The 56,101-nt window shown below is 64.4% G+C and carries 53 protein-coding genes and 1 pseudogene (2 of these 54 cut by a window edge); 28 read left to right on the top strand and 26 right to left on the bottom strand.

Annotation, left to right across the window (positions count from 1 at the left end):
- Positions 1-30: the end of an MFS transporter gene (locus tag U8330_RS19610; RefSeq protein WP_323106933.1), read on the top strand. It extends 1,158 nt beyond the left edge of the window; the window shows 30 of its 1,188 coding nt (coding positions 1,159-1,188); its start codon lies beyond the left edge, outside the window; the stop codon is at positions 28-30.
- A gap of 122 nt (positions 31-152) precedes the next feature.
- Positions 153-1,406: a flavodoxin-dependent (E)-4-hydroxy-3-methylbut-2-enyl-diphosphate synthase gene (ispG, locus tag U8330_RS19605; protein WP_323106932.1), complete on the top strand. Its 1,254-nt coding sequence runs from the start codon at positions 153-155 to the stop codon at positions 1,404-1,406.
- Positions 1,407-1,416: 10 nt separating this feature from the next.
- On the opposite strand, the gene U8330_RS19600 is transcribed toward ispG, so the two are convergent.
- Positions 1,417-2,331 carry a farnesyl diphosphate synthase gene (locus U8330_RS19600; RefSeq protein ID WP_323106931.1) on the bottom strand — a complete coding sequence of 305 codons (915 nt, stop codon included), beginning with the start codon at positions 2,329-2,331 and terminating at the stop codon, positions 1,417-1,419.
- A 118-nt stretch (positions 2,332-2,449) separates the two neighbouring features.
- Here U8330_RS19600 and mtgA point away from each other — a divergent pair, with 118 nt between their 5' ends.
- The 3 genes from mtgA (at position 2,450) to rpmF (ending at position 4,330) form a co-directional block, all read left to right on the top strand.
- Positions 2,450-3,247: a monofunctional biosynthetic peptidoglycan transglycosylase gene (gene mtgA / locus U8330_RS19595; protein ID WP_323107378.1), complete on the top strand. Its 798-nt coding sequence runs from the start codon at positions 2,450-2,452 to the stop codon at positions 3,245-3,247.
- A gap of 71 nt (positions 3,248-3,318) precedes the next feature.
- On the top strand, positions 3,319-3,978 hold the full coding sequence (locus U8330_RS19590) for a glutathione S-transferase family protein (protein ID WP_323106930.1): 660 nt from the start codon (positions 3,319-3,321) through the stop codon (positions 3,976-3,978).
- Between the two features lie 166 nt (positions 3,979-4,144).
- On the top strand, positions 4,145-4,330 hold the full coding sequence (rpmF, locus tag U8330_RS19585) for a 50S ribosomal protein L32 (RefSeq protein WP_323106929.1): 186 nt from the start codon (positions 4,145-4,147) through the stop codon (positions 4,328-4,330).
- A 77-nt stretch (positions 4,331-4,407) separates the two neighbouring features.
- Here rpmF and phaR read toward each other — a convergent pair whose 3' ends face one another.
- Complete coding sequence (phaR, locus tag U8330_RS19580; RefSeq protein ID WP_323106928.1) at positions 4,408-4,989, bottom strand: polyhydroxyalkanoate synthesis repressor PhaR; 582 nt, start codon at positions 4,987-4,989, stop codon at positions 4,408-4,410.
- Positions 4,990-5,176: 187 nt separating this feature from the next.
- On the opposite strand from phaR, the gene U8330_RS19575 reads away from it, so the two are divergent.
- From U8330_RS19575 to U8330_RS19550, 6 genes are all read left to right on the top strand, one after another.
- The gene (locus tag U8330_RS19575) at positions 5,177-6,358 is read left to right on the top strand and encodes an acetyl-CoA C-acetyltransferase (RefSeq protein ID WP_323106927.1); all 1,182 of its coding nucleotides are present in this window, start codon (positions 5,177-5,179) and stop codon (positions 6,356-6,358) included.
- 84 nt (positions 6,359-6,442) lie between these two features.
- Complete coding sequence (locus U8330_RS19570) at positions 6,443-7,168, top strand: beta-ketoacyl-ACP reductase (RefSeq protein WP_323106926.1); 726 nt, start codon at positions 6,443-6,445, stop codon at positions 7,166-7,168.
- Positions 7,169-7,314: 146 nt separating this feature from the next.
- Positions 7,315-10,527, top strand: a complete 3,213-nt coding sequence (locus tag U8330_RS19565) for a helicase-related protein (RefSeq protein ID WP_323107377.1) — start codon at positions 7,315-7,317, stop codon at positions 10,525-10,527.
- Positions 10,528-10,531: 4 nt separating this feature from the next.
- Positions 10,532-10,972, top strand: a complete 441-nt coding sequence (locus tag U8330_RS19560) for an RNA-binding S4 domain-containing protein (protein ID WP_323106925.1) — start codon at positions 10,532-10,534, stop codon at positions 10,970-10,972.
- A 280-nt stretch (positions 10,973-11,252) separates the two neighbouring features.
- Complete coding sequence (fdxA, locus tag U8330_RS19555) at positions 11,253-11,591, top strand: ferredoxin FdxA (RefSeq protein WP_323106924.1); 339 nt, start codon at positions 11,253-11,255, stop codon at positions 11,589-11,591.
- Between the two features lie 418 nt (positions 11,592-12,009).
- Positions 12,010-12,579: a CarD family transcriptional regulator gene (locus U8330_RS19550; protein ID WP_323106923.1), complete on the top strand. Its 570-nt coding sequence runs from the start codon at positions 12,010-12,012 to the stop codon at positions 12,577-12,579.
- A 175-nt stretch (positions 12,580-12,754) separates the two neighbouring features.
- Here the strand turns inward: U8330_RS19550 and typA are convergent, their stop codons facing one another.
- Both typA and U8330_RS19540 read right to left on the bottom strand, forming a co-directional pair.
- Positions 12,755-14,581: a translational GTPase TypA gene (gene typA, locus U8330_RS19545; protein WP_323106922.1), complete on the bottom strand. Its 1,827-nt coding sequence runs from the start codon at positions 14,579-14,581 to the stop codon at positions 12,755-12,757.
- 171 nt (positions 14,582-14,752) lie between these two features.
- Positions 14,753-16,843 (bottom strand): M3 family metallopeptidase, encoded by a 2,091-nt coding sequence (locus U8330_RS19540; RefSeq protein ID WP_323106921.1) that lies wholly within the window; start codon positions 16,841-16,843, stop codon positions 14,753-14,755.
- Positions 16,844-17,073: 230 nt separating this feature from the next.
- Here U8330_RS19540 and U8330_RS19535 point away from each other — a divergent pair, with 230 nt between their 5' ends.
- Complete coding sequence (locus U8330_RS19535; protein WP_323106920.1) at positions 17,074-18,276, top strand: multidrug effflux MFS transporter; 1,203 nt, start codon at positions 17,074-17,076, stop codon at positions 18,274-18,276.
- Between the two features lie 66 nt (positions 18,277-18,342).
- Here U8330_RS19535 and U8330_RS19530 read toward each other — a convergent pair whose 3' ends face one another.
- Both U8330_RS19530 and U8330_RS19525 read right to left on the bottom strand, forming a co-directional pair.
- The gene (locus U8330_RS19530) at positions 18,343-19,566 is read right to left on the bottom strand and encodes an argininosuccinate synthase (protein WP_323106919.1); all 1,224 of its coding nucleotides are present in this window, start codon (positions 19,564-19,566) and stop codon (positions 18,343-18,345) included.
- A gap of 130 nt (positions 19,567-19,696) precedes the next feature.
- Entirely contained in the window at positions 19,697-20,359 is a 663-nt protein-coding gene (locus U8330_RS19525; RefSeq protein WP_323106918.1) for a TenA family protein, read from the bottom strand.
- Positions 20,360-20,496: 137 nt separating this feature from the next.
- Here U8330_RS19525 and U8330_RS19520 point away from each other — a divergent pair, with 137 nt between their 5' ends.
- A complete protein-coding gene (locus U8330_RS19520) occupies positions 20,497-21,141 on the top strand; it encodes a LysE family translocator (RefSeq protein ID WP_323106916.1) in 645 nt (214 codons plus the stop codon).
- A gap of 122 nt (positions 21,142-21,263) precedes the next feature.
- Here U8330_RS19520 and U8330_RS19515 read toward each other — a convergent pair whose 3' ends face one another.
- From U8330_RS19515 to U8330_RS19505, 3 genes are all read right to left on the bottom strand, one after another.
- Positions 21,264-21,485 (bottom strand): amino acid transporter, encoded by a 222-nt coding sequence (locus tag U8330_RS19515; RefSeq protein ID WP_323106915.1) that lies wholly within the window; start codon positions 21,483-21,485, stop codon positions 21,264-21,266.
- A 2-nt stretch (positions 21,486-21,487) separates the two neighbouring features.
- Positions 21,488-22,660, bottom strand: a complete 1,173-nt coding sequence (gene rlmN, locus U8330_RS19510; protein WP_323107376.1) for a 23S rRNA (adenine(2503)-C(2))-methyltransferase RlmN — start codon at positions 22,658-22,660, stop codon at positions 21,488-21,490.
- Between the two features lie 294 nt (positions 22,661-22,954).
- Positions 22,955-23,476 carry an invasion associated locus B family protein gene (locus U8330_RS19505; RefSeq protein ID WP_323107375.1) on the bottom strand — a complete coding sequence of 174 codons (522 nt, stop codon included), beginning with the start codon at positions 23,474-23,476 and terminating at the stop codon, positions 22,955-22,957.
- 382 nt (positions 23,477-23,858) lie between these two features.
- Between U8330_RS19505 and U8330_RS19500 the strand changes: the two genes are divergently transcribed.
- A complete protein-coding gene (locus tag U8330_RS19500) occupies positions 23,859-24,428 on the top strand; it encodes a sigma-70 family RNA polymerase sigma factor (RefSeq protein ID WP_323107374.1) in 570 nt (189 codons plus the stop codon).
- On the opposite strand, the gene U8330_RS19495 is transcribed toward U8330_RS19500, so the two are convergent.
- Positions 24,425-24,976 carry an RNA pyrophosphohydrolase gene (locus U8330_RS19495; RefSeq protein ID WP_323106914.1) on the bottom strand — a complete coding sequence of 184 codons (552 nt, stop codon included), beginning with the start codon at positions 24,974-24,976 and terminating at the stop codon, positions 24,425-24,427. The genes U8330_RS19500 and U8330_RS19495 overlap by 4 nt on opposite strands.
- Positions 24,977-25,004: 28 nt before the next feature.
- A complete protein-coding gene (locus U8330_RS19490) occupies positions 25,005-26,216 on the bottom strand; it encodes a divergent polysaccharide deacetylase family protein (protein WP_323106913.1) in 1,212 nt (403 codons plus the stop codon).
- A gap of 197 nt (positions 26,217-26,413) precedes the next feature.
- Here U8330_RS19490 and U8330_RS19485 point away from each other — a divergent pair, with 197 nt between their 5' ends.
- Entirely contained in the window at positions 26,414-26,860 is a 447-nt protein-coding gene (locus tag U8330_RS19485) for a metallopeptidase family protein (protein WP_323106912.1), read from the top strand.
- Here the strand turns inward: U8330_RS19485 and U8330_RS19480 are convergent, their stop codons facing one another.
- The 6 genes from U8330_RS19480 to U8330_RS19455 form a co-directional block, all read right to left on the bottom strand.
- Positions 26,861-27,067, bottom strand: a complete 207-nt coding sequence (locus tag U8330_RS19480; protein ID WP_323106911.1) for a DUF1737 domain-containing protein — start codon at positions 27,065-27,067, stop codon at positions 26,861-26,863. It abuts the gene before it with no gap.
- Positions 27,064-27,975 carry a CoA ester lyase gene (locus U8330_RS19475; RefSeq protein WP_323106910.1) on the bottom strand — a complete coding sequence of 304 codons (912 nt, stop codon included), beginning with the start codon at positions 27,973-27,975 and terminating at the stop codon, positions 27,064-27,066. The genes U8330_RS19480 and U8330_RS19475 overlap by 4 nt, the downstream gene beginning before the upstream one ends.
- A gap of 64 nt (positions 27,976-28,039) precedes the next feature.
- Positions 28,040-29,656 (bottom strand): DHA2 family efflux MFS transporter permease subunit, encoded by a 1,617-nt coding sequence (locus tag U8330_RS19470; protein WP_416236943.1) that lies wholly within the window; start codon positions 29,654-29,656, stop codon positions 28,040-28,042.
- Positions 29,653-30,879, bottom strand: a complete 1,227-nt coding sequence (locus tag U8330_RS19465) for an HlyD family secretion protein (RefSeq protein ID WP_323106909.1) — start codon at positions 30,877-30,879, stop codon at positions 29,653-29,655. Before U8330_RS19465 ends, U8330_RS19470 begins: the two co-directional genes overlap by 4 nt.
- Before the next feature lie 133 nt (positions 30,880-31,012).
- A complete protein-coding gene (locus tag U8330_RS19460) occupies positions 31,013-31,522 on the bottom strand; it encodes a pyridoxamine 5'-phosphate oxidase family protein (protein WP_323106908.1) in 510 nt (169 codons plus the stop codon).
- Positions 31,523-31,575: 53 nt separating this feature from the next.
- Positions 31,576-32,139, bottom strand: coding sequence for a type 1 glutamine amidotransferase domain-containing protein (locus tag U8330_RS19455; RefSeq protein ID WP_323106907.1), 564 nt, complete (start codon positions 32,137-32,139; stop codon positions 31,576-31,578).
- Positions 32,140-32,275: 136 nt separating this feature from the next.
- Here U8330_RS19455 and U8330_RS19450 point away from each other — a divergent pair, with 136 nt between their 5' ends.
- Positions 32,276-33,508, top strand: coding sequence for a putative DNA modification/repair radical SAM protein (locus U8330_RS19450; RefSeq protein WP_323106906.1), 1,233 nt, complete (start codon positions 32,276-32,278; stop codon positions 33,506-33,508).
- A complete protein-coding gene (locus tag U8330_RS19445) occupies positions 33,508-34,986 on the top strand; it encodes a UdgX family uracil-DNA binding protein (RefSeq protein ID WP_323106905.1) in 1,479 nt (492 codons plus the stop codon). The genes U8330_RS19450 and U8330_RS19445 overlap by 1 nt, the downstream gene beginning before the upstream one ends.
- Before the next feature lie 8 nt (positions 34,987-34,994).
- Here the strand turns inward: U8330_RS19445 and U8330_RS19440 are convergent, their stop codons facing one another.
- The 4 genes and pseudogenes from U8330_RS19440 to U8330_RS19425 all read right to left on the bottom strand — a co-directional run bounded on the left by U8330_RS19440 (position 34,995) and on the right by U8330_RS19425 (position 39,605).
- A complete protein-coding gene (locus U8330_RS19440) occupies positions 34,995-36,248 on the bottom strand; it encodes a Xaa-Pro peptidase family protein (RefSeq protein ID WP_323106903.1) in 1,254 nt (417 codons plus the stop codon).
- Positions 36,249-36,293: 45 nt separating this feature from the next.
- On the bottom strand, positions 36,294-37,289 hold the full coding sequence (locus U8330_RS19435; RefSeq protein WP_323106902.1) for an MDR family oxidoreductase: 996 nt from the start codon (positions 37,287-37,289) through the stop codon (positions 36,294-36,296).
- A gap of 250 nt (positions 37,290-37,539) precedes the next feature.
- Positions 37,540-38,913, bottom strand: a pseudogene (locus tag U8330_RS19430) (sensor histidine kinase); the annotation flags it as partial.
- Positions 38,910-39,605 carry a response regulator transcription factor gene (locus U8330_RS19425; protein ID WP_323106901.1) on the bottom strand — a complete coding sequence of 232 codons (696 nt, stop codon included), beginning with the start codon at positions 39,603-39,605 and terminating at the stop codon, positions 38,910-38,912. The gene U8330_RS19425 and the pseudogene U8330_RS19430, both read right to left, overlap by 4 nt.
- An 82-nt stretch (positions 39,606-39,687) precedes the next feature.
- On the opposite strand from U8330_RS19425, the gene U8330_RS19420 reads away from it, so the two are divergent.
- The 5 genes from U8330_RS19420 to U8330_RS19400 all read left to right on the top strand — a co-directional run bounded on the left by U8330_RS19420 (position 39,688) and on the right by U8330_RS19400 (position 44,372).
- The gene (locus tag U8330_RS19420) at positions 39,688-40,752 is read left to right on the top strand and encodes an ABC transporter substrate-binding protein (RefSeq protein ID WP_323106900.1); all 1,065 of its coding nucleotides are present in this window, start codon (positions 39,688-39,690) and stop codon (positions 40,750-40,752) included.
- A gap of 326 nt (positions 40,753-41,078) precedes the next feature.
- A complete protein-coding gene (locus tag U8330_RS19415; RefSeq protein ID WP_323106899.1) occupies positions 41,079-42,023 on the top strand; it encodes a tripartite tricarboxylate transporter substrate binding protein in 945 nt (314 codons plus the stop codon).
- Positions 42,020-42,514 (top strand): tripartite tricarboxylate transporter TctB family protein, encoded by a 495-nt coding sequence (locus tag U8330_RS19410; protein ID WP_323106898.1) that lies wholly within the window; start codon positions 42,020-42,022, stop codon positions 42,512-42,514. The genes U8330_RS19415 and U8330_RS19410 overlap by 4 nt, the downstream gene beginning before the upstream one ends.
- Positions 42,515-42,524: 10 nt before the next feature.
- Positions 42,525-44,042: a tripartite tricarboxylate transporter permease gene (locus U8330_RS19405; protein ID WP_323106897.1), complete on the top strand. Its 1,518-nt coding sequence runs from the start codon at positions 42,525-42,527 to the stop codon at positions 44,040-44,042.
- Between the two features lie 168 nt (positions 44,043-44,210).
- Positions 44,211-44,372: a hypothetical protein gene (locus U8330_RS19400; protein ID WP_323106896.1), complete on the top strand. Its 162-nt coding sequence runs from the start codon at positions 44,211-44,213 to the stop codon at positions 44,370-44,372.
- A 210-nt stretch (positions 44,373-44,582) separates the two neighbouring features.
- Here U8330_RS19400 and U8330_RS19395 read toward each other — a convergent pair whose 3' ends face one another.
- Positions 44,583-45,677, bottom strand: a complete 1,095-nt coding sequence (locus U8330_RS19395; RefSeq protein ID WP_323106895.1) for a DUF475 domain-containing protein — start codon at positions 45,675-45,677, stop codon at positions 44,583-44,585.
- 483 nt (positions 45,678-46,160) lie between these two features.
- Here U8330_RS19395 and U8330_RS19390 point away from each other — a divergent pair, with 483 nt between their 5' ends.
- From U8330_RS19390 to phnN, 6 genes are all read left to right on the top strand, one after another.
- The gene (locus U8330_RS19390) at positions 46,161-47,075 is read left to right on the top strand and encodes a DMT family transporter (RefSeq protein WP_323106894.1); all 915 of its coding nucleotides are present in this window, start codon (positions 46,161-46,163) and stop codon (positions 47,073-47,075) included.
- Positions 47,076-47,188: 113 nt separating this feature from the next.
- Positions 47,189-48,229 carry a class II fructose-bisphosphate aldolase gene (gene fba / locus U8330_RS19385; RefSeq protein ID WP_323106893.1) on the top strand — a complete coding sequence of 347 codons (1,041 nt, stop codon included), beginning with the start codon at positions 47,189-47,191 and terminating at the stop codon, positions 48,227-48,229.
- Positions 48,230-48,245: 16 nt separating this feature from the next.
- Positions 48,246-48,773: a gluconokinase gene (locus U8330_RS19380; RefSeq protein WP_323106892.1), complete on the top strand. Its 528-nt coding sequence runs from the start codon at positions 48,246-48,248 to the stop codon at positions 48,771-48,773.
- A 162-nt stretch (positions 48,774-48,935) separates the two neighbouring features.
- Positions 48,936-49,640: a DUF1045 domain-containing protein gene (locus U8330_RS19375; protein WP_323106891.1), complete on the top strand. Its 705-nt coding sequence runs from the start codon at positions 48,936-48,938 to the stop codon at positions 49,638-49,640.
- Positions 49,641-50,783, top strand: coding sequence for an alpha-D-ribose 1-methylphosphonate 5-triphosphate diphosphatase (locus tag U8330_RS19370; RefSeq protein ID WP_323106890.1), 1,143 nt, complete (start codon positions 49,641-49,643; stop codon positions 50,781-50,783).
- Positions 50,780-51,373, top strand: a complete 594-nt coding sequence (gene phnN, locus U8330_RS19365) for a phosphonate metabolism protein/1,5-bisphosphokinase (PRPP-forming) PhnN (RefSeq protein ID WP_323106889.1) — start codon at positions 50,780-50,782, stop codon at positions 51,371-51,373. The genes U8330_RS19370 and phnN overlap by 4 nt, the downstream gene beginning before the upstream one ends.
- A 5-nt stretch (positions 51,374-51,378) precedes the next feature.
- Here phnN and U8330_RS19360 read toward each other — a convergent pair whose 3' ends face one another.
- From U8330_RS19360 to U8330_RS19345, 4 genes are all read right to left on the bottom strand, one after another.
- Positions 51,379-52,362: a lipid A biosynthesis lauroyl acyltransferase gene (locus U8330_RS19360; protein ID WP_323106888.1), complete on the bottom strand. Its 984-nt coding sequence runs from the start codon at positions 52,360-52,362 to the stop codon at positions 51,379-51,381.
- Between the two features lie 4 nt (positions 52,363-52,366).
- The gene (locus U8330_RS19355; RefSeq protein WP_323106886.1) at positions 52,367-53,782 is read right to left on the bottom strand and encodes a cytochrome P450; all 1,416 of its coding nucleotides are present in this window, start codon (positions 53,780-53,782) and stop codon (positions 52,367-52,369) included.
- A 165-nt stretch (positions 53,783-53,947) separates the two neighbouring features.
- The gene (locus U8330_RS19350) at positions 53,948-55,480 is read right to left on the bottom strand and encodes an aldehyde dehydrogenase family protein (RefSeq protein WP_323106885.1); all 1,533 of its coding nucleotides are present in this window, start codon (positions 55,478-55,480) and stop codon (positions 53,948-53,950) included.
- An 84-nt stretch (positions 55,481-55,564) separates the two neighbouring features.
- A protein-coding gene (locus U8330_RS19345; protein WP_323106883.1) for an FAD-binding oxidoreductase crosses the window boundary here: on the bottom strand, positions 55,565-56,101 show its final stretch. The gene runs 885 nt beyond the window's last position; the window shows 537 of its 1,422 coding nt (coding positions 886-1,422); the start codon falls outside the window, past its right edge; its stop codon occupies positions 55,565-55,567.

Raw genomic sequence — 56,101 nt, 5'->3', positions numbered from 1 at the left:
ACCGTTCACGCGGACGCCGCCAAGGACTGATCGGCCCTCACGTCCGGTCGTCGCCTTGAAAACGCCGCCTCTTGATGGTCGGAAACATTGACAAGGCGGCGATCCTCCTCCACCTCAGGCGGGCCGATCGACCGGGACTGTACGAGGACTTCATGTCGACTTCGTTTGCTTTCGAGCCGCAGCCGCGCCGGGCCACCGTTGCGGTGGATGTCGGCGGGGTCATTGTCGGCGGCGGTGCGCCCGTCGTCGTGCAATCCATGACCAACACAGATACGGCCGATGTGGATGCGACGGTCGCCCAGGTGGCAGCGCTTCACCGCGCGGGATCGGAACTGGTGCGCATCACGGTCGACCGCGACGAAAGCGCGCGCGCCGTCCCAAAAATCCGTGAGCGGCTGGAGCGCCTTGGCCTCGATGTGCCGCTGATCGGCGATTTCCACTATATCGGCCACAAGCTGCTCGCCGATCATCCGGCCTGCGCCGAGGCGCTTGCGAAGTACCGCATCAATCCCGGCAATGTCGGCTTCAAGGACAAGAAGGACCGTCAGTTCGCAGCGATCATCGAACGCGCGATCGAATTCGACAAGCCGGTGCGCATCGGCGTCAACTGGGGCTCGCTCGACCAGGAACTCCTGACCCGGCTGATGAACGACAATCAGGAGAAGGGCTTTCCCCTGACCGCGCAGGAGGTCATGCGCGAGACGATCGTCCAGTCGGCGCTGATTTCGGCCGAACTTGCCGAAGAGATCGGCCTGCCGCGCAACCGCATCATCCTTTCGGCCAAGGTGTCCAATGTTCAGGACCTGATCTCGGTCTATGCCATGCTGTCCTCGCGCTCCAACCATGCGCTGCATCTGGGGTTGACCGAGGCCGGCATGGGCTCGAAGGGCATCGTCGCCTCCTCCGCGTCGCTCGGCATCCTGATGCAGCAGGGCATCGGCGATACCATCCGCATCTCGCTGACCCCCGAGCCCGGCGGCGATCGCACCCGCGAGGTGCAGGTGGCGCAGGAGCTTCTTCAGGTCATGGGCTTCCGCCAGTTCATCCCGGTCGTCGCCGCCTGTCCGGGCTGCGGGCGCACGACCTCGACCGTGTTCCAGGAGCTCGCCCAGAAAATCCAGGACGATATCCGCCGCAACATGCCGGTCTGGCGCGAGAAGTATCCAGGGGTCGAGGGGCTGAAGGTCGCGGTGATGGGCTGCATCGTCAACGGTCCCGGCGAAAGCAAGCATGCCGATATCGGCATTTCTCTCCCCGGCACCGGCGAGCTGCCGGCCGCACCCGTTTACATCGACGGCAAGAAGGCACTGACCATTCGCGGCACGAACATCGCCGGCGATTTCGAGCAGCTGGTCGCCGACTATATCGAGAAGCGCTTCGGCCAGGGCCAGGCCGCCGCTGAATAGGCCTCGTCGCTCAGTGGCGCCGGTTCGCCACGAAGCGGGCAGCGGCAAGCAGCACATCGGCACGTTCGCCATAGGGGGCAAGCAGCGCACTGGCTTCCGCCACCAACCTGGCGAGCTCCGCTTCCGCCCAGTCGAGACCGCGGCGCGCGACAAGCGTGGCTTTGCCGCGATCGGCATCCTTGCCGGTTGCCTTGCCGAGCGTCGCCGCATCGGCCGTCAGGTCCAGCACGTCGTCGGCAAGCTGGAAGGCGCGACCGATGATTTCGCCGAAACGGCGCAGCCGGGCCCGATCCTCCGCGCTTGCCTTTGACAGGATGGCCCCGGCCTCGCAGGCGAAGCGGATCAGCGCGCCGGTCTTCATCGCCTGAAGGCGCACGATGCCTTCCTCATCCGGCTGCTCGCTCTCCGCCATCAGATCCAGCGCCTGGCCACCCGCCATGCCGCCAAGGCCGGCCGCGCGCGACAGGGCCAGGATAAGGGCGACCTTGACCGAATCCTCGGTCACCGTCTCCGGAGCCGCGAGACTATCGAAGGCCAGCGTCAGCAGGCTATCGCCGGCCAGGATGGCATTGGCCTCGCCATAGGCGATATGGACGGTCGGCTGGCCGCGGCGCAGCGCATCGTCATCCATAGCCGGCAGATCGTCATGGACCAGCGAATAGCAGTGAATGCATTCAAGCGCCGCCCCGACCCGTAACGCCACCTCTGCCGAACCACCGAACAAAGCTGCCGATTCCAGCACAAGGAAAGGCCGCAGCCGTTTGCCGCCGTTCAGCACGCCGTGGCGCATGGCCGCAAGAAGCGGCGCCGGGCGGACGATCTCATCGCTCTGCGGATCGCCACCGAGCAGGCCTGTCAAGCAGGTGGCCACCATCTCGGCATGGTCGCGCAGGCGGGTTTGGAAAAGCGTGTCGGACTGGCTCATGCCGGCTGTTTGGCACGGCCGGCGCCGGACTGGCAATGGGCTTGACGCCCGTCGCGCCGCGGCCCCGGCCGACGGCACAGGGGATCGTCCCGAGAAAGCCGTTCAATTTCGCCCCTGCATGTTCTATGACGGGAAAGAGCAACGGGTCGAGGGCGGGACGGCTGGATTGGATATCGCACCGGAAACGCGCGAGGAGCAGGACGTGCGGTCGGGCGGCGTGAGCAGGCGGTCATCGACTTGGGTGAAGCGCCGCTGGCGCCAGCTTCTCGCCGTGCTGCTCGTTGTCCTGCTTCTGCCCTATGCGCTGATCCTGCTTTACACGCCCAACCTGGTTCACCCGGTCTCCACCCTGATGCTGCGCGATCTCGTCACCTTCAGCGGCTATGACCGGCGCTGGGTGCCTTTCGAGCAGATCTCGCCGCATCTCGTCCGCTCGGTCATGTCGTCTGAGGATGGCCAGTTCTGCATGCATGCCGGCGTCGACTGGGTGCAGATGCGCGGCGTGGTGGACGATGCGCTCGAGGGCGAGGCGACCCGCGGCGCCAGCACCATTCCCATGCAGACGGCCAAGAACCTGTTTCTCTGGAACGGCCGCTCTTTCCTTCGCAAGGGCATGGAACTGCCGCTGGCCCTCGCCGCCGACTTCGTCTGGTCCAAGAAGCGGTTGATGGAGATTTATCTCAACATCGCCGAATGGGGCCCCGGCATCTATGGAGCCGAGGCGGCGGCGCAGTACCATTTCGGCGTTCCTGCCGCTAAGCTCAACCGTCGGCAGGCGGCCCTGCTTGCCGTGTCCCTGCCGAACCCCATCACCCGCAATGCCGGAAAGCCCGGCCGGGGGCTGAAACGGCTGGCGGCGATGATCGAGCGGCGCGCCGGCGCCTCGGGCGATTACATCACCTGTCTTTATCCCTGACATCAGCGCAATTGGCTGGTCGCAGCGCCGGGGCTCTGGTCTAACACAGCCGACACCATGGGGAGGCGACAATGGACGAACTCATTCTTTATGTCGGCAACAAGAACTATTCTTCCTGGTCGTTCAGGCCCTGGATCGCGTTGAAGGCTGGCGGCATTCCGTTTCGCGATGTGGTGATCCCCTTCGACTTTGCAAACGGGAATGCGCAGTTTCGTGAGATCTCGCCCACCGGCCGGGTCCCGGTGCTTCACCACGGGGCGCGCCGGATTTGGGAATCGCTGGCGATCATCGAATATGCGGCGGAGCTTTTCCCCAATGCCGGGCTCTGGCCGGCATATGCGGGCGCGCGCGCCGTAGCGCGCAGTGTCTCGATGGAGATGCTGTCCGGCTTTCGCAGCCTGCGCGGTGCCTGCCCGATGAACATTCGTCGCCCGGTGGGTGCGCTGACGCTTACGCCGGAGACCGCCGCCGGCGTGGCGGCCGATGTTGCGCGGATCGAAACGATCTGGCGGGATGCGCTTGAGGCCTCCGGCGGACCCTTTCTTTTCGGCCGCTTCTCGGCTGCCGATGCCATGTTCGCGCCGGTGGTCAACCGCTTCGAGATCTATGCACTGACCGAGGATGCGGGGTCGCGCCGCTATATGCAGACGGTCAAGAGCCATCCGGCATTCCAGGCCTGGGAGGCAGACGCGCTGCAGGAAAGCTGGATCGTGCCTGAGGACGAAGCGTAAGCGCTGCATCGCTTTTGCCGACGGCCCTCTTGAAAAAATGACACCGGGGACTGGTCAAGTGGGGGCATGGCATGTATAAGCCGCCCCAATTCCGAGATTGACATCCGTTTGTCCCGGCCGGAAACGGACCGACCAACGGTGTTTTGCCCGACATTTGGAGTGTGACATGGCTGTACCGAAAAGAAAAACGAGCCCGTCCCGACGCGGCATGCGCCGTTCCGCCGACGCGTTGAAGGCTCCGACCTACATCGAAGACAAGAACTCCGGCGAACTGCGCCGCCCGCACCATGTCGACCTGAAGACCGGCATGTATCGTGGCCGCCAGGTTCTGACGCCGAAGACCTCTTCGTAACGTCGAAGACCTTGATCAGACGATGATTTGGGCCGGCTTCATGCCGGCCTTTTTCGTTTGTGCAGGCGCTTGCAGCTTCAGGTCAGGCTGTCGAGCTTGGTCTGCAGCGCCCGCAGCTGCTCCTTCAGCTCGTCGAGATCCTTGGCCTCGGCCTTGCGCGGCTCGCGCACCGGCGGCGTGGCGGCCATGAAGGGCGAGAACATCTGCATGGCCTGGTGGAACATGTCGGTGTTGCGCTTGACCTGCTCTTCCACCAGCTGCAGCGGCACCTGCAGATTCTTGCCAAGCGGCGTATCGCCGAAGGCCTTGCTGATCTGCTCGCGCATCTGGACCTGCTGCTCGGTGAAAGCCTGCATGGAATGTTCGAGATAGCTCGGCACCACCATCTGCATCTGGTCGCCGTAGAAGGAAATCAGCTGTCGGAGGAAAGAGATGGGCAACAAGGTGTTCCCGGTCTTCGATTCCTGTTCGAAGATGATCTGCGTCAGAACGGAATGGGTGATATCTTCGCCGCTCTTGGCATCCTGCACGGTGAATTCGTCACCCTTCTTCACCATGACAGCCAAATCGTCGAGCGTCACATAGGTGCTTGTTCCGGTATTGTAGAGGCGCCGGTTGGCATATTTCTTGATAACGATCTGGCCGTCGTTCTTCGCCATCAGGGTCTCCTCTCCCCATGCTGCCGTCTTTATTGGACTTTTTGAGGATATCCGCAAAGACTCCCGCATGACAATCTCTTTGTGCGCTGCGGCGACGATGGTTGGCATTGCCCGCAGGGTTGCGGTTTGACTTGCGCGCCTCGCTTGTGTCAGTGTCTGATCATAAACAAGCGTGAGGAGACCCCCCATGAGCAGTTCGTCCGTCGTCATCGCCAGCGCCGGCAGGACCGCCGTCGGCTCGTTCAACGGCGCTTTCGGCACCACACCGGCCCATGAACTGGGCGCCGCCGTCATCAAGGGCGTGCTGGAGCGCGCTGGTGTCGAGGCGGGAGAGGTGGACGAGGTGGTGCTGGGCCAAGTGCTCGGCGCCGGCGAGGGACAGAACCCGGCGCGCCAGGCCGCCATCAAGGCCGGTATTCCGGACAGCAAGACCGCTTTCGGTCTTAACCAGCTCTGCGGCTCGGGCCTGCGCGCGGTGGCCATTGGCATGCAGCAGATTGCAACCGGAGATGCGTCCATCGTTGTGGCAGGCGGCATGGAATCCATGTCCATGGCCCCGCATTGCGCGCATCTGCGCGGCGGCGTGAAGATGGGCGACCTGAAGATGGTCGACACCATGATCAAGGACGGGCTGACGGACGCGTTCTACGGCTATCACATGGGCACGACGGCTGAAAACATTGCCCGCAAATGGCAGCTCTCGCGCGACGAGCAGGACCAGTTCGCGCTCGCCTCGCAGAACAAGGCGGAAGCTGCCCAGAAAGCCGGCCGCTTTGCCGACGAGATCATTCCCTTCACTGTCAAATCCCGCAAGGGCGATGTGACCGTCGACCAGGACGAATATATCCGCCACGGCGCGACGCTCGATTCGATGGCGAAGCTGCGCCCTGCCTTCGACAAGGAGGGCACCGTGACGGCCGGCAATGCCTCCGGCCTCAACGATGGCGCCGCCGCCGCGCTTCTGATGAGCGAGGACGAAGCCAGCCGCCGGGGCATCGCGCCGCTCGCCCGGATCGTGTCCTGGGCCACAGCCGGCGTCGATCCGCAGATCATGGGCACGGGGCCCATTCCCGCCTCCCGCAAGGCGCTGGAAAAGGCCGGCTGGTCGGTGGCCGATCTTGAACTGATCGAGGCCAATGAAGCCTTCGCCGCCCAAGCCTGCGCGGTCAACAAGGATCTCGGCTGGGATACGAGCCTCGTCAACGTGAATGGCGGCGCCATTGCCATCGGCCATCCGATCGGCGCGTCGGGCGCTCGCGTGCTCAACACGCTGCTGTTCGAGATGAAGCGGCGCGGCGCCAAGCGCGGCCTGGCAACTCTGTGCATCGGCGGCGGCATGGGCGTTGCCATGTGCGTCGAAGGTCTCTGAGGTCGAGACCGCCGTTCCTGTCCCTGCTGCGGTCTGGTGCGACCGCGGCCTTTTTCACGCCATCGCTTTGTTGGGGAGGATTTGATGAGCAGGGTTGCTTTGGTAACAGGCGGCACGCGCGGCATTGGCGCGGCCATTTCCATGGGGCTCAAGGGGGCGGGCTACAAGGTTGCCGCCAATTATGCCGGCAATGACGAGGCAGCCGAAGCCTTCAGCACTGTCACCGGCATCCCGGTGTTCAAATGGGACGTGTCCGACTATTCGAGCTGTGCCGCAGGGGTCGCCAAGGTCGAGGAAACGCTTGGGCCGGTTGAAATCCTGGTCAACAATGCCGGCATCACGCGCGACGCCATGTTCCACAAAATGACGCCGGCGCAATGGTCCGAGGTGATCAATGTCAACCTCAACGGCCTGTTCAACATGACCCATCCGGTCTGGTCGAGCATGCGCGACCGCAATTTCGGCCGAATCATCAACATCTCCTCGATCAACGGCCAGAAGGGGCAGATGGGCCAGGCGAATTATTCCGCCTCCAAGGCTGGCGATCTCGGCTTCACCAAGGCGCTTGCCCAGGAAGGCGCGGCCAAGGGCATCACCGTCAACGCGATCTGCCCAGGCTATATCGGAACGGAAATGGTGCGCGCGATCCCCGAAAAGGTCCTGACCGAACGGATCATTCCGCAAATCCCCGTTGGCCGGCTTGGAGAGCCGGAAGAGATCGCCCGCTGCGTGGTGTTCCTGGCCTCCGATGATGCCGGCTTCATCACCGGCTCCACCCTGTCGGCCAATGGCGGGCAGTTCTTCGTCTGAGTGCGAAGGGCGGCCGGGCAGCCTCCGTGCCGCTTTCTCGCCCCACCGCTCTTGTCTTCCGGCAGGAGCATCGTCATCTGTGTCCGGATCCGCGCCGTGAGTGCGGGCCAGATGCATGCAAGGTCCAGACTGTGCTCGATCAACAGATGATCCTGAGCGGCCGCGGGGTAACCGCGGTCCTCGGTCCCACCAACACCGGCAAGACGCATTACGCGATCGAGCGCATGGTGGCCCACGGCTCCGGCGTCATCGGACTGCCGCTTCGCCTCCTGGCACGCGAGGTCTATACCCGGCTGGTGGAGCGGGTCGGCCTGCACAATGTCGCGCTTGTGACCGGCGAGGAAAAGATCAGCCCGCACATGGCGCGCTATTCGGTCTGCACGGTCGAAGCCATGCCGCGCGAGACCAAGGCGGAGTTCGTCGCCATCGACGAGGTGCAGCTGGCCGGCGACCTCGAGCGCGGCCATATCTTTACCGATCGGCTGCTGCATCTGCGCGGCCGCTCCGAGACGCTGCTGCTCGGCGCCGGCACCATGCGGCCGATCCTCGAACAATTGCTGCCCGGCATCACCGTGGTGGAGCGGCCGCGTCTGTCGCAGCTGCTCTATGCCGGCTCCAAGAAGATCACCCGCCTGCCGCAGCGCTCGGCCATCGTCGCCTTTTCGGCCGACGAGGTCTATGCGATCGCCGAACTGATCCGCCGTCAGCGTGGCGGGGCTGCCGTGGTGCTGGGCGCGCTCAGCCCGCGCACCCGCAATGCCCAGGTGGCGCTCTACCAGGCCGGCGATGTCGAATATCTGGTGGCGACCGACGCGATCGGCATGGGCCTCAACCTCGATGTCGATCATGTCGCCTTCGCCCAGGACCGCAAATATGATGGCTTCCAGTTCCGCAACCTGAACCCGAGCGAGCTGGCGCAGATCGCGGGCCGCGCCGGCCGGCACCTGCGCGATGGCACGTTCGGCGTCACCTCGCGCGTCGATCCGTTCGACGACGAACTGGTTCACCGCATCGAGGCGCATCAGTTCGATCCCGTCCGCGTGCTGCAATGGCGCTCGAAGGCGCTCGATTTCTCGACGCTTGCCAGCCTCAAGAAATCGCTCGACACGCCGCCGGCCGTCCAGGGCCTGACCAAGACGCTGCCGGCCGTCGACCAGCAGGCGCTGGATGTGCTGACGGCCTATCCGGAGATCGGTTCGCTTGCCTCCTCGCGCGAGCGGGTGGAAAAGCTGTGGGAGGCCTGCGCGCTGCCCGACTACCGCCGGATCGCGCCCGCCCAGCATGCCGAACTGATCGCGACGATCTACACCGATCTGGTGCGTCGCGGCACGGTGAACGAGGATTTCCTGTCCGAACAGGTCCGCCGCGCGGACCACACGGATGGCGAGATCGACACATTGTCGGCGCGAATCGCGCAAATAAGAACCTGGACTTACGTCTCGAACCGCCCGGGTTGGCTGGCCGATCCGACACACTGGCAGGAAAAGACGCGAGAAATCGAAGATCGGCTGTCCGACGCTCTGCATGAAAGGTTGACGAAACGCTTCGTTGACCGCAGGACATCCGTTCTCATGAAGCGGCTGAGAGAGAATGCGATGCTGGAAGCGGAAATCAGTGTGAACGGCGACGTCTTTGTCGAGGGACATCATGTGGGACAGCTGACCGGCTTCCGGTTCTCGCTCGCCCAGACGACGGATGGACTGGACGCGCGCGCCGCACAGGGCGCAGCGCAGAAAGCGCTGTCGCTGGAGTTCGAGGCGCGCGCCGCCCGGCTGCATGCCTCCGGCAATGCCGATCTCGCTCTGGCCTCCGATGGCCTCGTCCGCTGGCTGGGCGATCCCGTGGCGCGGCTTGCCGCGAGCGACCATATCATGCGTCCGCGCGTCATCATCCTGGCGGACGAGCAGTTGACGGGCCCGGCCCGCGACCACGTCGCCGCCCGCATCGAACGCTTCGTCAACCACCATATCGCAACGGTGCTGAAGCCGCTCGACGACCTCTCGCGTGCCGAGGACCTGCAGGGTCTCGCCAAGGGATTGGCGTTCCAGCTGGTGGAAAACCTGGGCGTCCTGTTCCGCCGCGATGTTGCCGACGACGTCAAGTCGCTCGACCAGGAGGCACGCGCCTCCATGCGTCGCCATGGCATCCGCTTCGGCGCCTACCACATTTTCATGCCGGCGCTCCTGAAGCCCGCTCCGGCCGAACTCATCACACTCCTCTGGGCGCTGAAGAATGACGGGCTCGACAAGCCGGGTTACGGCGATCTGATCCCGGTTCTGGCAGCCGGCCGCACCTCGGTCGTCACCGATCCCACCTTCGAGCGCATGTTCTACAAGCTTGCCGGCTTCCGCTTCCTGGGCAAGCGCGCCGTGCGCATCGATATCCTGGAGCGGCTTGCCGATCTCATCCGTCCGCTCTTGCAGTGGAAGCCGGGCAGCGGCGCACGGCCGGATGGCGCCTATGACGGACGCCGCTTCGTCGCGACCACCGCCATGCTTTCCATCCTCGGCGCGACGCCGGACGACATGGAAGAGATCCTGAAGGGTCTCGGCTACCGGGCCGATGCGGTGAAGGCGGAAGAGGCTGCGGCCTTCCTCGCCCAGCACGACGCCGCACAGGTGCCGGCAGCGAACGCAGCAGCAGACGCCGCTGAGGCGCCCTCCTCCGAGGCTGATGCCTCTGCTGAGACGGCCGACAGCGGCGAAACCCGCACGCCGACCGAAGAGCCCGCTGCCGACGTCGCCTCCACCGAGACGGCCGCCGCAGAAGAGGCGCCGGTTGAAGCAGGAGAGACCTCGGCAGCCGATGCCCAGGCCGCCGATGACGCAACGGCGGACGAAGCGCAAAGCGCTGACGCGGCGAACGCCGAGTCGGCCGTGGCGGATGCGCCGAGCGCCGAACCGGTCGAAGCCAAGCCGGTCCTGCTCTGGCGCCCCGGTGGGCGCAATGATGCGGTTCAGCGCGAGCGTGGCCAGCGTCCGGGTGGTCCGCGTCGCCAGGGTGGCGAGCGCGGCGAACGCAGCGGCGACCAGCAGCGCCAGGGCGATCAACGCCGCGGCGGTGGCCGCCACCAACCGCGCGCCGAAGGGACCGGCGAGGCAGGCCAAGGCCGGCCGCAACAGGCTCGCCGCGAGGATGGCGACCGCAAGCCGCATCAGGGCCGCGGCGGCAAGCCGGACGGTCGCAATGACAACCGCGGTGACCGCCGCAACGACCGCCCGCATGAGCGCAACACCGAGCGGGGCGGCAAACCGCAGTCCGGCAGCTTTGAAGCCCGCCCGCCGCGCAAGGAAAAGCCGATCGATCCCGATTCGCCCTTCGCAAAGCTTGCGGCGCTCAAGGAGCAGATGAAGAAGTAGGCGCATGGCCGAGACCACGCTCCCTCCAGGCACGGCCGAGCGCCAGCGCCTCGACAAGTGGCTCTTCTTCACGCGGCTTCTGAAATCCCGCTCGCTTGCTCAAAAGGCGATCGAATCCGGCAAGGTCTTCGTCAACGAGACCCGGATCGTCCAGCCGGCGCACGCCGTGCGGGCAGGCGACCGGGTTCTGCTGTCGCTCGATCGGCGCGACCTGATCGTGCGCGTCATCGCTGCTGGAACGCGGCGCGGGCCCTATGAAGAGGCACGGCTGCTCTACGAGGACCTGACGCCGCCGCCGGATCCACACGCGCGGCTCACGGCCTTCGAGCAGGCGACGCGGGAGCCCGGCAGCGGGCGGCCCACCAAGCGGGAACGGCGCGAAATCGACCGCCTGCAAAGCGGCGTCGGCTTCGACGATGGAACCGAGCACGACGCCGAGGATTGATGCGTCGGGATGGCACCTGGCGCATGCGCGAAGTGCCTTGCCAAGCGCCGGCAAAGCCTTTACCTCACGGCCGTTGGGACGAAACCTCGCTTTCGACCATCCGCCGTTCGGGCCCTTCAACGATCGCTGAAGACGCCCATTGCCTGCACTGGACACGCACGGCCAAGGGACCTCCGAACAGGAGGAATCGCGGCCGCAGGGTCGGAGAGATCTTCGGCCCGACCGATGTTTTCGACCGCGTCGCGCTTTTTGTAAAGCCGACCGACTGGAGTGGATTCGCATGACCTATGTCGTCACCGACAATTGCATTCGCTGCAAATACACCGATTGCGTCGAGGTGTGCCCGGTCGACTGTTTCTACGAAGGCGAAAACTTCCTGGTCATTCATCCGGATGAATGCATCGACTGCGGCGTCTGCGAGCCGGAATGCCCGGCGGGCGCGATCAAGCCCGATACCGAGCCGGGGCTCGATATGTGGCTGAAGGTGAATGCAGAGTTTGCCACCCAATGGCCGAACATCACCGTCAAGCGGGAAGAACTGCCCGAGGCGAAGGAGATGGACGGGGTCGAAGGCAAGTACGAGAAGTACTTCTCCCCGAAGCCGGGTTCTGGCAACTAGGCGCATTGATGCGGGTGGGGCTGCCCCCGCCGCTCGGGCGCCTCCGACAGCACGCCGCCGGCCGCTCGTGTGGCCCGCCTGGAGACACTCCGCCCAGTTTCGGGACGGGGAAGCTTGCGCGTGGCTGAAGCAAATGTTTGATTTCGGCAGTTAATTGTGGTAGGGTCGCAACACTGATCCACCTCGCGGCACGTGAAGACCCCCGTGTCCCCGAATCCACCACGAAAGCACTCTTCCCACCGTCGCGGCTCACCCTCCTCCTCAAGAGGCGTTCCCGTTGGGGCACGGCTGTCGGAAGTCTCTGTTTTTCATGGCTGGTTCAGTAGGTATTGACCCATGGGCCTATCGTCCAGTCCCCGGGCCTGACTGACCCGACCCCGGCACCACCCCGGGAGCGTAACAGGGAGTTTTTGAATTTATGACGACCCAGCAGAAGAAGTCTTCCACGCGCCACGGTTTTAAGACCGGTGAATCGATTGTCTATCCCGCTCATGGTGTCGGCCAGATCGTCGCCATCGAGGAGCAGGTTGTTGCCGGCATGTCGCTCGAACTGTTTGTCATCGATTTCGACAAGGACAAGATGCGCCTGAAGGTGCCGGTCGCCAAGGCCGTGAGCATTGGCATGCGCAAGCTTTCCGAGACTGATTTTGTCGAACGTGCTTTGAAGGTCGTCCAGGGCAAGGCCCGTGTGAAGCGGACCATGTGGTCGCGCCGCGCCCAGGAGTATGACGCCAAGATCAATTCGGGCGATCTGATTGCCATCGCCGAAGTCGTTCGGGACCTGTATCGCGCTGAAAACCAGCCGGAACAGTCCTATTCCGAGCGTCAGCTCTATGAAGCGGCTCTCGATCGCATGGCCCGCGAAATCGCAGCCGTGAACAAGATGTCCGGCACCGAAGCCGTTCGGCTGGTCGAGGTCAATCTTGCCAAGGGCCCGAAGCGCGGCAAGACGGTCGACGAAGACGAGTCTCAGGAAGAAGCCGCCTGAGGTCATCAGCCAAGGCGGTCCTCGCCGTCCGGCCATCAAAACCCTCGACGATCGAACGATCGTCGAGGGTTTTTCTTTGGCTGCCTGAACGGCGACCGACCGTGCCGCCGGCACGAAAAAGCCCCGCTGCGGCGCGTCCGCAGCGAGGCTTTCAATAGGGCGACCGTAAAACCGATCAGGCGGCGCCGGCGGTGCGGGCCTTTTCGAACCGCTTGCGCTCATTCGGATCGAGATACATCTTGCGCAGGCGGATAGACTTCGGCGTCACTTCCATCAACTCGTCGTCCTGGATCCAGGACAGGGCCCGGTCGAGGGTCATGCGGATCGGCGGGGTGAGCTTGACCGCTTCATCCTTGCCGGCGGCGCGGATGTTGGTGAGCTGCTTGCCCTTCAGAACGTTGACCTCAAGGTCGTTGTCACGCGAGTGGATGCCGATGATCATGCCGGCATAGACCTTTTCGCCCGGCTCGATGATCATCGGGCCGCGGTCTTCGAGGTTGAACATGGCATAGGCGACCGCTTCGCCGGAGCCGTTCGACAGCAGAACGCCATTCACGCGCCCGGCGATCTGGCCCTTGAAGGGCTGGTAGTCATGGAACAGGCGGTTCATGATTGCCGTGCCGCGCGTATCCGTCAGAAGCTCCGACTGGTAGCCGATGAGGCCGCGCGTGGGCGCGAAGAACTTCAGCCGCACGCGGTTGCCGCCGGAGGGGCGCAGTTCGGCAAGTTCGGCCTTGCGCTCGGACATCTTCTGCACGACGACACCCGAATGCTCCTCATCGACGTCGATGACGACTTCTTCGATCGGCTCAAGCAGCGTGCCGTTGTCATCCTTGTGCATGACGACGCGCGGACGCGAAACGGCGAGCTCGAAGCCTTCGCGGCGCATGGTTTCGATCAGCACGGCGAGCTGCAATTCGCCACGGCCGGAGACGAAGAACGAATCCTTGCCTTCCGCCTCTTCGATCTTCAGCGCCACATTGCCTTCCGCTTCCTTCATCAGGCGGTCGCGGATGACGCGGCTCGTGACCTTGTCGCCTTCGGTGCCAGCCAGCGGGCTGTCATTGACGATGAAGGACATGGTGACGGTCGGCGGGTCGATCGGCTGTGCCTTCATGGCCTCGTTGACGGACGGGTCGCAGAAGGTGTCGGCGACGGTGCCCTTGGACAGGCCGGCAATGGCAACGATGTCGCCGGCGCTGGCTTCTTCGATCGGCTGACGCTCGATGCCGCGGAAGGCGAGGATCTTGGAGATTCGGCCGGTTTCGATGGTCTTGCCATCCTGACCGAGAACCTTGACCGCCTGGTTCGGCTTGATCGAGCCGGAGGCGATGCGGCCGGTGATGATGCGGCCGAGGAAGGGGTTGGCTTCAAGAATGGTGCCGATCATGCGGAACGGGCCTTCCTCGACGGTCGGAGCCGGCACATGTTCGAGCACGAGGTCGAGAAGCGGCGCGAGACCCTGATCCTTCGGACCTTCCGGATTGACGTTCATCCAGCCATCGCGGCCGGAGCCGTAAAGGATCGGGAAGTCGAGCTGCTCGTCGGTCGCATCCAGCGCGGCGAAGAGATCGAAGACTTCGTTGATGACTTCCTCATGGCGACCATCCGGCCGGTCGATCTTGTTGATTGCCACGATCGGACGCAGGCCGACCTTCAGAGCCTTGGAGACCACGAACTTGGTCTGCGGCATCGGGCCTTCGGAGGAGTCGACCAGCACGATCGCGCCATCCACCATCGAAAGGATACGCTCCACCTCGCCACCGAAGTCGGCGTGGCCGGGGGTGTCGACGATGTTGATCCGCGTGTCCTTCCATTCGACCGACGTCGCCTTGGCGAGGATGGTGATGCCGCGTTCCTTTTCCAGATCGTTGGAATCCATGACGCGTTCGGCCACGCGCTGGTTCTCGCGGAACGAGCCGGACTGCTTCAGAAGCTCGTCGACCAGCGTCGTCTTCCCATGGTCAACGTGTGCGATGATCGCGATATTGCGCAAATTCATGTGATGGTTCCGGAAATTGGGCAGCGCCGGCCTCTCGCCGCACCGCATGGTCATTGCCGCGGCTCATACATGGTTTTTTGCGTGTGCGAAAGGGGGCCGCCGCGCAAGGCAGCCTCCCGTTCTCGGACCATCGGCGTGCAGACTGCCGATCGGGCAGCTTTGAAGCGAACCTTAGGCGTCGCTGCCGGCAAGCTCCTCTGCCACTGCGAGCCCCTTCTTCCGCAGCATCGCGTCGGGGCTCGGCAGTTTTCCGCGGAAGGCGCGGTAGGCGTCCTCCGGGTCGAGCGACCCGCCGACGGAGTAGATATGGTCTTTCAGCCGCTTGGCCGTCTCCGGATCGAAGGGATTTCCGGTTTCCATGAAGGCGGCAAACGCATCCGCATCGAGCACCTCCGACCACATGTAGGAGTAGTAGCCGGCCGAATAGCCGTCACCGGAGAAGACATGGAGGAAGTGCGGTGACCGGTGGCGCATGATGATCGACTGCGGCATGCCGATCCGCTCGAGCACCTGCGCCTCGAAGGCCATGGGATCATCGACGCGGTCGGCCGTGTGATAGGCCATGTCGACCAGCGCCGAGGAGGTAAACTCGACCGTGTTGAAGCCGGCGTCGAAGGTGCGGGCCGCCAGCACCTTGTCGAGCAGGGCCTGAGGCATGGGCTCGCCGGTCGCTTCATGCACCGCATAGCGCTTGAGGATGTCCGGGACGGTCAGCCAATGTTCGTAGAGCTGCGACGGTAGCTCGACGAAGTCGCGCGAGACGCCGGTGCCGGAGACGGACGGGTAGGTCACATCGGACAGCATGCCATGCAAGGCATGGCCGAATTCGTGAAACAGCGTCCGGGCATCGTCGAGCGAAAGCAGAGCCGGCTTTCCTTCGGCCGGCTTCGCAAAGTTGCAGACATTGTAGATGATCGGCAGCTCGCCCTTCGCGCCGTTCTTCAGCGTCAGGCGATGCTGGGACTGGAAGGCGCTCATCCACGCGCCGGATCGCTTGGAGGGCCGCGCGAAATAATCACCGAGGAACAGTGCGACGAGCGTGCCATCGGCGTCGCGGATCTCATAGGTCCGCACCTCCGGATGATAGGCCTTCACGCCCTTCTTCTCCGTGGCCGTGATGCCGAAAAGGCGATGCGCGACATCAAAGCAGGCATCGATGATCTTTTCAAGCTGCAGATAGGGTTTGAGCTCGCCTTCCGAGAAATCGAAACGCTCGGCCCGCACCTTCTCGGCATAATAGCGCCAGTCCCACGGCATGACGGGGTGATTGCCGCCCTCGCGCACGATCAGCGCAGCCAGATCCGCTTCCTCGCGCCGGGCCTGCTCAACCGCCTTGTGCCAGACGGCTTCCAGCAGGGCATTCACCGCGTCCGGCGTCTTTGCCATGGTGTTGTCGAGCTTCAGAGCTGCGAAATTCTCGTAGCCGAGCAGGCGTGCCTTCTCGGCCCGCAAGGCCAGTGTTTCCGTAATCACCGCGCGGTTGTCGGTCTCGCCTCCGTTTTCGCCGCGGGCGGCCCAGGCCTTGAACGCTGTTTCGCGCAGGCCACGGTCATCGCTGAAGGTCAGGAACGGCTCGACGATCGAGCGGGAAAGGGTGACGGCGTATCGCCCCTCCGCCCCGCGCTCCCGTGCGGCTTCCGCCATCGCATCCGTGAGAAAGGCGGGCAGGCCGGCAAGATCCTTGCCTTCGTCGAGCAGCAGCGACCAGGATTTCTCGTCCGCCAGCACGTTCTGGCCGAACGTGGCGCCGAGTGCTGCCAGCCGTTCGTTCACGGCAGCCAGGCGCTCCTGCTCCGGCTTTGCGAGCTTGGCGCCGGACTTGACGAAGCCCTTCCAATGGCGCTCCAAAACGCGCGACTGTTCAAGCGTCAGCCCCAATGCCTCACGGGCCGACCACAGGGTGTCGATCCGCGCAAAAAGCACCGGATGCGTTCCGATCTTCGAATAGTGTCGGGACATTTTCGGCGCGATGTCGCGCTCGAGCGCCTGGATGACATGATTGGTATGCGCACCGGCCCGGTTCCAGAACAGGGCGGAGACGCGGCTCAAGCGATCCCCGGCGATCTCCAGCGCTTCCACGGTGTTCTCGAACGTCGGCGGCTCGGGATCGGCGGCGATTGCCTCGATCTCCGCTTCGTGCTCGGCGAGCGCGGCTTCGAAGGCAGGCGCGAAATCGGCATCGCGGACCGACTCGAACTGCGGCAGGCCATCCGGCCCCGTCCATTCGGTGAGCGCGGGATTGAGAGACTGGAGATCCGACATGCCATGATCCTTTTCCGTGAGCAGCGGCCCGGGCTGGCGAGATGGGAGATGCGCCGACGCACGCGCAAGACGCTGGTGTGGTCGAAGAGGTGGGACCGCGAAGGTGCCGAAATTTTGGCGAGGAGACAAGCACTATCGACGCCCTTGTCCGCCTGCCGGCGCGATGCTAGGCGTCCTGCAGACCTCGTGTCGGTCGCGGCACACAGATCGCCGACGATGGGGACCAGGCCATGGCTGAGCGGATGAGCGAAAGGCGGACCGCGCTGCTGGGCGCCCTGCTGGCGACCATAGGGCCGATCTCCATGTCGATCTACACACCAGCCATGCCGGAGCTGGTAGCGGCCTTTCGCACCACCGAGGGCATGATCAAGCTCACGCTCTCGCTCTATTTCGCCGGCTTTTCGGTTGCCCAGCTGCTCTCCGGTCCGCTTTCCGATGCCATCGGCCGGCGCCGTGCCGTGCTTGCCTTCATCGGTATCAACGCCGTCGGAGGCGTCATCTGCAGCCTTTCCCCCTCGGTCGAATGGCTGCTTGCCGGCCGGCTCGTCCAAGGGATCGGAGCCTCGGTCGGTATTACGGTGGCGCGCGCCATGGTGCGCGATCAGTTCACCGGCGAGGCCGCCAGCCGCATCATGAACCTGATCGGCATCATGCTCGCGGTCGGCCCGGCGCTGGCGCCGACCCTTGGCGGGCTGGCCCTGGCCGCCTTCGGCTGGCAGGCGATCTTCCTGATGCTCATCGGCTTTTCCTCGCTGATCATCCTCTCCGTCACCCTGCTGATGCGGGAAACGACGGAGCCGGACCCGATGCGGGCGGCGCCGAGGCGCATCCTCAACGCCTATCGCATGCTTCTCGTCGACCGGCGCTTTCTTTCGGCAGCCGGGGTCCTCGCCGGAGCCGTCGGCTCGCTTTATGCCCAGTCAACCATGCTGCCCTTCATTCTCATCGACAGGGTCGGGCTCTCGCCGCTTGCCTTCGCGGTCGGAATGCTCATGCAGTCGGGGTTCTATTTTCTGGGATCGGTGATGCTGCGGGTCGCGTCCCCGCGGCTGGGCGGCCTGCCCGCCGTCCGGATCGGGCTTCTCTGCCTTATCGGCGGCGGATCTCTGATCGCTCTTTTCAGCGCTCTGCTGACGCCCAGCTATGCGAGCGTCATGGGGCCGATCGCTCTGACAAGCTTCGGCATTGCCTTTCTCACGCCGCATATGACGACGGCGGCCCTTCAGGGCGTCCCGCATGTGGCGGGTGCAGCCTCTGCGCTGATCGGCTTTTTACAGCTTGGGACCGGCTTTGCCGGCGGCCTGTTCGCGGCTTTGGTCGGCGAGCCTCTGACCGCCTTCGGCCTGATCGTACCGGCCTTCTGTCTTGCCGCGACCCTGTCTTTCCTCATCTTCCGGCAGGTGACGCCGGAGGCCATGCGCCATGGCGCATGAAAAAGCCCGTCTGCCGGCTTCATGCCGAGGCAGACGGGCTCTTTCAAGTCTAGAGTCCGTCCTTGGTCAGCGGCCGCGGTTGCGGGCGGCAAGGGTGCGAAGGCGCAGCGCGTTCAGCTTGATGAAGCCGGCGGCATCCTTCTGGTCGTAGGCACCCTGGTCGTCTTCGAAGGTGACCAGCTTGTCGGAATAGAGCGAGCTCGCGCTTTCGCGACCAATGACCATGACATTGCCCTTGTAGAGCTTCAGCGTCACTTCGCCTTCCACATGCTCCTGGCTCTTGTCGATCAGCGCCTGCAGCATTTCGCGCTCGGGCGAGAACCAGAAACCGTAATAGATGAGCTCCGCATAGCGCGGCATCAGCTCGTCCTTCAAATGCGCAGCCCCGCGATCGAGCGTGATCGATTCGATCGCCCGATGGGCAGCCAGCAGGATGGTGCCGCCGGGGGTCTCGTAGACGCCGCGCGACTTCATCCCGACGAAGCGGTTTTCGACCAGATCGAGGCGACCGATGCCGTTGTCGCGGCCGAGTGCGTTGAGCGCGGTGAGGATCGAAGCCGGGCTCATCTCCTTGCCGTCGATCGACACGGCATCGCCCTTGCGGAAGCCGATCTTGACCACGGTCGCCTGATCGGGCGCTTCTTCAGGCGAAATCGTGCGCATATAGACGTAGTTCGGCGCCTCCTGAGCCGGATCCTCCAGCACCTTGCCTTCCGAGGAGGAGTGCAGGAGGTTGGCGTCGACGGAGAAGGGCGCCTCCCCCTTCTTGTCCTTGGCAACCGGGATCTGGTGCTGCTCGGCGAAGGCCAGCAGATCGGTTCGGCTCTTGAAGCTCCAGTCGCGCCAGGGCGCGATGATCTTGATATCGGGATTCAGCGCATAGGCGGACAGCTCGAAGCGGACCTGGTCGTTGCCCTTGCCGGTGGCGCCATGGGCAATCGCGTCGGCTCCGGTCTCGCGGGCGATCTCGATCAAATGCTTGGAAATCAGCGGGCGGGCGATCGACGTGCCGAGCAGGTAGACACCTTCATAGACGGCATTGGCGCGGAACATCGGGAAGACGAAGTCCTTGACGAACTCCTCACGCACATCGCGAATATAGATATCCTTGATGCCGAGCATCTCGGCCTTCTTGCGTGCCGGCTCAAGCTCCTCGCCCTGGCCGAGATCGGCCGTAAAGGTGACCACCTCGGCGTTCAGTTCGGTCTGAAGCCATTTGAGGATGATCGAGGTGTCGAGACCGCCCGAATAGGCGAGCACGACCTTCTTCACGTCTTTGGGGAGTGCCATGATGATCCGTTCCGTCTGACTGCGCGGCCTTGCGGCATTCGCCACCCTCGGCCGTCTCCTTGAAAATCGCGGCATTCTGTAAAGAGTTTTGCCGGCCGTGCAAGCACCGGCGCGCCATCTGCGGGCGTGCTCAGGCGAGATCGAGACCCATCTGCCAGAAATCCGCCTCCAGCCGCGTCGCATCGCGGAAGAGGCTTGAAATCGCGGAAAAGCGGGATGGATCAAGGGGCGCGAGCCGCGCGTCCAGCCAGGCAATCTCGGCGGCGACCAGAGCCTGGTAATCGGCGCCGGCATACATGGCGATCCAGTCGCCATAGGGATTGCCGTCCGTCCGCGTCGTCCGATCGGCGGCGATCCGCCGGGCGATCTCGCCATAGCCGACGATGCAGGGCGCAAGCGCCACATGCAGGTCGAGAAGGTCGCCGCGCATGCCGGCATCCAGCACGAAGCGGGTATAAGCCAGCGTCGCCCGCGATTCCGGCATGGCATCGAGCGTCTCGGGGGCGATGCCCCATTGCCGGCAATAGGCGATGTGCAGCCCCATCTCCACCTCGACGATCGCCTTCAGGCTTTCGAGCCCTTGGCGGATTTCGTCGAGATCGCGGCTCTTGTAGACGGCGAGCCCCCAGGCGCGGGCGAACTGGATCAGAAAGAGGTAATCCTGTTCGAGATAGTGCCGGAAACAGGCCGGAGGCAAAGCAGCCGTAGCCAGCTGATGGACGAACGCGTGCTCGGTATAAGCACGCCATTCCGCCTGGTGGTCCCGGATCAATTGCGCGAAGGTCTGGGCCATGGGACGTGCTCCGAACTGGAAGAGGCCGGCAGACCTGCATCGCGCGCCAAGCCCTGTCAAGCACGGCCGGAATGCCCTCTGGCGGAGCGAAACGCCTATGTTATAGAGAACGAACACTCTCCGCGCGGATCGCTGCCATGGACTTCGTCCCTTCGCTCGCCACCCTGGTCACCTTCACCGGCATGACGCTGCTGCTCGCCATCACGCCGGGTCCGGACATGACGCTCTCGATCAGCCGTGCGCTGAGCCAGGGGCGTGGCGCAGCCATGTTCGTCGTTCTCGGCACGAGCATGGGCTGCGTCATCCATACCTTGCTGGTCGCCTTCGGCGTCTCGGCGCTGATCACCGCCTCGCCGACCGCCTTCATGATCTTGAAGACCGGAGGGGCGGCCTATCTGCTCTGGCTGGCCGTGCAGGCCATTCGCTTCGGCTCGACACTGAACGTCAAACGCAGCGAGACCCCGAAAGGCGGTACGCCGGTTGCCAATATCTTTGCCGGCCTTTCGGTCAATCTGCTCAATCCGAAGATCATCATCTTCTTCATGACCTTCCTGCCGCAATTCGTCACCGCGGACGATCCGGCGGTCACGCAGAAACTGATTTTCCTCGGCATTTTCTTCATCGTCGCGGCCATGCCGGTCAATGTCGCGATCATCCTGACGGCCGACAGGCTCGCCGCGTGGCTGCAGCACCAGAAGCGCGTGATGCGCGCCATAGACTACACCTTCGCCGGTGTCTTCTCGGTCTTCGCGGTCAAGATCGTGATGACGCAGACGCGGTGAGGGATCTTACGCCTTTGTGTTTGTCGCCCGACGGCGATCCTTGCGGGTGATGAAAAGCATGAATGCTGCAATCGCCAAGCCGCCGGCTGGCATGATCAGCATTGCCAGGAACTGTTCTGTACTCATGTGTGCAATCCCTTGAGCAGAAACCGTCCTGCCAAATGTATGCCCGCAGAAACCAGAATGCAAATGACCGACAAGGCGATGACCGGACGACCGGGCCCGGAGCCGCTGTTGAACCAGCCGACCAAAGGTGCGAAGCCTCCAACGGCGAAGATGGCAACAGCAATGCCATTGAGATAGGCCGCCGTCAGCTTCGTTCGCTCGTTGTGGATCAGGCTCATCGTCAGTCGTCGGATCCGTGATTGGCGATCATCATGGCCTCGAAGGCCATGCGATCGACCTTGCGCATGCGTTCGGATTCCGACTTCAGCTGCCCGCAGGCCGCCAGGATGTCGCGCCCGCGCGGGGTGCGGATCGGCGAGGCATAGCCGGCGGCATTGATGAAGTCGGCAAACTTCTCGATCTGCTCCCAGGAGGAACACTGGTAATTGGTGCCCGGCCAGGGGTTGAAGGGGATCAGGTTGATCTTGGCCGGCACGCCTTTGAGGAGCTTCACCAGCTCCTTGGCATCCTCGAGACTGTCGTTGACGCCTTCCAGCATGACATATTCGAAGGTGATGCGTCGGGCATTGGAGAGACCGGGATAGGCGCGGCAGGCCTCCATCAGCGCCTTCAGCGGATATTTCTTGTTGATCGGCACCAGCATGTCGCGCAGGTCGTCGCGCACGGCATGGAGCGAGATCGCCAGCATGACGCCGATTTCCTCACCAGTACGGTAGATCTCCGGCACGATGCCGGAGGTCGACAGCGTGACCCTGCGCTTCGACAGCGACAGGCCGTCGCCATCGGTGGCAATCAGCAAGGCCGTCTTTACATTCTCGAAATTATAGAGCGGCTCGCCCATGCCCATCATGACGATGTTGGAAACCTTGCGCCCTTCCGCCGGTACGATCGCGCCGGCCGGCGTGTCGCGCTCGGGAAAATCCCCGAGCCGGTCGCGCGCCAGAAGAAGCTGGGCGAGGATTTCCTCGGCCGTCAGGTTGCGCACTAGCTTCTGCGTGCCGGTGTGACAGAAGGAACAGGTCAGCGTGCAGCCGACCTGGCTGGAGATGCAGAGCGTGCCCCGCCCTTCTTCCGGGATATAAACCGTCTCGATTTCCACCGGGCGCCCGGCCCCGCGGGCCGGAAAGCGCAGGAGCCATTTGCGCGTGCCGTCGGTGGAGATCTGCTCCTCGACGATTTCCGGCCGAGCGATGGTGAAATGCCGCTTCAGCGTTTCACGCATGTCCTTCGAGACATTGGTCATGTGGTCGAAATCGGACACGCCGCGCACATAGAGCCAGTGCCAGAGCTGGCTGACGCGCATCTTGACCTGCCGCTCGGCCACGCCGACCTCCAGAAGCGCGCGGCCCATTTCCTCGCGCGTGAGACCGATCAGCGAGGGCATCTCGCGCATGGGGCTAAGCGGGCGGGCGGCGGCGGGGCGTTCAAGCGGAAGCGTGGCGGTCATCATGGCGGCCTTGTCGAAGCGATCAGCGGGCCCGGCACTCCATCACCTGCAAGCAGCGGGATGGAACGGGCGATGCGGAAGGAACTGGAAACGGCGGCGCGGCGATCCAATCACGCGGCGCCTGACTTTGGCGGAGCCTCTAGCACGGAACGGACGAAAGGTCACCCCTGGTCACGCCGGCGCGAAAAACGGCAAAGGCCGGCGCATGCGCCGGCCCAAGTCCATCGCGGCAGAGAGAGCCTATTTGCAGGTCTCGATCTGCTTCAGCGCGGCAGAAATGCCGGAAAGCGAATAGGCGTAGTTGGTCTGGGTACCCTTGCGCGAGCGGGCCTGCACCGACATGGTCTTGCCGGACTTCATGGCCGTCACCAGCGCCGGCTCTTCCGCGGCATTTTCCACCCAGGCGGAATTGCCCTTGGTGAAGAGCGTGAAGCTCTTGGCGTCGATCGTCACCGTGACCTTGGAATTCTCCTGCAGGGCATAGCCCATCATGGCCTGCGGCTCATAGCTGATGTTCTGCCCCGGCCGCTGGGAGACGAGGAAGAAGATGTCGCCGTGATCGACATTGGCGGGGCTCTTTTCCTTCGGCACCGAAAGAACATAGCAAACCTTGGCACCACTCGCCGTATAGGAATAGGCGCCCCAGGCGTTGAACTGCTGGATACGCGTCGGAGACTGGGCCGACGCGACGCCTGCCCCGGCGAGGAGCCCCGCGCTGAGGGTGAGAAGAGCGATCGCGGTGGGGAGCTTGCTTGCGTACATCGTATCCTGCCGGTTGTCTTTCTGCATGGGCCCCGACGGTCCGGGGCCGCGCGCGCTGATCATTCTGACTTTATTCAGGTTATCAAACCGTCAACGAATGCGGTCTTGGCGGCTGCAACCGCAATAGTACGGAACGGGATGCCGCGCAAATCCTGCTTTCTCGCACGCGGCTTCGCAGCAACGCACCTTCTGATGAGAGCCTGTCATGAATAAGTTCGGGACGAACGGTCAGCCTGTTCGCAGCGTCATTCGTCGCGAACCGTGCCGATCGATCGCGCCCACACCATCACAAAGAATCAGGCAACAGTTTGACCTTTGACAAAAGCGCTGTACCTGATGTGTCATGGCCCAAGTGATCGGGGTGGAGGCTTTCAAGACAGGTATGGATTCGGACGCGAGACAGCATTTCGCACGCCTGGCGGATGCCGTCGCCACCCGTCGCGATCAGGCAGCCTTTGCAGAACTCTTCGATTTTTTCGCGCCGCGGCTGAAATCCTTTCTGATGCGGCAGAAACTATCGGCCGGAGAGGCGGAGGAGATCGTCCAGGAGGTCATGATCGTTCTTTGGCACAAGGCCGATCTTTACGATCCCGCGCGCTCGTCCCTTTCGACCTGGCTGTTCCGCGTGGCGCGTAACAGGCGGATCGACCGCGCACGCCGCGCCGCCAACCGCAAGCTCGACGAGAAGGATCCGCTGCTGCAGCCAAGCGCCCCTCCGGCGCCGGACGAAATGGTGGAGCATGGCGACCGGGAGGAGATCGTCCGTGCTGCGCTGGCCAAGCTTCCGGGTGATCAAGTCAAGTTGATCCAGATGGCCTTCTTCTTCGGCCAGTCCCATTCGGAAATCGCCAGCGCGACCGGCCTGCCGCTCGGAACGGTGAAGTCACGGATCCGCCTTGCCTTCGGAAAGCTTCGCATCCTCTTGCGTGAAGACGGGATCGAGAGCGTCTAGTCCGCGCCCTGGGCGGGACCGGCGAGATGCGCGAAGGCCCTGACCACCTCGTCATAGACCTTGCGCTTGAAGGACACGACGAGAGCGGGAAGCTCGGCCATGTCGCGCCAGGCCCAGTCGCTGAATTCCGCCGAATGGCCACCCGGCGGCGGGTCGATGGCAATTTCGCTGTCCTCGCCTTCGAAGCGGAAAGCGAACCAGCGCTGGGCCTGACCGCGAAACTTTCCCTTGAGCCCGATGCCGATCAGATGGTCCGGCAGGTCGTAGTGGATCCAGTCTGGCGCTTCGGCGAGAAGCGAGACGGTGCGCATGCCGGTTTCCTCGTAGAGTTCGCGCCGCGCAGCCTCAAGGGGATCTTCCCCCTCGTCGATGCCGCCTTGGGGCATCTGCCAGAGCTGCGCCGATCCGTCATATTCCGAATTGCCCTCGGCGATCCGCTGTCCCGACCAGACAAGGCCGTCGCGGTTCAACACCATGATGCCGACACAGGGCCGGTATGGCAGATCCTCCGCGCGCAAGGTCACCAACGTCTTCTTGCCCTTCGCCATGGTCTGTCTCCTGCTTCCTGTGTGCGGCTCAGCGGCCTGCCTCTTGCTTTGGATCGTCAACCAGCGCCGAAACGCCGACAAATTCGATGCCCCGCCCCTCGGCTTCCTTCATCCACTGGCCGATCGCCGCCACGCTCTCATCAAAGGCAGAGGCTGTGCCGATGGCTGTTCCCTTCTGGCGCGCGATCTTCTCCAGTTCATCGAGCTTGCGCAGGATGGCCATGCGATCGAGCTGGGTGTCGACCGTCATGTCGGCGAACCCGTGTGGAAGATCGAGCGCCTTGCCGATCGTCCCGCTCAGCGATTGCGCCGATGTGCCATCATCCAGAAACAGAAGGCCCCGGCGGCTGATATCGCGCAGGATCGGCTCCAGCGCATCGGCATCGGAGAGAAAGCGGCCGCCGAGGAAATTCATGATGCCGGTGTAATTGGTCAACCGCGCCATGGACGCATGCAGGGAATCCAGATTGGCCCGCGCACTCATCGAGGTCAGCAGCGTGTTCGGCCCGGGATCGTTGGTCGGATAGTCGAACGGTTCGAGCGGGACCTGCAGCAGGATCTCGTGCCCTTCGCGGCGGGCCTCCTGCATCCACCGCTCCAGGCTGTTGCCGGAGGCGGCGAAGGCAAGCGTGACATCGGCAGGCAGGGTGCGAATGGCATTCTGCGTGCCGCTCTGGCTCAATCCCAAGCCGCCGACGACAAGTGCGATGCGCGTTCCCCGCGCGCCGGACCAGGGACGGGCATAGTGATCCATCGGCCGCAATCCATCGGGGCCGACGATGGGCAATCGCCCATCGGGCGTCTCCTCAAGCAGGCTTTCGTTCGGAAAGGCGGCCATGCGCGGGTCTTGCCCTCGTCCCGGCTGAACCTCGATGATGGCCGGGCCTTCGCCATCGCGCGGCTTCGGCGCATAGGTGGTGACGCGGCTGCCGTCGTCGAGCGTCGTTTCGCGCACATTGGCGCCGGCCTGGCCGCCACTGACCATCCTGCCAGCCTGGCCGGCCTGATCAGGGGCAGACGGCTTGCGCGCCGGGGAGGCCGTCTCTGCCGATTGCGATGCCGTTTCGACGGGGCTCACGGTCTGAAGACCGCTTGGGGAAAGAATTACGAAACCCGAAATGCCGGCAAGCGCCACGAGCCCAAGCGCAAGCATCAGCCGTCCGGCGCCGATGCGCGGCTTCCTTATCTTAGAGCCGGGTTTTCGATCCTGACCGAGCGGTGCGTTGAGATCCGTGCCCAAGGCTCATCCTGACCTAGATGTGGGGTGCAGCGCAGACCGGCCGCCGGACCGAAGACCGCGATTCGCGTGCTGCAACTTCGCTCCTACCACAAACGTTATCGCCTGCCACGTCGGCGCCGGGCCTGGGACAGACCGCCTCGGGAAATTCACTCGAAACCGCCGGCAAAATCATTATATAGGGCTGCAAAGGAGTGCCCATGGCCCGAGTTGACCAAAGCGACGACTGGCGGGAACGCCATGCGCCGACCATCAGCACCTTCGAATCCCTGACGCTGGAGGCCTATGGCCATCTGCCGGAGGAGTTTCGCGCGCTGGCGAGCGATCTCATCATCGAGATCGAGGATTTTCCGACCGACGACGTGTTCGAGGACATGGCGCTCGAAACACCGTTCGACCTGCTCGGCCTCTTCGAAGGGCGCGGCATCGGCGAGCGCTTCAGCATGGAAAGCGGCACGCTGCCGAACCGCATCATTCTCTACCGCCGGCCAATCCTTGACTACTGGGCGGAGAATGACGAGACGCTGGGCGACATCATCACCCATGTTCTCATCCACGAGATCGGCCACCACTTCGGCCTTTCGGACGACGATATGGAGCGGATCGAGGCCAGCGTGGAGCATGTCGGCGACGGATCGCCGACCTGATCACTGCTCGGAGAGCTTCATTTCTGGATCGTAATCCTTGCCTTCGACCTCTTTGACGACCGCTTGGCCGCACTGCATGATCTGCAGATCGGCATTGTAGGCGTAGCTCGGCGATCCCTGCAGCGACCACCCCTTGTTCAAGGCAGCAGTCACCTTGTGGCAGAAGCTCGCATCGTCAGGACCGGTGAGAAAGCGATAGAGTTTCATCGATTTGCCCTTTCCAGGTTGTGGATGGCCTCAGCCTTTGCCCGAAGGGCCAAGGCCTGGTCAAGGTGAAGGCGCTCGATCATCCGCCCCCCCATGCGCAGCACCGCTTTCCCGTCCGCTGCCGGATCGGCGAAAGCATCGATGATCGCCTGCGCTTCTGCCAGAGCCCCAGCATCCGGCGCAAAGGCCGTGTTGGCTGCCGCGATCTGATTGGGATGGATCAGCATCTTGCCTTCGAAACCCATATCGCGCCCTTGCCGGCACTCTGAAGAAAAGCCGTCCGCGTCCTCAAAGGCGTTGAAGACGGCGTCGATGACATCGAGCCCGGCCGCACGGCCGGAAAGCAGCACCTGCATCAGCCAGGCGTCCACATAAGGGCGTCCGGGAAGCGGGCGTGTGCCGGTTGCCTTGCGCAGGTCGTTCAGGCCGACGACCAGGCAATCGAGCCGTCCGCCGGCGGTGCGTCCAGCCTCCGCAATGGCGGCACTGTTGATCAGTCCCTTCGGCGTTTCGATCATTGCCCAGAGCCGCACCCTCTCCGCCTCGTCGAGCTCGGCCAGCAGATCGGCGGCATTTTCGATGTCTCGAGGGCTTTCGACCTTGGGCAGCAGGATCGCATCCGGCGAGAGTGGTGCGAGCGCGGTCAGGTCCGCCTGGCCAAGCGCTTCGGAGAGGGGATTGATGCGGACGATGCGCTCGATCCCGCGCGGCGCCGGCGCAGACAGGATGTCGCGCACGGCAGCTCGCGCCGCCTCCTTGGCATCCGGCGCCACGGCATCCTCGAGATCATAGATGACGGCATCGCAGGCAAGCTCCGCCACCTTTGCACAGGCGCGCTGATTGTCGGCAGGAACGCAGAGAACGGAGCGGCGCGGACGGGCGGGATGATGGGAGACAGGAAGAGCCATCACGCTGTTCTGCCCGTCTTTTCACTATCCGGCAACGGCGCTTGGGCAAAAGTCCTGTCTCTCTTCAATGCGCTGGTCCCGAGCCTTTGTGATTGAGATCGATCTTGCGCAGGATCAGCGCCAGCGGCACGACGGCGAGCGAGATCAAGGCCAGCGTATGGAAGACGTCGATATAGGCGAGGTAGCTCGACTGCTGTGCCACCTGCTGGCCGATGGCGCCGATCGCCTGCTGGGCGGCATCGCCGGCATTGACCCCACGGCTGATGAAGTAGTCCGTCCATGTCTGGAGCGCCTGCTGATAGCCGGGCTCCGAGGGCACGATATGTTCGACCAGACGGCTGTGGTGCCACTGCTCGCGGTGGGCGAGAACATTCGAGGCGATGCAGACGCCGATCGAGCCGCCCGTATTGCGCGCTGCATTGATTAAAGCAGAGGCCTGGTCGGTCTGATCGGGTCGCAGACCGTCATAAGACGCACTGGTGATGGGAATGAAGATCAGCGGCAGGCCCAGTCCGAGGATCATGCGCGACCAGGCGAAGAAGCCGAAGTTCAGGTCCGCGTAAAGCCGCGTCATGTCCCACATGGCGAGCGCGATGATGCTGCAGCCTATGGCAATCAGATATTTCGGCTGGATCAGGCCGGACAGCCGCCCCACGATGAACATCATCGTCATGGTCACGATACCGCCGGGGGAAAGCGCCAGGCCCGCCCAGGTGGCCGTGTAGCCGAAATTCTCCTGCAGCACCTGCGGCACGAACTGGGTTGTGGCGATCAGGATCGCGCCGGTTGCCATCATCACCAGAAAGCAGGCACCGAACTGACGGCTGGCCAGCAGGCGAACGTCGATCACCGGGTTGGCGCGCGTGAGCAGCCAGGGGATGGCGGAGAAGAAGGCCAGCAGGCAAATGGCGGTGGCGACGATGATGAAGGACGATCCGAACCAATCCTCCGTCTGGCCACGATCGAGCACCAGTTCCAGCGCACCGAGGAAGACGGCGACCAGAAGAAAACCGATCAGATCGAAGCGAACGCCCTTCCGCTTCATATCCGCCCGCTCCTTGCGCAGGCTGTCCGGCTCCTGAACGAGGAAGTAGACGAGCAGGAACGCGGCAACGCCGACCGGCCCGTTGATCAGGAAGCACCAGTGCCAGGAAAAATTGTCGGAGAGCCAGCCGCCGAGGGTGGGCCCGACAACGGGCGCCACCACCACCGCGACACCGAACAGCGCGAAAGCCTGGCCCCGCTTGGCGGGCGGGAAGGAATCCGCAAGGATGGACTGGGAAATCGGCACCATGCCGCCGCCTGCAAAGCCCTGTACCATGCGGAAGAACAACAGCGATTCCAGGTTCCAGGCCAGGCCGCAGAGGATGGACGACACGGTGAAGGTGGCAAGGCAAGCCAGATAGAACCGTCGCCGCCCATACCGCTTGGCAATGAAGCTGCTTGCGACCAGCACGATGGCGTTGGAGACGAGGTAGGTGGTGACGACCCAGGAGGCTTCGTCGGCGCTGACAGCCAGCCCGCCTGAGATGTAGCGCAAGGCCACATTGGCGATCGTGGTGTCGAGAACTTCCATGAAGGTGGCAATCGAGACGACCATGGCGATCAGCCAGGGATTGACGGCCCCTGCCTTGGCGCCCGCCTCTTGCCCGCCGGCGGATGCGACGGCGGCCACGCTCAGGTCCTCGGGCGCACGGTCACGGTGGGCACGACCGACATGCCGGGGCCGACGGGCAAGTCCTTCGGCCAGCTGTCCACGATGATCTTGACCGGAACGCGCTGGGTGACTTTGACATAATTGCCTGTGGCGTTTTCAGCCGGCAGCAGCGAGAAGGCCGTTCCCGATCCAGGCTGCACGGACTCGACCTTCCCCTTCAACGGCATGTCGGGATAGGCGTCGATGGTCACATCGACCGGTTGGCCGGGGCGCATGTCGGTCAGCTGCGTTTCCTTGAAATTGGCGGTTACCCAGATCTCGTCGGGGACGAACATTGCAACGCTTTGCCCGGCAGCAACATATTGCCCTTTGGCACCGGACAGCCGCACGACGCGGCCCGGTTGCTGGGCGCTGATCGTCGTATAGGCAAGGCTCTGCTCGGCCGATTCGACCGTCGCTTCCGCCTGATGGAGTGTCGCGACCGCGCTCGCACGTTGAGCCTCGGCCACGGCGCGGTTCTTCATGGCCGACACCACGCTTGCCTGGGCCTGCGACAGGGTCGCCTGCGCTTGACGCAAAGAGCTCGTCGCCTGTTGCGCGGATTGGACGGTGCCGGCGCCGCTGCGGGCCAGATCCTGCTGGCGGCTGGCTTCTTCCTGGGCAAACTGAAGGGCCGCCTGTGCGGAGGCCTGCTGGGCGCGGCTCTCGGCAATGGCGGCGCTGCTCGCCGCAACCTGTGCTTCTGCGCTGCTGATCGCCGCCTTGGCGGATTCGACCTCGCCTTTCGCCTGATCGAGCGAAATCTGGTAATCGCGCGGGTCGATGACGGCGATCACGTCGCCTGCATTGAGGTGGGCGTTGTCGCTCACGCGGACATCGGCAACATAGCCGGAGACTTTGCTGGCCACCGCAAAGCTGCGCGCGTCGATAAAGGCGTCGTCGGTCGTTTCATAGGGATGGAAATAGACGAGCCAGACAAAATAGCCGATCACGCAGAGGGCGACCAGCACCAGAAGGCCGGCGATGAATGCGATCGGATGGCGCTTGATGATCGATGGCTTCTTCTCGGCTTTCGCGTCCTCACCCTCGGACGGGGCGTCACGTGTGTCGTCCGCGGCCGATGCTCCGTTCTCATCGGACTTGAGGCTCGTATCGAAGTGGGGGGACGCGCTCTGTTCGGGCGGCTGGCCTTCGGCGCCGACATCCTGGGCGGCACGGAGGCGCGAGGGACTCTGGTCAGCAGCCATGCGACGCTTTCCTCTAGGTTCGAGACTGCCGGGGATCGGGCTTCCCTCTAACGCATCAGTCCGTGCATTGTTCCGCATACACGAAAGCCCGGTCGTTTCCGACCGGGCTCAAGGTTTGCGCGTCGAGAGGTTGTCAGGCCTGCTGCGGGAGCTTCAGCTCCGTAAACACGCCGACGTCCGGCTCCTGATTGGTCAGGTTGGCCTTCGCCATCTCCCAACCGAACCGCAGCGTGCTGCCGGTGGACGCCCAGATCGCGGCATCGTCCACCTTGAGCTGCAGCATGGTCAAGAGCGGATCGTCCTTTCCGCCCTCGTACCAGGCGGCAACCATCGGCGACCAGAACTTCTCGATATGGTCCCTGGACTTCACCTCATCGATCGCCCCGGAGAGGCAGGCATGATAGTCATGATCCTTGCTGATCACGCAGAAATGGGCGCGACTGCCGGCACGCACGGTCTCGACGAGGGTGCTGTCGCTCTTGGTATAGAACCAGACCGAATTGCTCTCTTTCTCGACATAGGGTGCCATCGGCTGCATGTGATGGTCGGAGCCCTGGACGCCCAGCATTCCGGCATGCACATGCTCCATCACATCCCACAACTGCTGGAGCGGATCGGATTTGGTCTTCGACAGATCGGCCATAAGGCGGTCCTTCTCAACAAGGATTCACGTGAAACATCAAAGGGCTGGTACACTCACGCCGCGCGGCGGTCGTGGCGGCCTTCCTCGACCTCTTCGACGATCTTGGCCACAAAAGCCTGCAGATCATCCGGATTGCGCGAGGTGATGATCCCCTTGTCGGTGACCACCGCTTCGTCACGCCAGTCGCCGCCGGCGTTCTTCACGTCGGTCTTGATCGACGAGTAGGAGGTCACCTTGCGACCACGCACGGCATCCGCTTCGACCAGAAGCCAGGGCGCATGGCAAATGGCCGCCACCACCTTGCCGGAATTGATGAACTCCTTGACGATGCGCATGGCGTCCTCTTCGACGCGCAGCTTATCGGGGTTGATCTGGCCGCCGGGCAGGACGAGCGCATCAAAATCGTCGAGCTTGACATCCTTGGCATCGAGATCGACCGAGACGCTGTCGCCCCAATCCTTCTCGTCCCAGCTCTTGATGCTGTCCTTGCCGCCGACGGAAGCAATCTTGACGGTCGCGCCGTGCTTCTTGAGCTCATCGAGGGGGACACGCAGTTCCGAACGCTCGTAACCGTCCGTGGCGAGAATGAGAATCTTCGACTGTTGAATGGAAGGCATGGAAAAGCTCCTGCTGTCAGCATGGGGTGAAAGAATGATTTCACGGGTTCGCTGACTGAACGGATAGCCTGCCAAAACGTTCCGCCAAGGTTACCGGACATTGACCAAGGCACCTTTGGAACATATATAGAACACCATGAAGAAAACGCTGAAGGAACGGCTGGCGATCCTTTCGGATGCTGCCAAATATGATGCATCCTGCGCGTCCAGCGGCACGAGCAAACGCCATTCCGGACAAAGCGGCGGCCTGGGCTCCACCGAGGGCTCCGGCATCTGCCATGCCTATGCGCCGGACGGGCGCTGTATCTCGCTTCTGAAGATTCTCCTGACCAACTTCTGCATCTATGATTGCGCCTATTGCATCAACCGCTCTTCCAGCAATGTGGAGCGGGCCCGCTTCTCGGTGGAAGAGGTCATCTGGCTGACGCTGGAGTTCTATCGGCGCAATTATATCGAGGGGCTTTTCCTCTCCTCCGGCATCATCCGCTCGCCCGATCACACGATGGAAGAGATGGTGCGTGTGGCGCGCGAGCTGCGCACCGTCCATAATTTCCGCGGCTATATTCATCTCAAGACCATTCCAGAAGCCTCCGCGCAGCTCGTGGAAGAGGCAGGGCTCTATGCCGATCGCCTGTCGATCAACATCGAGATGCCGACCGATGCGGGCCTTGGGCAGTATGCGCCGGAAAAGCGCCCGGCCGGCATTCGTCGCGCCATGGGCGATCTCCGGCTGAAGATCGAGGCGGCCTCCGAGCCGACGCTGCAGTCGAAGATCAAGCGCCGCTTCGTGCCGGCCGGCCAAAGCACGCAGATGATCGTTGGAGCCGACCAGGCGAGCGACCAGACCATCCTCGGCACCAGTGCCCGCCTCTACGGCAGCTATGACCTGCGCCGCGTCTATTACTCCGCCTTCAGCCCAATCCCTGACGCCTCCCGCGTTCTGCCGCTCGTCAAGCCGCCGCTGATGCGCGAGCATCGGCTCTACCAAGCCGATTGGCTTTATCGCTTCTACGGCTTCGGCATCGACGAAATCACCAAGGACAGGCCGGACGGCATGCTGGATCTCGATCTCGATCCAAAGCTTGCCTGGGCACTGGCCAATCGCGACCGCTTCCCCGTCGACATCAACCGGGCGGAGAAGGAGATGCTTTTGCGCGTGCCGGGCTTCGGCACCAAGGTGGTCAAGGCCATTCTCTCGGCGCGACGGTTCAAGAGCCTGAGGCTCGAGGATCTCGGTCGGCTGAAGGTCTCGCTGAAGAAGGTGCGGCCGTTCATCGTTGCCGAAGGCTGGTCGCCGCTTCGGCTCGTCGATCGCTCGGATCTACGCAGCCTGTTCGAGCCGAAGCCGGAACAGCTGGTTCTGCTCTGATGCGCCGCGTCACGCTGAAGGGTCAGGGCGATTTCGGCGAATGGCGGGATGCGGCGCGGACGCTGCTCCTCGCCGGCTGCCCTCCGGAGGCGGTGGATTGGCACGTTAGCTCGGGCCCGATCGACCTGTTCGGCGGCGATCAGGGCGCGGACGATGCTCCCACATTGCCAACAGCCTCGCCCGCCTCTCCAGTCACCGTACCGAAAGCCTTTTTGCCGCTTGCCGAGGCGGCGGTCTGCCACTCCGACCCCTCGCGCTTCGCCCTGCTCTATCGCATTCTCTTCCGGCTGCAGGCCGACCGGAATCTTCTGGCGATCCGCTCGGACGCGGATGTGGTTCGGCTGATCGCGCTCGAAAAATCCGTACGCCGCGACAGCCACAAGATGAAGGCCTTCGTGCGCTTCAAGGAGGTCGAGGCCGGCGGGGCCGTGAACGGTCGCCGCCGCTTCATCGCCTGGTTCGAGCCCGATCACTTCATCGTCGCGCGCACGGCGCCCTTCTTCCAGCGTCGCTTCACCGACATGGACTGGATCATCGCTACGCCCAAGGGCTCGGCCGCCTGGGACGGCGCGCAGCTGGTGCTCTCGGCCGAACCGGCTGAAAACCCGAAGCTGTCCGACGAGGCGGACGATCTATGGCGCACCTATTTCCGCAACATTTTCAACCCTGCGCGGTTGAAGGTGAAAGCGATGCAGGCCGAGATGCCCAAGAAATATTGGAAGAACCTCCCCGAAGCCGACCTCATCCCCGGTCTTGTCGCCGGGGCGGAGGCCTCCGTTGCCGAGATGGCCAAGCGCGCGCCGACCGAGCCGCCGGCCTTCCACGCCAAGGTTCGTGCTGCCGCGATGCCGGCGGACGAGCCGCAGGCGGCACCCGGTACGCTGGAGGCGGCCCGCCAGGAGGCGCGCCACTGCGAACGCTGTCCGCTCTACTGCAAGGCGACCCAGACCGTGTTCGGCGAGGGTCCGGAGACGAGCGGGCTGATGATCGTCGGCGAGCAGCCGGGCGACCAAGAGGATCTGGCCGGCCGCCCCTTCGTCGGCCCCGCGGGCAAGATGTTCGATACGATCGCGGCGGAAGCGGGTCTCGACCGCAGCCAGGCCTATGTGACCAATGCCGTCAAGCACTTCAAATATGAGCCGCGCGGCAAGCGCCGCATCCACCAGAAGCCGAACATGGGCGAGATCCGCGCCTGCCGCTGGTGGCTGAAGCTGGAGCTCGATTTCGTCAAACCGGAGCTGGTGGTCGCCATGGGCGCCACGGCGCTGACCTCGATCATGAACCATGCCGAAAAGCTGGGCGATTACCGCAGCCGCAGCGTGACGCTCGAGGACGGACGCACGCTCTACACCACCGTTCACCCGTCCTACCTGCTGCGTATCCCCGATGAGGGCCGAAAGCGCGAGGAGATCGATCGGTTTCGCGAAGATCTCGGTGCCGTCGCGGCGCTGCACAGGCAGCGCGCGACGGCAGGGTGAGCGATGGCTCAGACAGACACGAGACCGGTCGGCAATTGGTTCATCGTCTCATGGCCCGCATCCGTCACCAAAAGCTGGTTCTCGATGATCAGCCCGCCCAGCCCGTCGACGTAGAAAGGGGTTTCATAGGCGAGCACCATGCCCGGCTCGAGCACGACGTCCGAGGTCGCCGAGAAGAACGGCCACTCCTCGCTTCCGAGACTGAAGCCGAGGCCGTGGCCGAAATGACCACGGCTGAAGCCAGGCAGCCCCGCGCGCGCCATGGCCTCCGTCGCCGCCTGGTGGATTACCCGCATCTCGACCCCCGGCTGGATCAGGGCAAGCCCCGCCTCGAAGGCGCTTTGTAAGGCACCGAACACCCGTTCCTGCAGCGGCGTCGGCGCGCCGCAGACGAAGGTTCGTCCGGTATCGGATGTATAGCCGGCAATGAGGCAGCCGACATCCACCTTGATCAGGTCACCCGGCGCGACCACGCCGCCTGGCGCCCAAGGTTGATCGCCAACCGAGATATAATCCCAAAGCCCCGTCAGCACGCCTCCTTCCGGTGCGGCGGCCGCAGCAGCCTGAACGCCCTGTCGCCAGGCGACCGCAAGGTCGGCCTGCCGCACGCCGGGCCGGATCTCGGACTGCAAGGCCTCGATCCCGGCTTCTGCGAGACCAACGGCCTTGCGCAGATAGCCGATCTCGCGCGTCGACTTGACCATCTTCAGGCGCCGGAGCACGTCGCTGCCGTCGAGGAGACTGGCCTGCGGCAGAGCCGCCTGCACCCGTGCGAAATCGGTCAGCGACAGCGTATCGAATTCGAGGCCGATACGGCCCGAGGCGAGGCCGCGTGCGGCGAGAAGATCGGCGGCACCGCGCAGGCCAGCCTGCGCATCGAAGGTCTCCGGGCGGGCAAAGCCGGAATTTCGTCCCGCACGACGAAACGCCTCGGCGAAGAGGCTTTCCATCGGCAGATCTCTCGTCTCTCCCAGTCCGCGAATATCCGCCGTCTCCACCCAAAGAGGGACGAGGCGCAGATCGGTGACCGGACTGGCCGCGCGAAAGGCGGTTTCGAAGAGGTCGCTGACCACGGCACCGATTTCGATCGTCGGATCGGCCGGCACCAAGGCCGCGACCGCGCCTGCCCGACGCCACATGGTACCGACGCCAGCCGGCGCGCCCGTGGCATAGGAAAAGCTTTCTGGGGAGAGAAGCAGAAGTGCGTCGAGGCCGGCCGCCGCCATCAGGCGCGCTGCGCGATCCCGGTCGAGAAAGGTCATGACGATGGTTCCTTCACAGGGATACGGCGCCCAACGGCAGGAGGCTCATGTCGCAACATCGATCACCACGCGGCCCCGGATTCGGCCATTGACGATCTCTTCAGCCAGCGCCTCGATCCGGGACAGGGGCTCAATCCGGACCATGCTGTCGAAATGGCGGCGATCGAAGCTTTCGGCAAGCAGCCCCCAGGCCCGCGCCCGCCTCTCCTGCGGCGCCATCACCGAATCGATGCCGAGAAGCGCGACGCCGCGCAGGATATGCGGCATGACGGTGGCGGGAAGATCCGCACCGCCCGCCAGACCACAGGCAGCTACAGCGCCGCCATAGGCGGTTTGTGCCAGAACATTGGCCAGAGTGACGGAGCCGACGCTGTCGACGGCACCCGCCCACCGCTCTTTCTGCAAGGGTCCGCCTTTTTCGAGAAGCGCGGCGCGGTCGATCGTCTCGCTTGCCCCGAGCGAGAGGAGATAGTCACGCGTTTCCGCCCGTCCCGTGGACGCGGTGACGGCGTAGCCGCGGCTTGCCAGAAGCGCGACCGCGACCGAGCCGACACCGCCGGCGGCCCCCGTGACCAGAACCGGGCGAGCGTCCGTCTTGATCAAGCCCCAGTCCTCAAGGGCGGCAACGGCAAGAGCGGCCGTATAGCCGGCTGTTCCGAGCGCCATGGTTTCTTCAAGCGAGAAACCTTCCGGGCGGCGCGTCAGCCATTCCGGCTTCAGGCGTTGATAGCGCGAATAGCCGCCCCATTCGGTTTCGGAAAGACCCCAGCCATTGACGATCACCGCGTCACCGGGTTTCCAGGCGGGATCGCGCGAGTCCACCACCACGCCTGCAAGATCGAGCCCGGCCACCATGGGCAGCCGGCGGGCGATCCGCCCACGACCGGTCACGGCCAGCCCATCCTTGTAGTTGACCGTCGAGTATTGAATCTCCACCAGCACCGGATACGGCGGCAGATCGTCGAGGGAGAGGGTGGCGAATCCGGCTTTGGTTCCCTTGCCGGCATCTTCGATCATCAGCGCTCTGAAAGGTTCAGTCATCCTGTCTCTCCTCTAGTGGTCTGATTTTGACATTTGCTACCGCTTGCTGAACCCTCGGGAGCAAATGTCAAAATCATAAAGACCACTAGCTAAGTTTATGCTTCTAGTGGAATTTACGAATTTGACATTTGATCCTCGAGATCGCTGCAGTTGGGTATCAAATGTCAAATTCATTCCACTAGGCTCCGCCATGGGTCGCAGCCAGCGGCGTGGCCGTCAATTCATCTCTGTCCCGATCGGGCTTTTTGATCGCGGCCAAAGGGAAGACGACACGTGCCTTCAGGCCCCGCTCTCCCGCGCCACTCTCCAGCTCCAGCCGGGCCCCGAAACGGGCGGCGATTTCCTCGACAATCGGCAGGCCGAGGCCGAGGCCCGGGCGATCGCTGTCCCCGCGGGCAAAGCGCTGGCGCACCGCTGCCAGCCGTTCGGGCGCGATTCCCGGTCCGTCGTCCTCCACCTCCAGCACGGCGCCCGGCAGGACGCGCACCGTTACCTCCGCGCCGTGGCCGGCATAGGCGATGGCGTTCTCGACCAGATTGCCGAGCAGTTCGCCGACGAGCAGCGGCTCGGCCGAGACCATCACCGGCGCATCTCCTTCAAAGCCCAGATCGATGCCGGCCTCGGCCGCACCGGGCACATGGTCCGCCGTCAGGTCGCGCGCCAGAGCCGAAAGATCGATGACCGGCAGGACCTCCGCGCCGCCCGAGCGCCCGGCATCGATTTTGGCCAGAAGCAGCAGCTGGGTGAGAATGCGCTCCGCATGGCCAACGGCCTCATCCGCACGAGCAACCGAGGCGCGCATGGCTGCCGGATGCTCGGCCCTTGCAGCCAGCGCCAGTTCGGTGCGTACGATGGCAAGCGGCGTGCGCAGCTGGTGTCCGGCATTGCCGGAGAAATGGCGCAGGGCGTCGAGCGCCGATTTCAGGCGCACCATGAAGGAGTTGACCGTTTCCACGAGCCCTTCGACCTCGCGCGGCACGGCCTGGTCGATCGGATGCAGATCATCCGGGCTGCGCTCGGCGATCGCATCGCTCAGCCGATAGAGCGGGCGCAGCGAAAGGGTGACCGCAACCCAGACGATGCCGGCCGAACCGAGGATGAGCAGGCCGAGCCGAAGGGCCGAGCGAACCAGCAGGGTCTGGGCAAGCTGCTTGCGCGCCGCCGTCGTCTCCGCCACCGTCACGATGAAGGGAACCGAATTGATGCCGGTCGAGGCCGAGCGTTCGAGCGCAGCGATGCGGATCGGCTCGCCCCGGAACTCCGCATCGAGATAGATCGCCTGACGCCCCTCCATCTCGGCCACGGCCGGCAGGCTCTGATAGCCAGTGATGAAGCGGCCGGGCGGACCGTCAACCCGGTAGAACACCCGGTCCTGAGCGGCAGAGGTCAGCATTTCCAGCGCCACATAGGGCACATCCACCTGCAACGCCCCATCTTCGCCCACCACCACCCGGTCGGCGATCGCCAGCGCCGAGCCGGCCAGCACCCGATCGGACACGGCATTGGCGGTCTTGACCGCTTCGCGGTAGGTGTCCAACAGGGCAGCCGAGCCCAGGACAACGGTGGCAAGAAGCAGCCAGGCGAGCAGCCGGCGGCGCAGGGAATAGGCCGCGGGCCGGCTCATTCCGCGTCCCCGGCCTGCATGTCCGGCGTCTGCCTTTCCAGGTAGTAGCCGATGCCGCGGGCGGTGCGCACGGTCAAACCATAGGCGGCCAGCCTCTTCCTCAGCCGGCTGACATATTGCTCGATCGCATTGGCGCTCAGATCGTCGTCGAAACCGGTCAACGACTGCATGATCGCGTCCTTCGACACCACCTTGCCGGCGCGCATGATCAGAACCTCCAGAAGTCCGGTCTCCCGCAGGGGCAGATCGAGCGTCTGGCCGGCGGCGGAGAAGGTGCGGGAGGTGAGATCGAGCGAGAGCGGCCCGAAGGTGACGAGCGAGGAGCGCAGGCCCGCCTGGCGACGCAGGAGCACCCGCACCCGCGCCTCGAACTCCGCCACGTCGAAGGGCTTGATCATGTAGTCGTCGGCGCCGAGATCGAGCCCCCGCACCTTGTCCTCGGCGCTGCCACGCGCCGTCAGGATCAGGACGGCGGCCTTGTTCTGTCGCGCGCGCAGGGACCGCAGCACGTCGAGCCCATCCATCTCCGGCAAGGTCAGGTCGAGGATGACGAGATCGAACCGCTCGGTGGCGGCCACCGCCTCGGCCGAGGCGCCATCCCCCACGACATCGACCGCATAGCCGCTGCCGCGCAGAATGGCGGCAAGGCCGTCCGACAACGCCTTGTTATCCTCGACAAGCAGAATTCTCACACGGCGTCCTCTTCCCTTGCGGGAAACTCTAGCCTCTTGCAGGCCGCTTGTGAACGGCGCCCGCTTGGCGCAAAGTCGGACGATGCGTAGCCTTGCCTTCGTCCTGACATGTCTTGCGGCCGTACCGGCTCTGGCCGAGCCCATTCGCCTGCCCGCACGATCGGGAGAGGCGAGTGCGCCGCTTCTGCGGGTCTATTCCTCTTTGGACGAGCCGCTCGCCCGCCCGATGATCGATGGCTTCCAGGCTGCAAACCCGGATGTGGCGGTCGAGTATGAAGACATGCTGACCGGCGAGATCTACGACCGGATCGTCGCCGAGACGGATGCCGGCGGGAAGACCGCCGACTTCGCCTTTTCCTCTGCCATGGATCTGCAGGTCAAGCTCACGAATGACGGCTATGCCCAGCCGAGCGCCCTTCCCTTGAGCGGCGCCTGGCCGGCCTGGGCGAACTGGCGCAACACGGCCTATGCGCTGACCTTCGAACCGGCGGTCTTCGTCTATCACAAGCCGAGCTTTGCCGGCCGCAAGCCGCCCTCCACCCGGGCCGAGCTGGTGCACTATCTGGCGGAGATGGGCGAGAAGGCCTTCGGGCGCATCGGCACCTATGACATCGACCGCTCCGGTGTCGGCTTCCTCTTCATGGCAAGGGACCAGGAGCAGTTCGGCGATATCTGGTCGGTGATTCGTGCCATGGGTGCCGCCGGGGTCAAGCTCTACTCCACCAGCACGGCCATTCTGGAGCGCGTCTCGGATGGCCGCTTCCTGATCGGCTACAATATCGTCGGTTCCTATGCCGCCGATTGGGCCACCCACCACCCCGATCTCGGCATCGTTCTGCCAACGGACTACACCGTCGTCATGTCGAGGATCGGATTGGTGCCGCAGGCGGCCAACCGGCCCGACCTCGGGCGGCGCTACCTCGATTTCTTCATGTCGGCGGAGGGGCAGACCATCATGGCGCGCGAGCTGCACATCGCGGCCGTCAACCCTGCAGTTGCCGGCAGCAACACGGTAAGCGGCATGCAGGCCCAGCTCGGCACGCAGCTGCGGCCGGTTCCGGTCAGCCCCGGACTGATGGTCTATCTGGACCAGGTCAAGCGTGCCCGGCTGATTGCGCGGTGGAACGAGGCACTGCGCCTGCAATAGACCCCCGCGCCGACCTCAGCGGGTGTGCCAAGGCAGTGGACTTGGTTGGTTAAACTTGACAGAGTCGGTGCGCGTGACACGGGCATCACCACCGCCCGTCCAGAGGATCTCCGGTCGAATGTCAGGTGGATGTCAGCTTGATGTGGTGGCTTGGAGACTGTCGCATATCCCGTGGAGGCGGGCGCGACGACGTTTTGGAGGAGTATCGCGGCGAACTTCGGGTGTCTGTCGGCGGATCATGTCCGCATGCGCCTGGCCGTCTCTTCTCCCGTTCATGACAAACGAAGCAGCGCCCGAATGAGACGGCGCCGATGGAGGAGTTGACCTTGAAGCATTTTCTGATCGCATCCCTGATTGCCGGCGCCATGGCCCTTCCGGCCTCTGCCGCAGACTACACGATCATCGCCCCGGCAAACCCGGGCGGCGGCTGGGACCAGACGGCCCGCTCCATGCAGGCCGCCATGCAGCAGGAAGGCATTTCCGGCAATGTCCAGGTGCAGAACGTGCCCGGCGCCGGCGGAACGATCGGCCTTGCCCAGTTCGCCAGCCAGTCGGCCGGCAATCCCGGCGCCCTGCTCGTCGGCGGTTATGTGATGGTCGGCGCGATCCTCACCAACAAGTCGCCCGTCTCGCTCAAGGATGTCGAGCCGATCGCGCGTCTCACCGGCGAATATGAAGCCGTCGTCGTTCCGGCCTCCTCTCCGATCCAGTCGATGGGCGATCTCGTCGAGGCGCTGAAGAAGGATCCGGGTGCCGTCTCCTGGGGCGGCGGCTCGGCAGGCGGTACGGACCACATTGCCGTAGGCCTGATCGCCAAGGCAGCCGGCGTCGACCCGACCAAGATCAACTACATCGCCTTCTCCGGCGGTGGCGAGGCTCTGGCCGCCATTCTCGGCAGCCAGGTGACCGCCGGCGTTTCCGGCTACGGCGAATTCGAATCGCAGATCAAGTCCGGGACGCTGCGCCTTCTCGCCGTCACCAGCCCGGAGCGGATCGCGGGCGTCGACGCCCCGACGCTGAAGGAAGCCGGCCTCGATGTCGCGATCGAAAACTGGCGCATGGTTGCTGCTGCGCCGGGTCTTTCGGACGAGCAGAAGAAGGCCGTTTCGGCCGACATCGAAAAGCTCGTCAAGTCGGCTGCCTGGCAGGAAACGCTGAAGACCAAGGGCTGGCAGGACAGCTACCTTGCCGGCGACGCCTTCAAGGCGCAGCTCGACAAGGACATCGCCGCCACCGAAACCGTGCTCAAAGACATCGGTCTCGTTCAATGAGCGATCTTCGTCGCTCCCACGACGCCGGTCAGCGCCGCCCCGATGGGGTGGCGCTTGCCGTTGCGGTTTTCCTGGCCGGCCTTGCGGCCCTGATCTTCTGGGACACCTCGCGCCTTTCCGCCTTGCCGAACTATTCGCGCATCGGCCCGGCCACCGTTCCCTTCGTCATCGCCGTCTGCCTGGTCGGGTTGGCGATCTGGACCGCGATCGCCGCCTTTCGGCGCGACTTCCCCGTCCGCGAGCGGCAGGAAATTTCCCCCGTGGCCTGGATTGTCGGCGGTCTCGTCCTGCAATTGCTGCTCCTCAAGCCGCTCGGCTTCTCGATCGCCACCGGCCTGCTCTTCGCGCTGACCGCCGCCGGCTTCGGCAAGCGCAAGCTCTGGATCACCATTCCCGTCGGTATCGTGCTCTGTCTCGGCGTCTGGCTGATCTTTGCCGGCCTGCTGCAGCTCTCCCTGCCCGCCGGGCCGCTCGAACACCTGTTCCGCTGAAAGTTTCGCCATGACGACGTTCGACTTTCTTCTGCAGGGGCTCATGGTCGCCATGCAGCCCATGAACCTGCTCTATGCGCTGATCGGCGTGACGCTCGGCACCGCCGTCGGCGTGCTGCCCGGCATTGGCCCGGCGCTGACGGTGGCCCTGCTCCTGCCGGTCACCTATCGGCTCGATCCCGCCGGCTCGCTGATCATGTTCGCCGGCATCTATTATGGCGGCATGTATGGCGGTTCGACCACCTCGATCCTGCTCAACACGCCGGGAGAAAGTTCGTCGATCGTCACCGCGCTCGAAGGCAACAAGATGGCGCGAAAGGGGCGCGGCGGACCGGCACTCGCGACCGCGGCGATCGGCTCCTTCGTGGCCGGCCTCATCGCCACCATCGGCCTCGCCTTCATCGCCCCTTTCATCGTCAAGCTGGCACTGGTCTTCGGGCCGCGCGAATATTTCGCACTGATGGTGCTCGCCTTCGTCACCGTCTCCTCCGCCTTCGGCGATTCGACGCTGCGCGGGCTGACCTCGCTGTTCATCGGCTTCGCGCTGGCCATCATCGGCATCGACCAGCTGAGCGGCCAGGCGCGCTTGAGCTTCGGCGTGCCGGACCTTCTCGACGGCGTCGAGGTGACGACGCTGGCGGTCGCCATGTTCGCGATCGGCGAGACGCTTTACATCGCGGCGCAGGGCGACACCGGTGAAGAGAAGGTCGAAGCCGTGCGCGGTTCGGTCTGGATGAACGCCCAGGACTGGGCGCGCTCCTGGAAGGCCTGGCTGCGCGGCACCGTCATCGGCTTCCCGATCGGCGCCATGCCGGCCGGCGGCGCCGAGATCGGCACCTTCCTCTCCTACGCTGCCGAGAAGCGCCTGACCAAATATCCGGAAGAGTTCGGCCATGGCGCGATCGAGGGCGTGGCGGGACCCGAAGCCGCCAACAACGCTTCGGCCGCCGGCACGCTGGTGCCGCTGCTGACGCTCGGCCTGCCGACCACCGCCACGGCGGCGATCATGCTGGCGGGCTTCCAGCAATATGGTCTCCAGCCGGGCCCGCTGCTGTTCGCCACCAATCCGCAGCTCGTCTGGGGCCTCATTGCCAGCCTGCTCATCGCCAACTTCATGCTGCTGGTGCTGAACCTGCCGCTGGTCGGCCTTTGGGTCAAACTCCTGACCATCCCGAAGCCCTGGCTCTATTCCGGCATCCTGCTGTTTGCGACGCTGGGCACGATCGGCGCCAACCCGTCCGTCTTCGAGCTCGGCATGCTGCTCGCCTTCGGCCTGCTCGGCTACGGCATGCGCATTCTCGGCTATCCCATCGCGCCCGTCGTCGTGGGACTGATCCTCGGGCCGCTTGCCGAACAGCAGCTGCGCCGGGCGCTCGCCATCAGCCAGGGCGATCCGACGGTGCTCTTCACCTCGCCGATCGCCGCGGTACTGCTCCTGATTGCGTTTGCGGCTCTGGTCGTTCCGCTGATCCTGCGCGCACGCGGACGTGGTCAGGTGCTCTCGCAGCTTGCCGCCAGCGAAGACTGAAGGCGTCCGGAATCTAAACGATTGAAAAGGCCGCGCATTCCGAGAGGTGTGCGCGGCCTTTTCTGTCGGCCTGCTCTCCATGCATGGCTGCCGTGCCAAGACTCGCATTGCAACCTTGAGCAACCAGGCCCATCTTCCCCTCAGACAAGAGATCAGGAGATTGAGATCATGACTGCCAAGCGCAACTTCTTCGGTCGGGCCTTTGCCGTCCTCGGCGCCGCTTCTGCCGCCGCCGCCGCCGTCGAAGGTGGCCGCAAGCCCCGTGCCCGCGACCTCACCACGCTCGGCATCGACCCGGCCAGCTTCCCGGCTGCCAACCGCCGCGCCTAAGCGCCGTCCGGCAAGAACATGATGATTGACCCTGGGGCATGATGCACCAGGGACGAGAAGCCCGCGGATCATGAAGACCTCGCGGGTTTTTTCGTTTCTGGTCTGACTGCTCCAGCGGTCGGCTTGCTCAGCGCGTATCAAAAACCCGCGGACGTTTGACGTCCGCGGGTCTTCATTCGGTGGCGGTCTAGACGCGAACCGGTAGCCTGTTCAGACCCCCGCGTGGGTGCCGACCGGATGGTGGCGCTTGTTGTACTGGATCGACGACCAGAGCGCGATGCCGATCAGGGTCGCCCCGCCAAGGCCGGTGATGACCTCCGGAATATGCACCAGCGTCTGCACATACATGATCACCGACAGGATAAGGATCGCGTAGAAGGCGCCGTGTTCCAGATAGCGATATTCGGCAAGCGTCCCCTTCTCCACCAGCATGATCGTCATGGAGCGCACATACATGGCGCCGATGCCGAGACCGATGGCGATGATGAACAGGTTCTGCGTCAGCGCGAAAGCGCCGATCACGCCGTCGAAGGAGAAGCTCGCATCGAGCACTTCGAGGTAGATGAAGGCGCCGAGACCGCCCTTGGCCGCCTCGCTCATCGTCCGCTGCTGGGCATCGAGGAAGCCGCCCAGCACTTCGACCGCCAGGAAGGTGACGAGGCCATAGATGGCCGAGAAGACGAAGGTGGTCGATTCCACCTCCGGCGTCGCCGTATCATCCGGAATGATCGAGGAGAAGCCGAGGATCAGGATCAGCACGAAGGCGATCTCGATCCCCTTGATGCTGGCCGCTTCCGACAGCCGCCGCTCGATCGGCTTGATCCAGTGGATCTCCTTCTCGTGGTCGAAGAAGTAGGAAAGGCCGACCATCATCAGGAAGGTGCCGCCAAAGGCTGCGATCGGCAGATGCGCCTCGTTCATGATCCGCGCATATTCATCCGGCCGCGCGGCTGCGAGAATGATCGCATCGACCGGGCCGATGCCGGCGGCGATCACCACGATCAGCAGCGGAAAGACGATGCGCATGCCGAAGACCGCGATGAGAATGCCCCAGGTCAGGAACCGGTGCTGCCATTCCGGCGTCATGTCCTTGAGCTTGTTGGCATTGACGATGGCATTGTCGAAGGAGAGCGAGATCTCCAGCACGGCCAGGACCGCGCAGATGAAGAAGACGGTGGCCATTCCCGACAGCGTACCGCTGTCGTTCCAGCCGAGCCAGCCGCCGAGCACGAGGCCGACGATGGTGACGATGAAGGCCCATTTGAAATAGCCGAGCGTGGTGGTCTGCGAAACAGGCTGGCTCATGGCTGCACCCTCCCGCAGAGACGCGGGCCGGACGGCCTTGAGTGATAAGGATGTTCGGCATGCGGCACGCGGCGCGCATGCACAGGAGATGTGCTGTTGTTCGTCATGGGGATGTTATCCGCCGGCTGATTGCGCTGGCGGTACCGACATCGCGAGAGCGCCGTAAGACTCTCGCCAGAGGGGCCCGGCACCAAGTTCTCCCCGCGCGCGGTGTCGTGCTGTTTAGAATGCGCGGGTGGTTCTTATGTGACCGAGCCGGCGATTTCGTCAAGGGCTGCGGATAGCTTGGTACGCCACCGCTGACCCATTCATGCCAAAAGCTGATGGGTTGATCGTCTTTGGCGGCTGGATTGCGTGGGCCCGCTGTGTCAAGCAGAGCCCAAGTTCGCTTGCCACCAGAATGCCTCACGCCCGAGCTCGGCTTCGGCATCGGCCGGAGCGCAACGATCCCTCCAGCGACCGTTTTCTTCAAGGCCGAGGCCCATGACCATCGACACCAGCGCGCCTGCCCGGCCCGACACCACCGCCCGCACCGGGATCCTCTTGATGCTGCTCAGCATGCTGATGTTCTCGCTCAACGACGTGATGGGCAAGGTGCTGGTGGAAAGCCTCTCCGTCAGCCAGTTGATGACGATCCGCAGCCTGGCTGCCCTGATCGTTCTCCTGCCCTTCGTGCTGCGGCGGGGCGTCATGAGCCTGTTCCGAGTCGAGCGGCCGGCCTTGCAGGCGCTGCGCGCCCTGCTTTTCGCTGTCGATGCATCCTCCTTCTACTATGCAGTCGGCTTCATGCCGCTTGCCGATGCCATGACCTATTGGCTGGCCGCGCCGATCTATGTCGCAGCCATGTCCCCCTTCATGCTGGGCGAGAAGGTCGGCTGGCGGCGGTGGACGGCGATCCTGGTCGGGTTTCTCGGCGTGCTCATTGCCCTGTCGCCCTCGCGCGAGACGCTGTCGCTGCCGGCCTTGACCGCCTTGTTCGGCAGCGCCTGCTTTTCGGTCGCCGTCATGCTCGGCCGAACGCTGCGGGCGACGCCGGATCTGACGCTCGTCTTCTGGCAGTTCTTCGGCGCGCTGGTCTTTTCGGTGGGCGGCCTCGCGCTCCACCCGTCAGGCTGGGTTCCGGTGGAAGCGACCGCGCTTCTCGCCCCTGCCCTGCTCGGTATCGTCGCCATGCTCGCCCATGCGCTCAGCAACCGCTCGCTCAAGCTGGCCGACGCCGCGACCGTCGTTCCGCTTCATTATACGCTGCTGTTCTGGGCGGTCATTTTCGGCTGGATCTTCTTCGGGGATACGCCGCGGCTCGCCTCCATCATCGGCGCCGGATTGATCGTCGCCTCCGGCCTGTTCATTTTCTTCCGCGAACTCGAACTCAAACGTCAGGGCCGGCTGCAGGCCTGACGGCAGATGCACGATTTGAATGCTTTTGCATTGCCAAAGGCAGCCCGCGCTTTAAGGTAAGCCACGAGAGAGGGCCGCCGGCGACGGAGCGGCCGACGGGAGCGGAGGACATTATGGGGTTGATCACCTTACGGCAGTTGCTCGATCACGCAGGCGAAAACGGCTATGCCGTACCGGCCTTCAACGTCAACAATCTGGAATATGTCCAGGCCGTGATGCGTGCGGCGGAGGCAACCGATTCGCCGGTGATCCTCCAGGCGAGCCGCGGCGCGCGCTCCTATGCCGGCGACGGCTTCCTGCGTCATCTCATTCTCGGCGCGGCGGAGGAATATCCGCATATCCCCGTCTGCCTCCATCTCGACCACGGCGATCAGCCTTCCACCTGCGTGTCGGCGATCACCAACGGCTTCACCTCGGTGATGATGGACGGCTCGCTTCTGGCCGATGGCAAGACGGTGGCAAGCTACGAGTACAATGTGGGCGTCACCGCCGATGTGGTGCGCATCGCCCATGCGGCTGGAGCCTCGGTGGAAGGCGAACTGGGCAATCTCGGCAATCTCGAGACCGGAGCGGGCGACAAGGAAGACGGGCACGGCTTCGAAGGCAAGCTGACCCGCGAGGAGCTGCTGACTGATCCGGACCAGGCCCGCGATTTCGTGGAAAAGACCGGCGTCGACGCGCTGGCCGTGGCGATCGGCACCAGCCATGGCGCCTACAAGTTCACCCGCCCGCCGGATGGCGAAATCCTTTCGATCGAGACCATCGCCAAGATCAACAAGGCGATCCCGAACACGCATCTCGTCATGCACGGCTCGTCCTCCGTTCCGCAGGATCTGCAGGACCTGTTCACGGCCTATGGCGGCGAGATGAAGCAGACCTGGGGCGTGCCGGTGTCGGAAATCCAGAAGGCCATCCCGCTCGGGGTGCGCAAGGTCAATATCGACACCGACCTGCGCCTCGCCATGACCGGCACGATCCGCAAATGCTTCCGCGAGAAGCCGACGGATTTCGACCCGCGCACCTATCTGAAGCCCTCGACCGCCTTGATGAGCCAGGTATGCCGCGAACGCTTCGAAGCCTTCGGCACCGCCGGCCACGCCTCGAAGATCCGCGTCAAGCGCCTGGCCGAAATGGCCAAGTTCTACGCTGCGTGAGGAGGACCGCCTCGTAATGGCGCAGAAGGAAGAACCCCAGGGGCCGATCGTGGTCATGGGGGTCAGCGGTTGCGGGAAGAGCTCGGTCGGTCTCGGGATCGCCACGGCTCTCGGTCTCGATTTCGTCGAGGGTGACGCGCTGCATCCGCCGGAAAACATCGCCCTGATGTCGGCCGGTATTCCGCTGACCGACGCGGATCGCTGGCCCTGGCTCGACAGGGTGGCCGCACGGCTTGCCGAGGCGAGAGAGGGGCGCGGTGTCGTTGTCTCCTGTTCTGCCCTGAAACGCAGCTATCGCGATCGGCTGCGGGCCGGCGCCGGGCGTCCCCTGCGATTCGTCTTTCTCACCGGCAGCCGCGCGGTGCTTGAAAGCCGCATGGGCCACCGAACCGGCCATTTCATGCCCACCTCCCTGCTCGACAGCCAGCTCGCCACACTGGAACCGCCGACCGGCGAGCCGCTGGTCGTCACCGTTGATATCGATCGTCCGCTGACTGCGGTGATCGAACAGGCGCTGGATGGGCTTGGCAACCCGAAGGCCTGATATGCCCGCCGTCATGCCTGCGTCATGAAAGGATGAGAGGCAGCAGCGCAGGACGGTCGGGACCGGATCGGCGATTGCAATCGCGGTGCGAATCCCTTCTCAGTCGTCTTCCCCCTCCCCTGCAGGCAGAGCCGCGCCGGGGCCAAGCCGATCGAGGTTGCCATGCGCTATGCGCTTTACTTTTCCCCGCCGAAGGACGATCCGCTGACTTTGGCGGCGGTCGCCTGGCTCGGCCGCGATGCCTTTCTGGCCGGACAGGTCGCTCCGACGGACATCGATGGTTTCACCCGGGAAGAGATCGGCGCATTGACCGCGGAGCCGCGGCGCTATGGCTTTCATGCGACGCTCAAGGCTCCGTTCAGCCTGGCAGCGGGGCGCAGCGAGGCTGATCTGCTGGAGGCCATGGACGAGTTTGCCGCCGAGAGCGCGCCTTTCGAGATCCCTCAGCTGACGCTGGACGCACTCGGTCCGTTCTTCGCCCTTGTCCCCGGCGCACCCTGCCCTGCACTCGATCGCTTTGCCGCCGAAACGGTGCGCCGCTTCGAGCCCTTTCGGGCTGCCTTGTCGGACGAAGACGTGGCGCGGCGCAACCCGGAGCGCCTGACGCCGACGCAGAGAGGAAATCTCGAAAGCTGGGGCTACCCCTATGTGTTCGACGAGTTCCGCTTCCACATGACCTTGACCGGCCCCGTGCCGGAGGAGCGGCGCGCGGCGGTGCGCGCCGTGCTCGAGGAAGCCTTTGCCGGCTTCCTCGGTCGGCCGCTTGCCGTCACCGCCCTTGCCCTTTTTACCGAAGAGCGGCGCGGCGCGCCCTTCGCCGTCCATTCGCTGATGCCGCTTGGCGATGCCGAAACAGGAGAACTTTGAGTGCCGCAGGAGCAAGTCTACACCAATGCCCGGATCGTCCTGGAGGACCAGATCGTCGAGGGATCGCTTCTCGTTCGCGAGGGGCGGATCGTCGAAATCCAGCCGGGTCCGGCCACGGGCGGTGAGGATCTTGGCGGGGATTACCTGATCCCCGGCCTGGTGGAACTGCACACCGACCATCTGGAAAGCCATTATTCGCCCCGTCCCGGCCTGCGCTGGGGGAAGATGGCGGCGATCCAGGCCTATGACACGCAGATTGCCGGCTCCGGCATCACCACGGTCTTCGACTGCCTGCGGCTCGGGAGCGATGATGACGGCGATGGCTTCAAGACTGGCGAGATGCGGGCCATGGCCGATGCGCTGGCCGAGGCTACTGGCGAAAACCGGCTGCGCGCCGAGCATCGCATTCATCTGCGCTGCGAGGTGTCGATGGACAATGTGCTCGATCAGTTCGACGCCTTTCGCGACGATCCGCAGGTTGGCCTGATCTCCTTGATGGACCATGCCCCCGGCCAGCGTCAGTTCCAGACGATGGACCAGTATATCTTCTACTACAAGACGAAGCGCGGCTTGAGCGACGAGGCGTTTGCCGTCTTCGTCGAGCGCCAGCTCGACCTGTCCGCCCGCAACTCCGCCCGCCATCGTGCGACCCTCAGCGCGCTCTGCGCAGAGCGCGGCATTCCGGTGGCCAGCCATGACGACGCCACGACAGCGCATGTCGAGGAGTCGATTGCGCTTGGCGTGCGGCTGGCAGAATTCCCGACGAGCCTGGAGGCGGCAACTCTGTCGCACGAGGCGGGCCTCAGCGTGCTCATGGGGGCGCCGAATGTGGTTCGCGGCGGCTCTCATTCCGGCAATATCGCCGCTGCTGACCTGGCCCGGCATGGCGTGCTCGACGTGCTTTCTTCCGATTATGTCCCTTTCAGCCTGATTCACGCTCCCTTCCTGCTTGCCGACGAGATCGACACGCTGAGCCTGCCTGCGGCCATCGCCATGGTCACCTCGACGCCGGCCAAAACGGTGGGGCTCGACGATCGCGGCCGGATCGCCCCGGGATTGAAGGCCGATCTCGTGCGTGTCGAGCGCCGGTCCGACGTTCCGATCGTCCGGGGCGTTTGGCGCGATGGGAGAAGAGTGGCATGAGCAGGCCGCAACAGGGCGTGATGATCGTCGTCGTCGGCCCGAGCGGCGCCGGCAAGGACAGCGTGATCGCCGACGCCCTGCATCGGCTCGAAGGCCGCTTGGCCGTCACGCTGGTTCGCCGCGCCATCACCCGCCCTGCCGATGCCGGCGGCGAGGCGCACGAAGCCATGTCGCCGGACGACTTCCGGGCGCGCGACGCGCAGGGCGGTTTTGCGGTGGCCTGGCAGGCTCATGGTCTGGCCTATGGCATTCCGGCTGAGACCATCGCCGCCTGCGAAGAGGGGCAGACGCTGATCGCCAATGGCAGCCGGGCGGTGCTCGCCCGCTTCGAGGCCGTCTATCCGAGGCTCGCCATCGTCAATATCGTCGCCAGGCCGGACATCATCGCCGAGCGGCTCGCCAGTCGCGGCCGGGAGAGCGCCGCCGAGATCCGCCGCCGGCTGGAGCGGCAGGTGCTGGAATGCGAAACGCGGCTGGGAATGACGACGATCGACAATAGCGGTCCGCTGCATGAGGCTGGCGAGCGCCTGGCCGAGTTCGTGCTGTCGCTTTCCTCAACGGACGGCACCGGTGCCGCATCGGCCCGCTGATCCCGTCACAATCCGCTGTCGAGGAAATACCACTGATCGAGATGGGCGCGCACGATCGGCTCGATCAGGGCATTGAGACGCACCACATCGTCGAGGAGCGCTGACTCCGGATCGCTCGTCTCCGGCAAATGAAAGGGTGAGCCGGCCCTGACGTGGAAGCGGGTGGCGCCGTGCCGCTCCACATGAATGGGGCAGAGCGCGGCCCCTGTCAGGCGCGCAAGGCGGGCCACGAGAGCGAGGTTTCCCTCCAGATGCGGCGGGCGACCGAGAAACGGGCCTCGGATGCGGCCCTGCAGCCCCTCGTCGCAAAAGATGATCACGGTTCCACCCGCCTGCAGGCGCTTTAGAGCAGGGCGGACGGCCGCGCGCCCGGGCGGCAGCAGATCGATGCCCGCTCGTCGCCGCACATGCCGCGCGATCCAGTGGCGCACGGGGCTTTTCGGCGGCGCGTAATTGAGCGCAGCCCGTATTCCGAGACGACTGACCACAGGCCAGATCAGCTCCCAATTCCCCGTATGCACGCCCATCAGGATGAGCGGGCCGCGGGCCACGGCCTCTGCAATGCCTCGTTCACCCTCGACCGTGACCCGGCGGCGATCACCCGCCATGCGGTTGACGACGGAAAACTCGGTCATCAGCCGACCCTGATTTTCCCAGTTGCGACGCATCAGGGCGTCTCGCTCGGAAGACGTCGCATCCGGCATCAATCGCGCAAGGTTGGCACGGGTGCGGGCGATTGCGGTCTTGTGCCAGCGGGGAAAGGCGAAAGCGCCGAGCCGCGCGCCGAGATCGGAGCAGAGGCGGGCGGGCAGGAGTTTCATGAGGAAGAACAGCGCGAGATCCGCTCCTTCCTTCGCGATTCCAAGGGTCCAGTAGCGCAGAAAGGCGCGACGGGCCGCTCCGCCCGCACGGAAGGCGGCAAGATCCGGCACGGGCGCCGGCGCATAGGTCCAGGCCCGTCGCTCGGTCGTTCGCTCGCGCTTGACCAAGGTGTCAGCCCCGCCGATGCAGCGTCACGGGCATGCCGCCGCGCGGACGCAGCGTCAACCGGCACTGCGGCTCGACCTTGACCGTTTCCGGCACGCGCAGGACGAAGCGCTGCGCGAGGATCGCCAGGCACAGGATCGCCTCGTTCAGCCCGAACTGGAGGCCGGGGCAGACGCGCGGGCCGCTGGCGAAGGGAATGTAGCTATAGGGCGTGGGCCGCGGCGCCCCGGTCAGGAACCGCTCGGGCTTGAACTGATGGGCATCCTTGAAGAAGGCTTCGGTGCGATGCAGGAGCCAAGGCACGATGAGGATCAGCGAGGCGGGCTTGACGTCGATGTCGCCGATCCGGTCGGCCTCCTTGGCCTGGCGGGCGAGAATGGGAACCGGGGGATACAGGCGCAGCGTCTCCTCGATCACCGCCCGGCACCAGTCGAGCGCCGGCAGGTCGTCGAGCGTCGGGGCCCGGTTTCCGCAGACGCGGGCGATCTCCTCATGCAGGGCCCGTTCGACCCAGGGCGCGCGGGCGAGCAGATACCAGGCCCAGGTGAGCGTCGCCGCCGTGGTCTCGTGCCCGGCCATGAAGATCGTCGCCGCCTCGTTGCGCAGCGCCACAACATCCAGCTTGAGCTCGGGATTGCGCTCCTGGCGGCGCACAAGCAGTTCCACCATCGAATTATGGTCGCCGCGCCCGGCCAGGTGATCCTCGACCACCTTGTCGATGATCGTGTGGATGCGCTCGACCGACTGCTTCAACTTACGTGACCGGCGCACCGGCAGGCCCTCGTCGAAGCCGAGGAAATAGCCGATATTGATGCTGTCGATCAGCGATTGATAGCGCTCGAACCCTTCGGTCACGGCACCCGCAGCCTCCTCGCCGAGATCATTGCCGAAGACCGAACGGGAGATGATCTCGGCCGTCAGCCCGGCCATTTCGAACAGCGCATTGACCGGCGCGCCATCTGGCAGGCCTGACCAGCGCTCGGCAAGCTCGCTCGCCGTCGTTTCCATGATCTTGCCGAAGACCGGCAGGCGGTTCTTGTGGACGATGTCGTTGACCAGGGGCCGGCGCTGCTTCCAGGTCTCACCATCGGAGATGAACAGGCCGTCGCCGAGGAGGAACTCCAGAGCTCGGCGCATCTGCGGCGTCTTGCGCTCGAAGTTTTCGTGCCGCTTGGCGACCACATAGCGGATCGCCTCGGGTGAATTGACCACGACCAGCTGCCGCTTGAAGAGCGAGATCGAGGAGATGCGATCGGTATAGTCGCTCTCGCGCCAGACCGAGAGAAAATCATGCCGGGCCTGCAGCAGAAGCTGCAGCGGCTTGCCGGGCCGGCCGGCATAATAGGCGGAATGGGCGGGTTCGAAACTCTGCGCCGAGCGCGTCTCGACGATGGTCGTCGTCGGCCTCAGACTGGCGAACATGGATATGCGATCCCTCGAGCCTGTCCGGCCACGGCGGATCGTGCCGCCTGAACCGAACGTGAGCGCTGCTTTCGGCGGCGCGGTTCGGGTCGAAATAACAGGATTTGCCGCGGCGCGCAAAAGCTGTTGCGCGCCGCGGCCGAGCCTTGCGAGACTGTGACCGGATCAGTCGATGTCGAAGGAGACGCCCTGGGCGAGCGGCAGAGCCTTCGAATAATTTACGGTGTTGGTTGCCCGGCGCATATAGGCCTTCCAGGCATCCGAGCCGGATTCGCGGCCGCCGCCGGTTTCCTTCTCGCCACCGAAGGCGCCGCCGATTTCGGCACCGGAGGTGCCGATGTTGACATTGGCAATGCCGCAATCGGAGCCGTCGGAGGCCAGGAACCGTTCGGATTCCTGCATGTCACGGGTAAAGATCGAGGAGGAGAGACCGGCGGCCACCGCATTGTGCTGCGCCAGCGCCGCGTCGAAATCGCTGTACTTCATCACATAGAGGATCGGCGCGAAGGTTTCTTCGAGGACCGGGCCTTCCTGGGCGGGCATCTCGACCAGCGCCGGCTTGACGTAGTAGCCCTTCTCGAAGCCGAGATCGACGCGCTCGCCACCGGTGACCGCGCCGCCATGCGCCTTCGCCTCTTCGAGCGCCTTCTGCATGCCGGCAAAGGCCTGCTTGTCGACCAGCGGGCCGACAAGAGCCGAGGAGGTCAGCGGATTGCCGACGGAGACGCTCTGATAGGCCTTCTTGAGACGCGGCAGCAGCGCATCGTAGACGCTTTCATGCACGAAGAGGCGGCGCAATGTGGTGCAGCGCTGGCCGGCCGTGCCCATGGCGCCGAAGGCGATGGCGCGCAGCGCCATGTCGAGATCGGCGGACGGGCAGACGATGCCGCCATTGTTGCCGCCGAGTTCAAGAATGGCCCGTGCAAAACGCTTGGCGAGCCGCGGACCGACTTCGCGGCCCATGCGGGTGGAGCCGGTGGCGGAGACGAGCGGAACCTTGGGATGATCGACGAGGACTTCGCCGATGGCGCGATCACCGATCAGCACCTGAGATAGTCCCTCGGGCGCCTCGCCGAAGCGCTTCAGCGCCTTTTCGAGAATTGCCTGGCAGGCAAGCGCGGTCAGCGGCGTCTTCTCGGACGGCTTCCAGACGACGGCATCGCCGCAGACAAGCGCCAGCGCGGCATTCCAGGACCAGACGGCGACGGGGAAGTTGAAGGCGGAGATGATGCCGACGACGCCGAGCGGATGCCAGGTTTCCATCATCCGGTGGCCAGGGCGTTCGGTGGCAATCGTCAGGCCGTAGAGCTGGCGGGAGAGACCGACCGCGAAATCGCAGATGTCGATCATTTCCTGCACTTCACCCAGGCCTTCGGACGGGATCTTGCCGGCCTCGAGCGAGACCAGACGGCCGAGATCGGCCTTGTGCGCCCGCAACTCCTCGCCGAGCAGGCGAACCAGCTCGCCACGGCGCGGGGCCGGAACCAGGCGCCAGGCCTTGAAGGCCTCATGCGCTGCGTCGATCTGCGCGCCGGCGGCCGCAGCATCGACCGTCTTCAGCCGGGCGATCTCCTCGCCGGTCACCGGAGAGAAGGACGGCATGTCACCGCCCGTATAGAGCGCGGCTTCGACGCCGAGCCGGCCGAGCAGGGACTTGGTTTCCGAGACGAGGTCGAAGGGCTGGGTGGCGATGGTCATGGAAAACTCCTTGAAACGTAGAGAAGAAGAGCGGGATCCGGGCAGACTGCCCGCCAAACCCGCCCTGCGTTGATCGGTGGGCTCTCAGCCGAAGCGCACGGTGCCGAGCGCACCGGGCGAGAGGATCGGTTTCAGCCCGGCCGCGAGCGTCTTCAGCCGGGCCGGCGTGTAGAGATCGTAATAATGCTGGTTCTTGCGGCCGATCGCGTGTTCGGCGCTGAAACTGCCGCCGAATTCCTCGACCGTCACGGCATAGACCCAATCGCGCAGCGCCTTTTCGAGCGACCCGTCCGCCAGGCCGTCACTCTCCGGCGGAACGACCAGGTTCAGGTGCACGCCACCATCGCCGATATGGCCGAAATCGCAGATGGTCACCTGCGGGAAGCGCGAAGGCATCTCCTCCTTCATGCGCGTGCAGAAGCGCATGATGTCGCCGCGGGCAAAGGCGACGTCGAAGGCGATCAGCCGGCCGGAATGCTTGACGCCTTCCGACAAAGCATGGCGCAGCGCCCACATTTCCTGCGGCGGGCCGACGAAGGCATCGGCAAGCAGCGCTGCCTCGTCCTCGAAGATCGCGCCCAGCACGGCCTCCATTACCGTTTCAAGGCTCTCCTCCCCCTC

Origin of the sequence: Rhizobium sp. CC-YZS058 (genome assembly GCF_034720595.1) — a bacterium.
Lineage (GTDB): Bacteria > Pseudomonadota > Alphaproteobacteria > Rhizobiales > Rhizobiaceae > Ferranicluibacter.
The sequence above is the reverse complement of the archived record's forward strand: the minus strand, read 5'-3'. Positions and strand labels throughout refer to the sequence as shown.

What these genes read in the sequence shown, in the direction of transcription:
- ispG (WP_323106932.1), top strand. Translation starts at nt 153, where the DNA reads ATGTCGACTTCGTTTGCTTTCGAGCCGCAGCCGCGCCGGGCCACCGTT.
- U8330_RS19600 (WP_323106931.1), bottom strand. Translation starts at nt 2,331, where the DNA reads ATGAGCCAGTCCGACACGCTTTTCCAAACCCGCCTGCGCGACCATGCC.
- mtgA (WP_323107378.1), top strand. Translation starts at nt 2,450, where the DNA reads ATGTTCTATGACGGGAAAGAGCAACGGGTCGAGGGCGGGACGGCTGGA.
- U8330_RS19590 (WP_323106930.1), top strand. Translation starts at nt 3,319, where the DNA reads ATGGACGAACTCATTCTTTATGTCGGCAACAAGAACTATTCTTCCTGG.
- rpmF (WP_323106929.1), top strand. Translation starts at nt 4,145, where the DNA reads ATGGCTGTACCGAAAAGAAAAACGAGCCCGTCCCGACGCGGCATGCGC.
- phaR (WP_323106928.1), bottom strand. Translation starts at nt 4,989, where the DNA reads ATGGCGAAGAACGACGGCCAGATCGTTATCAAGAAATATGCCAACCGG.
- U8330_RS19575 (WP_323106927.1), top strand. Translation starts at nt 5,177, where the DNA reads ATGAGCAGTTCGTCCGTCGTCATCGCCAGCGCCGGCAGGACCGCCGTC.
- U8330_RS19570 (WP_323106926.1), top strand. Translation starts at nt 6,443, where the DNA reads ATGAGCAGGGTTGCTTTGGTAACAGGCGGCACGCGCGGCATTGGCGCG.
- U8330_RS19565 (WP_323107377.1), top strand. Translation starts at nt 7,315, where the DNA reads ATGATCCTGAGCGGCCGCGGGGTAACCGCGGTCCTCGGTCCCACCAAC.
- U8330_RS19560 (WP_323106925.1), top strand. Translation starts at nt 10,532, where the DNA reads ATGGCCGAGACCACGCTCCCTCCAGGCACGGCCGAGCGCCAGCGCCTC.
- fdxA (WP_323106924.1), top strand. Translation starts at nt 11,253, where the DNA reads ATGACCTATGTCGTCACCGACAATTGCATTCGCTGCAAATACACCGAT.
- U8330_RS19550 (WP_323106923.1), top strand. Translation starts at nt 12,010, where the DNA reads ATGACGACCCAGCAGAAGAAGTCTTCCACGCGCCACGGTTTTAAGACC.
- typA (WP_323106922.1), bottom strand. Translation starts at nt 14,581, where the DNA reads ATGAATTTGCGCAATATCGCGATCATCGCACACGTTGACCATGGGAAG.
- U8330_RS19540 (WP_323106921.1), bottom strand. Translation starts at nt 16,843, where the DNA reads ATGTCGGATCTCCAGTCTCTCAATCCCGCGCTCACCGAATGGACGGGG.
- U8330_RS19535 (WP_323106920.1), top strand. Translation starts at nt 17,074, where the DNA reads ATGGCTGAGCGGATGAGCGAAAGGCGGACCGCGCTGCTGGGCGCCCTG.
- U8330_RS19530 (WP_323106919.1), bottom strand. Translation starts at nt 19,566, where the DNA reads ATGGCACTCCCCAAAGACGTGAAGAAGGTCGTGCTCGCCTATTCGGGC.
- U8330_RS19525 (WP_323106918.1), bottom strand. Translation starts at nt 20,359, where the DNA reads ATGGCCCAGACCTTCGCGCAATTGATCCGGGACCACCAGGCGGAATGG.
- U8330_RS19520 (WP_323106916.1), top strand. Translation starts at nt 20,497, where the DNA reads ATGGACTTCGTCCCTTCGCTCGCCACCCTGGTCACCTTCACCGGCATG.
- U8330_RS19515 (WP_323106915.1), bottom strand. Translation starts at nt 21,485, where the DNA reads ATGAGCCTGATCCACAACGAGCGAACGAAGCTGACGGCGGCCTATCTC.
- rlmN (WP_323107376.1), bottom strand. Translation starts at nt 22,660, where the DNA reads ATGCGCGAGATGCCCTCGCTGATCGGTCTCACGCGCGAGGAAATGGGC.
- U8330_RS19505 (WP_323107375.1), bottom strand. Translation starts at nt 23,476, where the DNA reads ATGTACGCAAGCAAGCTCCCCACCGCGATCGCTCTTCTCACCCTCAGC.
- U8330_RS19500 (WP_323107374.1), top strand. Translation starts at nt 23,859, where the DNA reads ATGGATTCGGACGCGAGACAGCATTTCGCACGCCTGGCGGATGCCGTC.
- U8330_RS19495 (WP_323106914.1), bottom strand. Translation starts at nt 24,976, where the DNA reads ATGGCGAAGGGCAAGAAGACGTTGGTGACCTTGCGCGCGGAGGATCTG.
- U8330_RS19485 (WP_323106912.1), top strand. Translation starts at nt 26,414, where the DNA reads ATGGCCCGAGTTGACCAAAGCGACGACTGGCGGGAACGCCATGCGCCG.
- U8330_RS19480 (WP_323106911.1), bottom strand. Translation starts at nt 27,067, where the DNA reads ATGAAACTCTATCGCTTTCTCACCGGTCCTGACGATGCGAGCTTCTGC.
- U8330_RS19475 (WP_323106910.1), bottom strand. Translation starts at nt 27,975, where the DNA reads ATGGCTCTTCCTGTCTCCCATCATCCCGCCCGTCCGCGCCGCTCCGTT.
- U8330_RS19465 (WP_323106909.1), bottom strand. Translation starts at nt 30,879, where the DNA reads ATGGCTGCTGACCAGAGTCCCTCGCGCCTCCGTGCCGCCCAGGATGTC.
- U8330_RS19460 (WP_323106908.1), bottom strand. Translation starts at nt 31,522, where the DNA reads ATGGCCGATCTGTCGAAGACCAAATCCGATCCGCTCCAGCAGTTGTGG.
- U8330_RS19455 (WP_323106907.1), bottom strand. Translation starts at nt 32,139, where the DNA reads ATGCCTTCCATTCAACAGTCGAAGATTCTCATTCTCGCCACGGACGGT.
- U8330_RS19450 (WP_323106906.1), top strand. Translation starts at nt 32,276, where the DNA reads ATGAAGAAAACGCTGAAGGAACGGCTGGCGATCCTTTCGGATGCTGCC.
- U8330_RS19445 (WP_323106905.1), top strand. Translation starts at nt 33,508, where the DNA reads ATGCGCCGCGTCACGCTGAAGGGTCAGGGCGATTTCGGCGAATGGCGG.
- U8330_RS19440 (WP_323106903.1), bottom strand. Translation starts at nt 36,248, where the DNA reads ATGACCTTTCTCGACCGGGATCGCGCAGCGCGCCTGATGGCGGCGGCC.
- U8330_RS19435 (WP_323106902.1), bottom strand. Translation starts at nt 37,289, where the DNA reads ATGACTGAACCTTTCAGAGCGCTGATGATCGAAGATGCCGGCAAGGGA.
- U8330_RS19420 (WP_323106900.1), top strand. Translation starts at nt 39,688, where the DNA reads ATGCGTAGCCTTGCCTTCGTCCTGACATGTCTTGCGGCCGTACCGGCT.
- U8330_RS19410 (WP_323106898.1), top strand. Translation starts at nt 42,020, where the DNA reads ATGAGCGATCTTCGTCGCTCCCACGACGCCGGTCAGCGCCGCCCCGAT.
- U8330_RS19405 (WP_323106897.1), top strand. Translation starts at nt 42,525, where the DNA reads ATGACGACGTTCGACTTTCTTCTGCAGGGGCTCATGGTCGCCATGCAG.
- U8330_RS19400 (WP_323106896.1), top strand. Translation starts at nt 44,211, where the DNA reads ATGACTGCCAAGCGCAACTTCTTCGGTCGGGCCTTTGCCGTCCTCGGC.
- U8330_RS19395 (WP_323106895.1), bottom strand. Translation starts at nt 45,677, where the DNA reads ATGAGCCAGCCTGTTTCGCAGACCACCACGCTCGGCTATTTCAAATGG.
- U8330_RS19390 (WP_323106894.1), top strand. Translation starts at nt 46,161, where the DNA reads ATGACCATCGACACCAGCGCGCCTGCCCGGCCCGACACCACCGCCCGC.
- fba (WP_323106893.1), top strand. Translation starts at nt 47,189, where the DNA reads ATGGGGTTGATCACCTTACGGCAGTTGCTCGATCACGCAGGCGAAAAC.
- U8330_RS19380 (WP_323106892.1), top strand. Translation starts at nt 48,246, where the DNA reads ATGGCGCAGAAGGAAGAACCCCAGGGGCCGATCGTGGTCATGGGGGTC.
- U8330_RS19375 (WP_323106891.1), top strand. Translation starts at nt 48,936, where the DNA reads ATGCGCTATGCGCTTTACTTTTCCCCGCCGAAGGACGATCCGCTGACT.
- phnN (WP_323106889.1), top strand. Translation starts at nt 50,780, where the DNA reads ATGAGCAGGCCGCAACAGGGCGTGATGATCGTCGTCGTCGGCCCGAGC.
- U8330_RS19355 (WP_323106886.1), bottom strand. Translation starts at nt 53,782, where the DNA reads ATGTTCGCCAGTCTGAGGCCGACGACGACCATCGTCGAGACGCGCTCG.
- U8330_RS19350 (WP_323106885.1), bottom strand. Translation starts at nt 55,480, where the DNA reads ATGACCATCGCCACCCAGCCCTTCGACCTCGTCTCGGAAACCAAGTCC.